This is a genomic window from Candidatus Thorarchaeota archaeon (assembly GCA_013388835.1).
GTDB lineage: Archaea > Asgardarchaeota > Thorarchaeia > Thorarchaeales > Thorarchaeaceae > JACAEL01.
The window spans coordinates 1-57,671 of the sequence record JACAEL010000006.1 but is presented as its reverse complement, the minus strand read 5'-3'; the positions used below and the strand labels follow the sequence as shown (position 1 = coordinate 57,671).

At 51.9% G+C, this 57,671-nt stretch carries 50 protein-coding genes and 4 tRNA genes (1 of these 54 running past the window's edge); 36 read left to right on the top strand and 18 right to left on the bottom strand.

All coding sequences use genetic code 11. From position 1 onward, the window contains the following. Positions 1-503, bottom strand: partial view of a 2-oxoacid:acceptor oxidoreductase subunit alpha gene (locus tag HXY34_00990; GenBank protein ID NWF94697.1) — the beginning only. Its footprint begins 640 nt before the window's first position; the window shows 503 of its 1,143 coding nt (coding positions 1-503); it begins with the start codon at positions 501-503; its stop codon lies off the left edge, out of view. Between the two features lie 436 nt (positions 504-939). Between HXY34_00990 and HXY34_00985 the strand changes: the two genes are divergently transcribed. The 4 genes from HXY34_00985 to truA all read left to right on the top strand — a co-directional run bounded on the left by HXY34_00985 (position 940) and on the right by truA (position 3,621). Further along, positions 940-1,048 (top strand) — tRNA-Gly (locus HXY34_00985). Between the two features lie 231 nt (positions 1,049-1,279). Next, positions 1,280-2,494, top strand: coding sequence for an ORC1-type DNA replication protein (locus HXY34_00980; protein ID NWF94696.1), 1,215 nt, complete (start codon positions 1,280-1,282; stop codon positions 2,492-2,494). Further along, positions 2,494-2,778, top strand: a complete 285-nt coding sequence (locus HXY34_00975) for a winged helix-turn-helix transcriptional regulator (protein ID NWF94695.1) — start codon at positions 2,494-2,496, stop codon at positions 2,776-2,778. The genes HXY34_00980 and HXY34_00975 overlap by 1 nt, the downstream gene beginning before the upstream one ends. Positions 2,779-2,793: 15 nt before the next feature. Continuing rightward, positions 2,794-3,621, top strand: coding sequence for a tRNA pseudouridine(38-40) synthase TruA (gene truA / locus HXY34_00970; GenBank protein ID NWF94694.1), 828 nt, complete (start codon positions 2,794-2,796; stop codon positions 3,619-3,621). On the opposite strand, the gene HXY34_00965 is transcribed toward truA, so the two are convergent. Continuing rightward, positions 3,581-4,804 (bottom strand): replication factor C large subunit, encoded by a 1,224-nt coding sequence (locus HXY34_00965; GenBank protein NWF94693.1) that lies wholly within the window; start codon positions 4,802-4,804, stop codon positions 3,581-3,583. The two genes, truA and HXY34_00965, sit on opposite strands and share 41 nt — an antisense overlap. After that, positions 4,801-5,754 carry a replication factor C small subunit gene (locus HXY34_00960; GenBank protein NWF94692.1) on the bottom strand — a complete coding sequence of 318 codons (954 nt, stop codon included), beginning with the start codon at positions 5,752-5,754 and terminating at the stop codon, positions 4,801-4,803. Before HXY34_00960 ends, HXY34_00965 begins: the two co-directional genes overlap by 4 nt. A 118-nt stretch (positions 5,755-5,872) precedes the next feature. Between HXY34_00960 and HXY34_00955 the strand changes: the two genes are divergently transcribed. The 4 genes from HXY34_00955 to HXY34_00940 all read left to right on the top strand — a co-directional run bounded on the left by HXY34_00955 (position 5,873) and on the right by HXY34_00940 (position 16,034). Beyond that, entirely contained in the window at positions 5,873-6,097 is a 225-nt protein-coding gene (locus tag HXY34_00955) for a hypothetical protein (protein ID NWF94691.1), read from the top strand. Positions 6,098-6,109: 12 nt separating this feature from the next. Next, positions 6,110-6,448: a hypothetical protein gene (locus tag HXY34_00950; GenBank protein NWF94690.1), complete on the top strand. Its 339-nt coding sequence runs from the start codon at positions 6,110-6,112 to the stop codon at positions 6,446-6,448. Between the two features lie 283 nt (positions 6,449-6,731). After that, on the top strand, positions 6,732-13,763 hold the full coding sequence (locus HXY34_00945) for a hypothetical protein (protein NWF94689.1): 7,032 nt from the start codon (positions 6,732-6,734) through the stop codon (positions 13,761-13,763). Between the two features lie 45 nt (positions 13,764-13,808). Continuing rightward, positions 13,809-16,034 carry a DEAD/DEAH box helicase gene (locus HXY34_00940; GenBank protein ID NWF94688.1) on the top strand — a complete coding sequence of 742 codons (2,226 nt, stop codon included), beginning with the start codon at positions 13,809-13,811 and terminating at the stop codon, positions 16,032-16,034. On the opposite strand, the gene HXY34_00935 is transcribed toward HXY34_00940, so the two are convergent. Both HXY34_00935 and thpR read right to left on the bottom strand, forming a co-directional pair. Beyond that, positions 16,031-17,083, bottom strand: a complete 1,053-nt coding sequence (locus HXY34_00935; GenBank protein NWF94687.1) for a histone deacetylase — start codon at positions 17,081-17,083, stop codon at positions 16,031-16,033. The two genes, HXY34_00940 and HXY34_00935, sit on opposite strands and share 4 nt — an antisense overlap. A 263-nt stretch (positions 17,084-17,346) precedes the next feature. After that, positions 17,347-17,928 carry an RNA 2',3'-cyclic phosphodiesterase gene (gene thpR, locus HXY34_00930; GenBank protein ID NWF94686.1) on the bottom strand — a complete coding sequence of 194 codons (582 nt, stop codon included), beginning with the start codon at positions 17,926-17,928 and terminating at the stop codon, positions 17,347-17,349. A 101-nt stretch (positions 17,929-18,029) separates the two neighbouring features. Here thpR and HXY34_00925 point away from each other — a divergent pair, with 101 nt between their 5' ends. The 3 genes from HXY34_00925 to HXY34_00915 are packed head-to-tail and all read left to right on the top strand — an operon-like array spanning position 18,030 to position 20,174. Further along, positions 18,030-19,157: an AAA family ATPase gene (locus HXY34_00925; GenBank protein ID NWF94685.1), complete on the top strand. Its 1,128-nt coding sequence runs from the start codon at positions 18,030-18,032 to the stop codon at positions 19,155-19,157. 50 nt (positions 19,158-19,207) lie between these two features. Further along, a complete protein-coding gene (gene fliE, locus HXY34_00920; GenBank protein NWF94684.1) occupies positions 19,208-19,759 on the top strand; it encodes a flagellar hook-basal body complex protein FliE in 552 nt (183 codons plus the stop codon). Then, positions 19,749-20,174, top strand: coding sequence for a hypothetical protein (locus HXY34_00915; GenBank protein NWF94683.1), 426 nt, complete (start codon positions 19,749-19,751; stop codon positions 20,172-20,174). The genes fliE and HXY34_00915 overlap by 11 nt, the downstream gene beginning before the upstream one ends. Here the strand turns inward: HXY34_00915 and HXY34_00910 are convergent. Together HXY34_00910 and HXY34_00905 are read right to left on the bottom strand one after the other, a co-directional pair. After that, entirely contained in the window at positions 20,171-21,175 is a 1,005-nt protein-coding gene (locus HXY34_00910) for a methyltransferase domain-containing protein (protein ID NWF94682.1), read from the bottom strand. The genes HXY34_00915 and HXY34_00910 overlap by 4 nt on opposite strands. A gap of 12 nt (positions 21,176-21,187) precedes the next feature. Continuing rightward, positions 21,188-21,952, bottom strand: coding sequence for an ATP/GTP-binding protein (locus HXY34_00905; protein NWF94681.1), 765 nt, complete (start codon positions 21,950-21,952; stop codon positions 21,188-21,190). A gap of 88 nt (positions 21,953-22,040) precedes the next feature. Here HXY34_00905 and HXY34_00900 point away from each other — a divergent pair, with 88 nt between their 5' ends. The 5 genes from HXY34_00900 to HXY34_00880 all read left to right on the top strand — a co-directional run bounded on the left by HXY34_00900 (position 22,041) and on the right by HXY34_00880 (position 26,915). Beyond that, positions 22,041-22,784: a helix-turn-helix domain-containing protein gene (locus tag HXY34_00900; protein NWF94680.1), complete on the top strand. Its 744-nt coding sequence runs from the start codon at positions 22,041-22,043 to the stop codon at positions 22,782-22,784. Positions 22,785-22,803: 19 nt separating this feature from the next. Next, a complete protein-coding gene (locus HXY34_00895; GenBank protein ID NWF94679.1) occupies positions 22,804-24,099 on the top strand; it encodes an HD domain-containing protein in 1,296 nt (431 codons plus the stop codon). Between the two features lie 359 nt (positions 24,100-24,458). Further along, positions 24,459-25,406 carry a roadblock/LC7 domain-containing protein gene (locus tag HXY34_00890; protein ID NWF94678.1) on the top strand — a complete coding sequence of 316 codons (948 nt, stop codon included), beginning with the start codon at positions 24,459-24,461 and terminating at the stop codon, positions 25,404-25,406. Further along, positions 25,403-26,323, top strand: coding sequence for a hypothetical protein (locus HXY34_00885; protein ID NWF94677.1), 921 nt, complete (start codon positions 25,403-25,405; stop codon positions 26,321-26,323). Before HXY34_00890 ends, HXY34_00885 begins: the two co-directional genes overlap by 4 nt. Before the next feature lie 13 nt (positions 26,324-26,336). Further along, complete coding sequence (locus HXY34_00880; GenBank protein NWF94676.1) at positions 26,337-26,915, top strand: hypothetical protein; 579 nt, start codon at positions 26,337-26,339, stop codon at positions 26,913-26,915. A 22-nt stretch (positions 26,916-26,937) separates the two neighbouring features. Here HXY34_00880 and HXY34_00875 read toward each other — a convergent pair whose 3' ends face one another. Beyond that, on the bottom strand, positions 26,938-28,554 hold the full coding sequence (locus tag HXY34_00875) for a metallophosphoesterase (protein ID NWF94675.1): 1,617 nt from the start codon (positions 28,552-28,554) through the stop codon (positions 26,938-26,940). 107 nt (positions 28,555-28,661) lie between these two features. On the opposite strand from HXY34_00875, the gene HXY34_00870 reads away from it, so the two are divergent. Beyond that, positions 28,662-29,636, top strand: a complete 975-nt coding sequence (locus HXY34_00870; protein NWF94674.1) for a phosphate uptake regulator PhoU — start codon at positions 28,662-28,664, stop codon at positions 29,634-29,636. A 38-nt stretch (positions 29,637-29,674) separates the two neighbouring features. On the opposite strand, the gene HXY34_00865 is transcribed toward HXY34_00870, so the two are convergent. Next, positions 29,675-30,184 carry a hypothetical protein gene (locus tag HXY34_00865; GenBank protein NWF94673.1) on the bottom strand — a complete coding sequence of 170 codons (510 nt, stop codon included), beginning with the start codon at positions 30,182-30,184 and terminating at the stop codon, positions 29,675-29,677. Between the two features lie 191 nt (positions 30,185-30,375). Between HXY34_00865 and HXY34_00860 the strand changes: the two genes are divergently transcribed. The 7 genes from HXY34_00860 to HXY34_00830 all read left to right on the top strand — a co-directional run bounded on the left by HXY34_00860 (position 30,376) and on the right by HXY34_00830 (position 39,827). After that, positions 30,376-30,675, top strand: coding sequence for an excisionase family DNA-binding protein (locus HXY34_00860; protein NWF94672.1), 300 nt, complete (start codon positions 30,376-30,378; stop codon positions 30,673-30,675). Between the two features lie 163 nt (positions 30,676-30,838). After that, entirely contained in the window at positions 30,839-32,125 is a 1,287-nt protein-coding gene (locus tag HXY34_00855) for an OFA family MFS transporter (protein ID NWF94671.1), read from the top strand. 283 nt (positions 32,126-32,408) lie between these two features. After that, entirely contained in the window at positions 32,409-34,385 is a 1,977-nt protein-coding gene (acs, locus tag HXY34_00850; protein NWF94670.1) for an acetate--CoA ligase, read from the top strand. A gap of 304 nt (positions 34,386-34,689) precedes the next feature. Then, positions 34,690-36,444 carry a CTP synthase gene (locus tag HXY34_00845; protein ID NWF94669.1) on the top strand — a complete coding sequence of 585 codons (1,755 nt, stop codon included), beginning with the start codon at positions 34,690-34,692 and terminating at the stop codon, positions 36,442-36,444. Then, positions 36,428-37,588 (top strand): DNA double-strand break repair nuclease NurA, encoded by a 1,161-nt coding sequence (locus tag HXY34_00840; protein ID NWF94668.1) that lies wholly within the window; start codon positions 36,428-36,430, stop codon positions 37,586-37,588. Before HXY34_00845 ends, HXY34_00840 begins: the two co-directional genes overlap by 17 nt. Before the next feature lie 3 nt (positions 37,589-37,591). Beyond that, a complete protein-coding gene (locus HXY34_00835; GenBank protein ID NWF94667.1) occupies positions 37,592-39,118 on the top strand; it encodes an ATP-binding protein in 1,527 nt (508 codons plus the stop codon). A 106-nt stretch (positions 39,119-39,224) separates the two neighbouring features. Then, the gene (locus tag HXY34_00830) at positions 39,225-39,827 is read left to right on the top strand and encodes a hypothetical protein (GenBank protein NWF94666.1); all 603 of its coding nucleotides are present in this window, start codon (positions 39,225-39,227) and stop codon (positions 39,825-39,827) included. 354 nt (positions 39,828-40,181) lie between these two features. On the opposite strand, the gene HXY34_00825 is transcribed toward HXY34_00830, so the two are convergent. Beyond that, entirely contained in the window at positions 40,182-40,472 is a 291-nt protein-coding gene (locus HXY34_00825) for a helix-turn-helix domain-containing protein (protein ID NWF94665.1), read from the bottom strand. Positions 40,473-40,585: 113 nt separating this feature from the next. Between HXY34_00825 and HXY34_00820 the strand changes: the two genes are divergently transcribed. Beyond that, complete coding sequence (locus HXY34_00820; GenBank protein ID NWF94664.1) at positions 40,586-42,613, top strand: DUF460 domain-containing protein; 2,028 nt, start codon at positions 40,586-40,588, stop codon at positions 42,611-42,613. A gap of 1 nt (position 42,614) precedes the next feature. On the opposite strand, the gene HXY34_00815 is transcribed toward HXY34_00820, so the two are convergent. Further along, positions 42,615-42,845 (bottom strand): RNA-binding protein, encoded by a 231-nt coding sequence (locus tag HXY34_00815; GenBank protein ID NWF94663.1) that lies wholly within the window; start codon positions 42,843-42,845, stop codon positions 42,615-42,617. Positions 42,846-42,959: 114 nt separating this feature from the next. Here HXY34_00815 and HXY34_00810 point away from each other — a divergent pair, with 114 nt between their 5' ends. The 5 genes from HXY34_00810 to HXY34_00790 all read left to right on the top strand — a co-directional run bounded on the left by HXY34_00810 (position 42,960) and on the right by HXY34_00790 (position 46,769). After that, positions 42,960-43,946, top strand: coding sequence for a bifunctional N(6)-L-threonylcarbamoyladenine synthase/serine/threonine protein kinase (locus HXY34_00810; GenBank protein NWF94662.1), 987 nt, complete (start codon positions 42,960-42,962; stop codon positions 43,944-43,946). Next, a complete protein-coding gene (locus HXY34_00805) occupies positions 43,946-44,575 on the top strand; it encodes a Kae1-associated kinase Bud32 (protein NWF94661.1) in 630 nt (209 codons plus the stop codon). The genes HXY34_00810 and HXY34_00805 overlap by 1 nt, the downstream gene beginning before the upstream one ends. A gap of 120 nt (positions 44,576-44,695) precedes the next feature. Continuing rightward, entirely contained in the window at positions 44,696-45,151 is a 456-nt protein-coding gene (locus tag HXY34_00800; protein ID NWF94660.1) for a 30S ribosomal protein S15, read from the top strand. A gap of 32 nt (positions 45,152-45,183) precedes the next feature. After that, complete coding sequence (locus HXY34_00795; GenBank protein ID NWF94659.1) at positions 45,184-46,515, top strand: hypothetical protein; 1,332 nt, start codon at positions 45,184-45,186, stop codon at positions 46,513-46,515. Beyond that, positions 46,512-46,769, top strand: coding sequence for a hypothetical protein (locus tag HXY34_00790; GenBank protein NWF94658.1), 258 nt, complete (start codon positions 46,512-46,514; stop codon positions 46,767-46,769). Before HXY34_00795 ends, HXY34_00790 begins: the two co-directional genes overlap by 4 nt. Here the strand turns inward: HXY34_00790 and HXY34_00785 are convergent. Beyond that, on the bottom strand, positions 46,761-48,212 hold the full coding sequence (locus HXY34_00785; protein NWF94657.1) for a ribonuclease E/G: 1,452 nt from the start codon (positions 48,210-48,212) through the stop codon (positions 46,761-46,763). The two genes, HXY34_00790 and HXY34_00785, sit on opposite strands and share 9 nt — an antisense overlap. A gap of 71 nt (positions 48,213-48,283) precedes the next feature. After that, on the bottom strand, positions 48,284-48,547 hold the full coding sequence (locus HXY34_00780; GenBank protein ID NWF94656.1) for a UPF0147 family protein: 264 nt from the start codon (positions 48,545-48,547) through the stop codon (positions 48,284-48,286). A gap of 176 nt (positions 48,548-48,723) precedes the next feature. On the opposite strand from HXY34_00780, the gene HXY34_00775 reads away from it, so the two are divergent. Continuing rightward, positions 48,724-49,071 carry a hypothetical protein gene (locus HXY34_00775; GenBank protein NWF94655.1) on the top strand — a complete coding sequence of 116 codons (348 nt, stop codon included), beginning with the start codon at positions 48,724-48,726 and terminating at the stop codon, positions 49,069-49,071. Positions 49,072-49,091: 20 nt separating this feature from the next. Here the strand turns inward: HXY34_00775 and HXY34_00770 are convergent, their stop codons facing one another. Continuing rightward, positions 49,092-49,739: a 30S ribosomal protein S3ae gene (locus HXY34_00770; protein ID NWF94654.1), complete on the bottom strand. Its 648-nt coding sequence runs from the start codon at positions 49,737-49,739 to the stop codon at positions 49,092-49,094. A gap of 538 nt (positions 49,740-50,277) precedes the next feature. Between HXY34_00770 and HXY34_00765 the strand changes: the two genes are divergently transcribed. Continuing rightward, positions 50,278-50,404 (top strand) — tRNA-Leu (locus HXY34_00765). An 88-nt stretch (positions 50,405-50,492) separates the two neighbouring features. Here HXY34_00765 and HXY34_00760 read toward each other — a convergent pair. Then, positions 50,493-50,607: transfer RNA gene (locus HXY34_00760), tRNA-Ser, on the bottom strand. Positions 50,608-50,686: 79 nt separating this feature from the next. Further along, entirely contained in the window at positions 50,687-52,102 is a 1,416-nt protein-coding gene (locus HXY34_00755) for a phosphoglucosamine mutase (protein ID NWF94653.1), read from the bottom strand. Positions 52,103-52,294: 192 nt separating this feature from the next. Here HXY34_00755 and HXY34_00750 point away from each other — a divergent pair, with 192 nt between their 5' ends. Further along, the gene (locus HXY34_00750; GenBank protein NWF94652.1) at positions 52,295-54,190 is read left to right on the top strand and encodes a GNAT family N-acetyltransferase; all 1,896 of its coding nucleotides are present in this window, start codon (positions 52,295-52,297) and stop codon (positions 54,188-54,190) included. A gap of 58 nt (positions 54,191-54,248) precedes the next feature. After that, a tRNA-Ile gene (locus HXY34_00745) sits at positions 54,249-54,351 on the top strand. 12 nt (positions 54,352-54,363) lie between these two features. Here the strand turns inward: HXY34_00745 and HXY34_00740 are convergent. Next, positions 54,364-55,263 (bottom strand): sugar phosphate isomerase/epimerase, encoded by a 900-nt coding sequence (locus HXY34_00740; protein NWF94651.1) that lies wholly within the window; start codon positions 55,261-55,263, stop codon positions 54,364-54,366. Between the two features lie 50 nt (positions 55,264-55,313). Further along, a complete protein-coding gene (locus HXY34_00735; GenBank protein NWF94650.1) occupies positions 55,314-55,784 on the bottom strand; it encodes a peptidylprolyl isomerase in 471 nt (156 codons plus the stop codon). Positions 55,785-56,045: 261 nt separating this feature from the next. Between HXY34_00735 and HXY34_00730 the strand changes: the two genes are divergently transcribed. Further along, on the top strand, positions 56,046-57,224 hold the full coding sequence (locus HXY34_00730) for a hypothetical protein (GenBank protein NWF94649.1): 1,179 nt from the start codon (positions 56,046-56,048) through the stop codon (positions 57,222-57,224). A gap of 3 nt (positions 57,225-57,227) precedes the next feature. Continuing rightward, on the top strand, positions 57,228-57,671 hold a 444-nt coding region (locus HXY34_00725; GenBank protein ID NWF94648.1), incomplete at its 3' end, for an RlmE family RNA methyltransferase.

The window sequence follows — 57,671 nt, the reverse complement described above, 5'->3', positions numbered from 1 at the left end:
GGATGCCTGAGGGCTTCCGAGATTGAGAATGCTTTCACTGTCAGCTCAAACGTTTCTTGAGCAGAGCTTGGAGCAAGCACAACGCTCTCATGGTCCCCGTGCGTTCCCCATCGCGATTGCATGAGGTCTCCCTGTGCGCTCTTCGTCGCTTGGCCCGTACTGGGTCCCACCCGTTGTACATTGACAATCACGCAGGGTGTTTCAGTCATAATGGCGTATCCTATGTTCTCCTGCATGAGACTGAACCCTGGTCCTGAAGTGGCCGTCATTGACATCATGCCACCCCAGGATGCGCCGATGACGGCAGATATTGCTCCTATCTCATCTTCCATCTGCAGGTATACACCATGCAGTCTTGGAAGCTCCGAGGCCATGAATTCCGCGATTTCCGAGGCGGGAGTGATAGGGTATCCTGCGAAAAATCTGCATCCTGCAGCTAGGGCCCCCTCAGCGCATGCTTGGTTGCCCTGCCAAAACCTTGTGACTCCACCGTTTGACGGCATGTCAATGACTCTCACTAGTCTGTCGAATCGTCTTGAAGATAAGTATTGATATTTGGCGACGTGAATGTCATGTTAAGGATGGCCGAAGAGGCGAAGCGGGTCCACCGTCCGTCAGGAACACATGATAAGACTAGCACCCTACGCCCTGCGGGGGGCCTTAGTATCTGTGAGCACTTGACAGCGCTGAGGTCGGTTGAATACACAACACGTTTGGGAAGAAGAGTCCGATGGAACCGTCGTTCAGAATACGCAGATAGCGTCTGAAGAGGTTCTGCAAGAGGTGGTCAGACAACGCAGAGATTAGCAGGACACAGTTGTGGACAGAGTGATTTGTCAGCTGCTACCATCTCACGAGTCGTTCATCAAAGGCTTGAGTTGAAACTGACGCGATGCAGGCCGATAGTCTTTTATCGAAATGCACAGGACTGCCAACGAAGCGAGCGTGGTCTAGTATGGTCTAGGACGGAAGCCCCCCAAGCTTCCAACCCGAGATGGCTCGTTACTGCAGAACGGGCACAGGAATTCAAATCCCGGCGCTCGCACCATTCAAGACTGTCACTGCCGCTCCCAGTCACACTTAAGGGGTACCTCCCACCATATGTAACTGGCGAGCAGTGATTTTCATGACCCCAATGAGTCCGTGTGACAATGATATGGATCTTGAGTACAGAGCTCGCCACAAAATACTTTCGGTCATCTCTGCTGTAAGAGTGCGTTTAATCGTACAACTCCAACAATCCTTTTAAGGTGTGGCTTCAGTCTAGTCTTCGTCAGATATGTCAAGGGATTACGTTGAAGACGAATTGATCAAGCGCAGCGTCTTCAAGTCAGAGTACTTCCTCTCAATTGACTACGTTCCCGAAGACCTTCCACATAGAGAGAACGAGTTGAAGGCGCTAGCGCAGAGTTTCAAGACAATGATATCCTCCCCAGGACGCACAAGCCATCGCTATATCATAGAAGGCCCTGTGGGAAGTGGGAAGACTGCAGTCACAAAGAGATTCTCAGAGCAGTTGGTCAAGGCTGCCAAGAGGCGCGAGATTCGGCTCAGTAAGATTCACATCAATTGCAGAGTGAACAAGAGTGCATACCTGATCTATCTCAAGATACTCAAGGAATTCCGACCGAAGTTTCCGAAGCGTGGGCACTCCCCTGAAGAGATACTGCAGATGGTCGTGGAGGCTCTTGACTCGGAGGACAGCTACCTACTCCTCATACTAGACGAACTCGACTACTTCATCCGACAGAAGGGTCCAGAAATCCTCTATGACCTCACTAGACTCATGGACGACCGCTTGAATGCACCTCAGCGTATTTCGCTAATCGGAGTGGGACGGAGCATAGCCCTTGATGAATCGACCTTCGATGTCAGCACACTCAGTACACTTCAACGGAACGTGCTTCGGTTTCAACCATACACCTCTGAGCAGCTATTCGATATCCTCAGTGCGAGGGTCAAAGCTGCCTTTCGTGAGGGTACCGTGATGACCGAAACAATACGTCTCATCTCTGACATCGCTTCCATGCAAGGCGATGCAAGGTATGCAATCGAGCTACTCTGGCGGGCGGGAAAACAGGCGGACCATGAAGGCTCTGGTCTAGTAATACCCGACTATGCTCGTCAAGCGAAAGCGGACACACATCCCGAGCTCCGTAAGGAGGTCTTCGCTGCGCTTCCTCTCCAATCGAAACTACTCCTTCTATCAGCGGCTAGACTACTGAATGACACTCGAAGTGCGTACGTCACAATGGGTGAACTTGAAGAGATGTACCACCTTGTCTGTGAGGAATACTCGGAAGAACCCAGATCACACACACAGATCTGGGAATGGATTCAGGACTTGAATGCACAGGAGCTAATCGACACAAAGCGGTCAAGCACTGGCCAAAGAGGACAGACAACCCTGATTGGTCTTTCTGATGTTCCTGCGGAACTTCTAGAGGACTTCCTAGTTGGTTTCATTGAGCAGAAGAAGGCTGATGACTCATGATGACTACCGATGCCAAGACCCGCATAACCATTGATGAGGTATTCTCATCCAGAGGCCGAATCAAGATTGTTCGTGAGCTTGCTGTTTCAAATGAACTGAACATCTCCGAACTCTGCAGACGCGTAGGGCTCAATCATAGTACAACAAAGAGTCATCTCGACGTGCTGATAGAGTCCGGCTTGGTTGAGGAGAAGTCCTTCGGTAGAATTCGAATCTACAGGTATCGCCTTGAAGACCTCAGAGCCCGTGCGCTCAAGAACCTTTTGGAGTTGTGGGGTCGATAGGAGGATTTGACCGGCTTGGTTTCATATGCGGCACGGCTTTGCTATCTGGGTGACAATTATCATGGCTCACAGGCCCAACCGGGACAAAGGACGGTCCAGGGCGAGCTGATTGAGGCGATTAGTCGGTGGAGTGGAGAGCCCCACTCTACCAAGACTGTCCAGTTCTCAGGGCGCACTGACCGTGGTGTCCACAGTATGGGTCAGATTGTGAAAATCACAACAGACGCGAACTTTGACATCGACCGTATCAACAGGTATCTCCCAGACGACATATCCCTGTGGGAGTACTTGAGGGTTCCCGACCAGTTCAACCCACGTCTTGATGTAATCATGCGCCATTACAGGTACATATTGGGTGACATCCAAGACAGAGTTGATCTGTACGCATTGAGAGAAGGTTCAGTCCTTCTATCTGGGACTCATGACTTCAGGTTGCTTGCCAAACCCGATGGTGAGAGGAACTCGCAGACGACTCTCATCAATATCGCGGTGATCCAAACTCCTCCACTCGTCGCACTAGACATCTTCGGTACCAGTTTTCTGTGGAAACTCGTACGGAAACTGGTGACAGTCTTACTGAGATACAGCCACCAGGAAATCAGCCGCCAGAGTATTGTCGCTCTCTTGGAGAGTCAGCAGAGTCTGCCCGGAGGGATTCATCCAGCGCCTCCTGAGTCACTCGTCCTTGTTGAGACCGTGGTGCCCTTTAGGCTCGTAAGAAGCAAGTATGCTACCCGCAGGATTCGCAAGACCATCGTGGCCCGACTTCGAACCATAGGCCGGCAAAGCGCAACCCTAGAGGCTATCGACGAACTCCTCTCTCTTCCAACGCCTTTTCGCTGATATCAAGCCAGTCTGCAAATAACGTCTTTTGCTCTGGATCATGGTAGAGAATATCACGAACCGTCTGAAGATACTCGTGAACAGCCCTTCTTTCTGAAATGTTTGCTAGCGCTGAGATTCTGGAAGTAGTCTCCATTTGCTTCTCCCTCGACTTGTTTCCCTGCCAGACCATAAGCGGCCAAGACGGTTCCGTGTACTCCATATGTCTGAACGGAGTCTTAGTGCGGCTAGCTACAATCCCCGCGGACATGAAATCGAAGGCGTAAGTAAGTAGCTTCCAGTTCTGCGTTCTTGTTATCCTCCCCAATAACACATCCGCCATTGAGAGTGCCTCAAGACCCGCCTCAAGCTCATCTGCTTCAACCAGATGTAGATGGACATTCTCTTCAAGCCACAGAATCAACTGGTCCTGATCCAAATCTGTTTCAGAAACAAGAAGACTCGCTGTAGACGCGCTAGAGGCCATGAAGAGTCTTGCCAGCGATTCTCCGATTCTTCTCTGAACATCTCGGCTGGGCAACCCCCTAGCATCAGTCGAATACTGTCCGGACTCGGCCGCCTCTAGGTCCGAGATGGCCGCTCTTGCATCTCCATGAGACTGCCTTGCTATGCTCTGAATGATACTCTCTTCGGTGCCAAGCCCCTCCGAATCAACTATGGCACGCACAATCTCCTCGATCTCATCAGTGGTCAACGGATTAAAGCGAAGCACCTCGCATGACTTCCTGAGGTCCTTGACCCGAGGACTCTCCTCATCGTTGGCTGTCATTACAATCGGATGAGCCGTCTGCTCTATCAGGCTGATTATGGCTGCAGTCCCGCCCCTATCGCTGGTTCCTGAGAGTCCATCTATCTCGTCCAGTAGAATCAGCCTTCTCCTACCGTCTATGGTTTCTTGGGTTGCGGCTCTCCACACCAGCGTTTCAATCGCATCCTTATTGCGTCTATCGCTCGCATTGAACTCCACCAACTCGAGGTTATGCTCAGCCGCCATCACTGACACCGCAGATGTCTTTCCTACTCCGGGTGGTCCAAGTAGTAGAAGTGCCCTGAATTCTGGCACGCCAGACTGCCATGATTTGATCCATTCGTTGAGTTGATCTAGCGACTCGCGGTTTCCAACCATCTCCTTGAGCCGCCTTGGACGATACTTCTCTACCCAAATCAGTCCGTTCCTGTTCATCGGACGCTCGACTCCGAGTGAATGTGTGCCAAGAGCGCGGACAGCTGAAGCTCTCCATCTGCTCCTTCGGCGATTCGGAACTCTACCTCTGCTGTCATCTCCAGCATCTCTACTATCCCGAGGTCTGTGTAACCCATATTTCCTATTTCTCTGTGTATTTGTCTTACCAGATCCAATGGGGCAATTCCCTCCCTGTTGATGAGACGTTTCAGGTCTGAGTATCCTTCCTCGTACTTTCCGTCACGGCACTTTTCGAGCATCATTCTCACTACACTCGGGTTGGCACGACCAGAGATACTGTAGACGACATCCTCAGTGACTTGCTGTCCCGCTGAAGATGCTGCTTGGAGCAGGTTGATTGCGGCCCTCATATCGCCCTCCGATAGATACAGTATTGCTTTGATGCCGTCCGATGTGATTCTGACCTTCTCCTTACGCGAGATATATGCTAGTCTATCAGATATGGCATCATCTCCCAACCGCGAGAACCTGAAGATGGCACATCTTGATTGTATTGGTGGTATGATTCTGCTTGAGTAATTGCATATGAGTATCATGCGACAGGATGAGGAGTATGCTTCCATTGTCCTACGAAGAGCATGCTGCGCATCGTTTGTGAGGTGATCCGCCTCATCAAGCACCAGTATCCTAAACGGCGCGCCTTCAGCAGGGAGGGATCTTGCGAAGTTCTTGACTTGGTTTCTCACAACATCTATGCCACGTTCGTCACTGGCATTGAGTTCCATGAAGTTTTGTCCGAACGATTGCCCGAAGAGGTCGCGTGCCAGCGCAATGGCTGCGGTGGTCTTGCTCGTTCCTGGGGGGCCGCTAAAAAGGCAGTGTGGAACTGTTCTCCGCTCTACAAATCTTGTTAGGCTCTCGACTATTGCCGCCTGGCCGATTATCTCTCCAAGAGTTGGCGGCCTGTATTTCTCAGTCCAGAGATCCATATCCATCATTCATCCCTCTATCTTTCTGTTGCTATGTTGCACGCCGCGCTATATGGACGCCTATGGGCTGAAGTATGACCATTTAAGTACGATGAGTCGCTACTGCGTGATGACTGCTATGAGAGTTCTCAGCGAAGCTGCCGAAGTCATTGAGCGACACACAATGCGCTTCCTATGCGCAGAGCGGACCTGTACATTCAAGGAGTCCGTACCGGGACTTAGGGTTTGTGGCAAGAGCATAGGTCCGTTCCAGTCCAAAACTGAGGCCAAACTGCCTAATTGGGTGATTGAGGTGTTGATTCGGCATGGAATGGCCGAAGTTGTGCCCGCGGAAGCGATTTAATCAATCCGGCGGGTGCAGAATCTATCAAACACCGAAGAGAGTGCATCCGAGCTGCTCACGTTTCCGCCCTTCCTCTACTCAGCCCTGCGCGAGAGAATCAAGCGGTTTCGAAACGATAAGACTTCCCTTGACCCCGAAACATACTACGACGAGATTCAGAGAACACAGCGTATCTTCTCCTCCTTGGTTGAGAGTCGCATTGCGAAGCTGATTCGCGTAGTCACTTCCAGCAAAGTGCAAGAGATGCGAAAGCGTATGACGAGTGAGGAGCTCTGGTTGTGTGAGGAACTTGCAACCCTTCTCACCGAATGGCAAACGAACGTGGGCGGCAGTAACAGCCACAGCGAATGATTGACTGCCCGGATTCTGTGCTGACCAGAGTAGGATTCTACACAGAACAGCCATGGAACAATAGTGTCTTCTGGCATCCAGCGTTTCCGTAGTACTACCTTAAATAGCTAAGATTCGGAAGAGATTGATGAAGTCCGCCAACGCATGTGTTGGCCCTAGGATAATCTGTCTAGAGGCGCCTTTGAATAGGCAAAGGCTTCTATGCCGGCTATACCTCTCTCACAACACACGGCACAGGACATCCAGTCGCGGTCTTCCATACTGTTTCGAGGCAGCAGCTTTGATGGATGAACAGGACAACAGCATACAGGAGCGAATCGAGGCATTCCTGAAGGGATACAGGGATGAACAGGGCAACAGCACCTATCGGTCTCGCATTCGTAGCATGTCATTGTATCAAGAAACATCACTGGTGGTCGATTTTCAAGACTTGATTGGATTCGACAACGCCTTTGTTGTTGATGCCAAACAAGACCCTGACGCCTTCCTCGATGCTGGACACAGAGCACTTGTATCCGTACTGAATGTCGAGGATCCAGACTATGTTGCCCGCGTAGGTCGAGATATCCTACGGCTAAGGCTAGTCAACTACCCTGACCATGTGCCACTGAGAGCTCTCAGGTCCAAGCACATTGGTCGCCTCATTCACATCAGCGGAATAATGATGCGTGCTAGTGAAGTGAAACCCCTCCTGGTGGAGGCTCAGTTCTTCTGCAAGAAACACAGGGGTCTCTTTCCAGTGACTCAGGAGGACGGGAGATACACTGAACCACACGAGTGTCCCACCTGCATGGAGAAGACGCCCGTCAAGCTAGTTCCAGAGGCATCAACTTTCGTTGACTGGCAGAAGGTTCGCATACAGGAGTCGCCAGAGGAGTTGCCTCCCGGACAGATGCCGCGCTCAGTTGATGTGATTCTCAAAGGTGATATTGTAGACATATCCCGGCCCGGCGATCTCGTCAAGATCACAGGTATTCTACGTACTACCCCTGACTTCTCACGAAAAGGGGGAAGACTGGCCACGTTCAACGTGTTCATAGAGGCGAACGGAGTTGAGATTACTGAGAAGGAGTATGAGGAAATAGACCTGACACCGGAGGATATGAAACGAATCGAAGAGATGTCACGGGATCCGTATGTGCATGAGCGCATATGCGCTTCGATTGCGCCTGCAATCCAAGGCCATGAAGCACTGAAAGAGTCGATAGCACTCCTTCTATTCGGAGGTGTTTCAAAGGTCCTTCCTGATGGTACCAGACTTAGAGGACGCTCCAATATCCTGATGGTAGGCGACCCCGGAACCGGAAAGAGTGTTTCCGGCAATGAGTATGTCTTCATCAGAGAAACAGCATTCTCGGGTGGCAGCTGGAATGTACGAAGGATTGGTGAGGTCATTGATGATCTGTTGAGCAGGTATTCTTGCATGGTCATCTCTGAGAATGGCACAGAGGTGCTGCGACTACCAGAAGGCGTCGCTATTCATACCTTGTCCATTAGTCCTGCGAGCCTCAAGACCAGGATATCCCGCATAGTGGAAGTCAGCCGACATAAGGCAGACAGACTGGTTAGAATCCACACTGCAACAGGACGCACCGTGAGTATGACTCCCGACCACTCAGTGTCCACATTGAGAAACGGCTGCCTGCAGGTTCTCACTGCCCAAGGTCTCGAGATTGGCACCTATGTGCCCATTGCACGGTCAATCGAGCTCCCTGACGAAGGCTTCACCGGCCTGAACATGGAACAGACGCTGGCGTGCAACGGTCTTTCAGTCCTTGGTGTCGAATCCGGGCAAATGTCCCGTATCCAGCACTCCTCGTTGTTAGTCAGTTGCCCTGTCGCAACCACATGTGTTGTTCCGACGTCGGTGCAAGGCTGCACAACCGTTCCACTTGTCCTCCCAAATCCCTCATGGGCTGGACCGGGGTGTGACCGTGCTTGGCCCCCCCGAATCGTACCTCTTGATGATAGACTCGGAAGAGTCGTTGGTTTCTATTTGTCAGAAGGTCATGTCGATAATAGTACGGTATGTTTCCGCAACCTTGGCGCTGAAGCGAAGCGTCAACTGGATTCAGACCTGAGAAGCATATTCGGATTGGTTTCGGTTTCTCTGGAGGGCAATCACATACATGAGCCGACGATTGGTCAATGGTTCTTGACGCTGTTTGGAACTGGAGTTGAGAAGAAACTACCTGGATTCCTATTGGCTGCACCAAGAGCGTTCAGGCGTTCCATTTTATCAACCTTCTTCATTGAGAGTGGCTGGATAGAAGACGATGCAAGCATCTGTGCAGCAACAGAGAACAGGGACCTTGCATACCAATTGTCAGACCTGCTATCCACCTTCGGAGTCTTCGCATCTGTCAGTACGACGCCACTGAAACCGGGGTCTCACAGGAGTAGGAAACGCCACACAATCGTCATTGCAGGAGAGGAAGTGCTTCGCTTCCAGAATGAAATCGGACTCGTTTCATCCTCCATACGAGAGCATCTTGAGAGCGCGAGCGCACACTCGGTCTCGCAGAGGGAACAGCTGAGGGACATTGTCCCGAACTTTGGTGACCTGTGCACTCAAGCAACCAATGACTTGCTTGTCGGAGGACATAGCGACGGGCCATCAATGAATCTTCTTGAAGAAGTCCGGGAATTGACGCGCAAACAGAGCATCGGTCGGAAACACCTGCAGAGTCTCGTTGAGCGAATTGTACAACTGGGCCGGGATAACTCTCACTCCTTCGCACTGGCCTCGCTCAAAACCTTGGCGACATCTGACGTGTTTTGGGATAGGGTGACTGAGATTGAGCACGTTGACCATGTTTCAACTGTCTATGACATTGGTACCGAGGATGGGCACTTCTTGCTTGCAAATGGCAATCTGATTCTCCACAATAGTCAGCTGCTAAAGTTCGTGACTGGTCTGGCCTCAAGAGCACTGTATACTTCGGGCAAAGGAACCACCGCTGCGGGTCTTACTGCAGCCGTTGTACACGACACCGAAACTGGTGCGATGACCCTTGAGGCAGGTGCTCTGGTACTCGCAGACCAAGGCATTGCTTGTCTGCATCCAAGCACGAAGGTCATCTTTGACAATCGTATTGTTTCTGTAGACAGTCTCTTCGACGAAACGCTGAAGAAGAGTGCCATCAGTGGTGGTGAGATTGTCGAGATTTGTCCCATCAAAGGGCATGTCAAGGCGTTCGACATTGATCGTCTTGAATCGATTGACGACGAGTGCACCCTGATACGACGCAAGTGGTATTCTGGGCCTCTAATCCGAGCCAAGCTGTCCTCTGGCTTTGAGATTAGGTTGACTCCTGACCACAAGGTGGTGGATGGAAACACACTACAGTGGAAGGACATCAGCTCCTGTGAAACTGGTGAATTGATTCTCTCTCCTCTGAAGCTGAGCGACACGTCGAGTTGCATTTATGTCTTTGACATTGTACCCGATGATTGGATTGTTGTACTTAACAAGGAAGACAAGGACATTCTGAAGGAGCGAGTCCTTCGGGTCTTCAAGACACTAGACGAGTTCAACCGACGCTTTGGAGTAGACAAACAGATTCTGTCGGGTATGCAACACTTCAGAGTGGGCAAGCTGAAGGAAGTACTAAGACAACTTGGACTGATGTCAGAATGGAGAGAGAAATCTCTAGGCTACGGCCGCACCAGCAAGAGTGTTGAGTTCTTGAAGACAAATCAAGTCACTCCTGAACTCGCCTACCTGATTGGGTTTGTCCACGGGGAAGGAATCTATAATGCACGGGAACATAGGTCCCTCTTCTGTGAGCCCCAATACTTTACGAGTGACGACACGATTGAGAACTTGAAGAACGCACTGCGTTCAGTTTCTTACCTTGATTACGACGAGTTCTGTCGGATAGTGTCATCGGAGAACGATGCGCAGGTCGTCATCGCGGAAAGGACCACATCTCACCGAGACTCGAGCCTCTTGGCCTATCTCATAGACTATTTCCTTGCTGATGACCTAATGAACACACTACTGCTTCCTCAAGAGTGCATCAAGGCATTTGTCGCGGGAGCACTCGACTCGCGTGGGCGTGTGTCCGTGAAGAGTCGAACAAGAGGCGGCAGGGAATTCAAGACCGTGCTCATTGACTTTCTGTTCTCCAACGACAAGCAACGAAGTCTGGCATTCATTCTGATTCTGCGCAGGCTGGACGTTTATGCGCAGTTCAGGGAACGAGAGAGTGCTGACATCATCAGGATAAACGGGCGAACAGATGTGCAGCTTCTCTGTGCCTCAACCAGGGACTATAGCGTCAAGGTTCGAAAGGCGTCAGTCCCCCATGACTTTCACAGCGCTTCGTCCTCTGGCGAGAAGCTTCCTCGTCTGAAGGTTGCCCAGATTGGCAGTCTGCTTGATTCAATATGCACGTCAGAGTTTCTTCACAGAGGCATCCGCAATGCCCCTCATGTGTACAGGACTCTAGAGCATCGCCCCTCAAGACGACAACTGTCCCATGTGGCAGAATTGATGGGTGATAGACTACCACCTACTATTGCTAACGAGATCTGTAGACTGTTGAAGCGCGACTACTTCTTAGACCTGGTGATTTCCATTGAGGAGGAGCATTACGACGGATGGGTCTATGACCTGCGTGTCAAGTGTCACCACAATTTCCTTGCTGACGGCATAGTAGTGCACAACTGTATTGACGAGTTTGACAAGATGGATCCCGATGACCGTACTGCCATCCATGAGGCCATGGAGCAGCACAGTTTTCATCCATCCACAGAGATACTGTTCTCTAACGGAGTCCGGTCCCCCATCGGTCCCTTTGTAGACAGGCTGTTTGCAGAGCATCCTGAACGAGTAGTACAGGGCATCAACTGCGAGATACTTGATACTGCATCAATGGGTATTGGCATCTACACCACGGACTTTAATGAAGTCCGTGAAACAACCTTGGACAGAATCAGCCGGCACCTAGCGCCAGACCATTTCATCAGAATAACCTTCGACAACGGCCGAGATGTGATGGTCACACCAAATCATCCCCTCTTCGTCTTTAGGGATGGCGCGATGACAACACTACCTGCGGACCGCATCAAGGTTGGTCAGTTCGTACCCGCTCCTCTAAAGATGCCCTGTGGTCACAACCCGGGGGCACAGCTGATCTTGACCCCTGCATCTCGCCATTTCTCAGAAGAAACACGTTTGCCATCGAGGCTCACCAGCGAAGTAGCCCGTCTACTTGGGTATCTTGTTACAGAGAGCTGTGTCTACCAAGAGGATTCTGCAGAGATTGTCTTCTCGACGACTTCGGAGTTCATTCGGAGTGACATAAGACATCTCATGAGTAGTTTGTTTGGGCTCGAAGGATTCGACCATATGCAGAACGATACGGCATTCCATTTCGTTTCATCCGCCCTGATGGAGTTCTTGCAAGAGAACTTTCCTGAGATTACGAGTGTCGCAAGCAGCCGGCGCATACCGCCCCAGTTGTTTGTCTCTGGTGAGAATGCCGCAAGAGTCTTCTTGCAGTCCGCCTTTCTCATCGATGGCAGTAGAGAATCGGAGGGATTGTGCTATCGTACTGAATCATGGGGTCTTGCGCAGGACTATCAAGACCTGCTCCTCTGCATCGGGGTACAGAGTCATATCGTGCGTAGCACTAACAATGACCTATTCAGAGTTCACATTTGCCATGATAGTCTTCCAGTCTTCAAAGAACTCGTTGTAGACCCACTGAATTCACATGCCAACGAGACCAATCTGGCTCTGAGTCACTCGATTGAATTGGTACACAGTGACGACCCATTTCCGCCAGACTTCGTTCCAATGATTGGCGACCTCTATAGGAGAGTCGGACTCTCACGGGTCTGGTCTAGTCTGGCGACCACAAACGGAGGGTTGGCAGCAGCTGCAGCGAAGGCGGAGAGTCTTGGACATACGGAGGGTGGTGCTCATATGTTTCTGTGCGGTCACACAACTCCCGAGGTCGGTTCGACACTTAATGAGACCTCAAGGAGTGACCCCAGTGCCGTCTTCAGGGAGCGACAAGACTCCTGTGTCAAACCTTGTTTACCCAAGAATGAACGGTATGGAGTCACAAGAGCTCTGCTGAGAGAGCATCTTGAGAGAATCAAGGCTGCCCTCCTGAAAGCAAGTGAAACGCTGTCGAGGAGACCAGAGTCACCTAGGGAGATGAGAGCGATTCTTGGCTGGTCTCAAGAAACGGCAGCCAAGACTACAGGATGGCGAAAATCGTTCATCAGCAGTCTGGATCGCGGTGGTCTGGACTCTGACACAGTTCACAGGGCAGTTGAGGACTTGCGGATTTCCATCCAGAATGAGATTGATCAGATATCAGTCCGGATCATGGCAATGGAGTCGCTCCTAGACGGTAACCTTCGATGGCTGCGCGTCGAGAAAACTGAAACAGTGGAGAACAAGGGCCCATTTGCCACCGAGTATGTGTACGATGTAACGGTGGAACCCGAGCACACTTTTGTCAGTCAAGGGACTACTCTTCACAATACGGTAAGCATAGCCAAGGCAGGGATTGTAGCCACCCTCAACGCCCGCACCTCAATTATCGCTGCCTCCAATCCAACACTTGGCAGATATGAGCCGTCGCTGTCTGTACAAGACAACATAAAGCTCCCATTCACCATTCTTTCCCGATTTGACCTCATTTGGGTGCTTGTCGACACGGTTGAGGCAACGAAAGACAGAGAGCTTGCTCGCTTCATTCTTGGGATGCATCAGAGGAAAGTTCCCGAGGCAAAGAAGACCCCACCAATCGACCCCCAGTTTCTTAAGAAGTATATCAGCTATGCAAACCGCCAAGTGGTCCCACAGTTGACTCCTGAGGCCGCAGAGGTGATTGAGAACTTCTATGTCGACCTTCGCAAGACTGCTGAGGGTGGTGCTGCCCCTGTTCCGATAACTGCGCGCCAACTCGAAGCGTTGGTGCGCTTGGCGGAAGCACGTGCCAGGATGGCTCTGCGCGACAAGGTGACAAGAGAAGACGCTCAGGCCGCCGTCCGGCTCATGGAAGAGTCACTCCGAATGGTTGCTTTGGACCGCGTGACCGGAAAAATCGACATCGACCGGCTGGTTTCCAAGATGAGTGCCTCACAGCGGAGTTCATCGGACATCATCATAAAGGCAATGAAGGACTTGGAGGCAGAAGGTTCTTCGGTGGTTAGCGAGGACGCTCTCTTCCAGAGAGTTGCGAGTATGGGGCTTCCTCGCGAAAGGGCCGAAGAGGTAGTCCGGAAGCTGGTTGCTGAAGGCATTCTTTTCAACCCACGTGAGGGGAAGCTGAAGCGAGCTCAGAGCTAGGCGGTCCCTTTGAGATCTATTGATTCTCCTGAAGAGGGTTGAACAATGCGACTCCGGGATATTCCAATCAACCGTCGGGTAACTGAATTGGTTGAGAGTCTGGGAATCTCAGACCTCTTTCCACCTCAAGAAGAGGCCTTCCGAACGAGTGTGCTTTCTGGTCGAAATCTGGTCATGGCGGCAACGACAGGTTCTGGCAAGACACTGGTATCTGAAATGAGTGTACTCAATGCGATTCTCAACACGGGTGGCAAGGCATTGTACCTCGTTCCCCTCAAGTCATTGGCGCGCGAGAAACACATGGATTTCAGGAAGTACGAGTCTTTGGGAATCAGGACCGCAATGTCGGTTGGTGACTACGACTCCCCGGGCACAAGACTCAAGGACGCGGATGTTATCATTCTCACGACCGAACGAGCAGATTCGCTGATTCGTCACGATGTTGAATGGCTGAAAGACGTCGTGATCGTAGTTGTTGACGAGATTCACTTAGTCAACGATACAAGCCGAGGTCCAACACTTGAGATGGTGATTGCGAAACTGAGGATGAAACTGAAGAAGATTCAGATAATAGCGCTCAGTGCAACCATCTCTAATGCCCATGACATAGCAGCATGGCTCGACTCTGAACTGGTAAAGAGTGACTGGAGACCTATTCCACTGAAGGAGGGTGTCCTTCTGGACGGGGAGATTCGATTCTCCGATGGAAGTGTTCGCGTTCTTCGGCAGTCAGGCAAGGACGATGTAGAGAATCTCATTGTTGACATGCTCCGCGAGAACGGTCAAGCACTTGTCTTCGCATCAAATCGCCGCTCAACAGTCTCGATTGCCAAAAGGCTTGCATCAGTTGTCCGGGGTCACCTGAGCGCCGAGTCCGCGCTTGAGCTGCTACATGCTTCAAAGAAACTTGAGCAAGGTCCGGCGGCACCTGAGATGACCGAAGTGCTAATCTCCGTTCTGAGGAACGGTGTGGCTTTCCACCATGCTGGGCTAACGAACGAAGAACGTGAAACCGTAGAGGACTGTTTCAGACGTGGCCTTCTGAAGGTCATTGTGGCAACACCCACTCTTGCGGCGGGAATCAACCTTCCGGCAAGACGTTCGATTGTACGCGACTATATGAGATATGAAGAGGGACTGGGCAACCGCCCAATACCAGTTCTTGAATACAAGCAGATGGCAGGACGAGCAGGGCGTCCCGGATATGACTCGTATGGTGAGGCAGTACTGATCGCCCGATCCTACGAAGAACACGACCATCTCATGGATCACTATGTACGCGCGAGTTCGGAAGAAATCGAGTCTCGACTTGCATCACAGTCCGCTCTAAGCACGCATCTCCTAGCTGCAATCGCCTCTGACCTGACACATGACCGCACTGGCATCGACAACCTGATTCGCGGCACCTTTCTGTACACCAAGTCAACACCGGTTTCGATTGGTCGTCACGTTTCCAAGTCTATCGAGTACCTAGTCCGTTCTGGACTGGTCCAGCGAACTGATGAAGGGTTACTGGTGGCAACACCACTTGGGAAGCGTTGCTCACAGCTTTACATATCGCCCGAGACCGCCCTTCTCTTTGCTGAAGCTCTTCCTAATGCTGAGGGTTTCACTGTCTTGAGCATTCTGCAAATGATATGTCATACTCCAGACCAGCCTTTGGCATACTTGGGTCGTGGTGAGCTTACAGAGTATGAGGAGTTTGTGGAGGCGAATCTCGATAGTTTCGCTTTTGAGCCCCCCGATGCCTCCGAGTTTCCCGAGGAGTATTCCAGATATCTGTCGGAACTAAAGACTGCACGTCTGCTCATGGATTGGATATCCGAGATGTCTGACAGAAACCTTACTGACAACTACAACGTGGGCATGGGTGATGTCCATCGACTTGCCCAGTCTGCAGAGTGGCTTGCTTACTCTGCCGAGGAAATAGCCCGGCTCATGGGAGTCTCTGTCATTCTTCCACTTCTGCATGAGACCAAAGTACGACTGAGGTATGGAGTGCGTCCAGACATCCTCGAATTGGTCGGTCTACGCGGCATTGGCAGGGTTCGTGGCAGAATGCTCTACCGCAGCGGTTTCAAGACGCTCTCTAATCTCTACTCCGCGTCACTCGAGAATCTGGCACGAGTACCATCGATTGGTTCTGCTGTGGCCGAGTCAATCAAGAGACAGCTGGGTCTTGAGGTGGACTCCAATTCAAGTACTCCGGATACGGAGTCCTCCGCGGAGTCCTTCCAGACAGTCCTAGACGACTTTGGCGATACCAGCTAGAGGAGCAGTCCGTGATGTAGGTCCTCTACTCTATCGATTAGCCCCTTCGTGTATTCGAAACAGGCGGGGTTCTCTTTGTAGTGGTCATCGTACGCGGTTATTGGTAGCCCTGCGAGTCCCTCCAATAGATTCACAGACCCGGCAGACACCACATCAAGATTGTAACCGCCTTCCAAGAAGCAGGCAATCCTTCGGTTCGAGTACTCCTCTGCATAGCGGAGCAACCGCCCATTAAGTGATGCAATCCCTGACAGAGTCATTCCCAGATTGGTTAGCGGATCAGAATGGTGACAGTCGTAGCCAACGGAAACCAGAATGAATTCGGGTCTGTATGCTGCAGCCAGCGGTTCCACAATCCTTGAAAACGCTAGCAGATACGAGTCATCTCCTGCGCCAGGGCACATGGGGAGGTTGACATTATAGCCGCGTCCCTCTCCTGTTCCAATCTCATCCGCAAACCCGGTTCCGGGAAAGAGCCAACGGCCGTCTTGGTGAAAACCGACGTAGAGCACCTTGTCTGTGGAGTAGAACGAGTTCTGTGTGCCATTCCCATGGTGCCCATCATAGTCGACTATCATGACTCTCTGGATCCCGTGTCTTTGCAGCAAGTACTGAGCTGCTATAGCGATGTTGTTGAAAAAGCAGAATCCAAAGGCCCTCCCTTCCTCTGCATGGTGCCCTGGAGGTCTGCACATTATGTACGCGTTGTCGGTTTCCCCTGCGAGTATTTTGTCAATTGCAGTGGTTCCTCCCGCTGCGGCCATGACTGCCGCATCAAATGTGTATGCATTCGTCCCGGTGTCCGGGGTAAACAGTGCTCCTCCCCGCATTGAGCTCTGCCTTACCGCTTCCACGTATTCTCTGCTATGAATGGCATAGACCCGCTCGAGCGGAATCTGGCCCGGAGTAACCATTTGTACTCCTCTCTCCAGTAATCGTGAATCCCTGATTGCTTTCAATGCCTTCTCGAGCCGTTCCGGGCGCTCAGGATGCCCCGGGTTTATTAGGTGTTTTTCATATAGCTCATGATACACCAACATCGCCGTCATGGAACTCTACTCTCGCTGTCTGCTGTGTCCTCCCAAGGACATAAATCCCAGTGTCAGTCATTGGAACATGTGGTCTCATGAGCACTCGCCGCACTGAAGCAATCTTTATCTTGATTACCATTGCGCCACTTCCCATGTGACGGGTCGGTTGTCTAGCTTTCTGTGGACGTTCCGCCCACGGTCTAGATTGGTATGATACTTGCTTGGGGTGCAAGAGATCGGGCGTTCAAATCGCCCCCGACCCACCATTCTAGCATGTCCTGCTAAGGACTACCTCGGACTTCCCACAGGGTTTCGTATTGTGGTCCACTCGGTGTGAGCGTACTCTTAGTCATCCTGAAGGCCGTGACAGGCATAGTGCCGACAACCTCCCCTGACAGGTCTCTCAGGCTGGCCTCAAAGCTCACTCTATCGGTGATTGACTTGACGCGCGCAATCGTTGCATGCGCAGCGAACTTCCTTTCAGGGCCGAGTCCGAATTCCGCGAGCCTGTTATCAATATCCTGTTTAATGGCTTCCAGACGGTCCATGTTGCTCCGCACTCCAATCCAGACCACATTGGGTCTCTTGACGCTTGGAAAGGCTCCCACTCCGGCAATGTCAATATTGAAAGGGCTGAATCTGACTTTCGAGAGTTCCTCGTGCATTCTCTGTGCGACCGCCTCCGATATGTCCCCAAGAAACCTGAGCGTAAAGTGGATGTTGTCATGCTCAACTAGCTTCAGACGAGCCGCCCCTGTATCCAGTTTCCTCTGTAGGTACTCGATTCTTGCAAGAAGCGCTTCGTTCTCGATATCAACACTGAGAAAGGCACGAATCACTGTCGGCACCGAAACAGAGGACACCCAGAGCCCTCTTGAATATTGTTCATATCTCAGGGAACAGTGTTCCGAAAGGAACTCTTAAAGGGACTCACCATTAGAGTGAAACAACGAGGTGTGCGTGCTTGCCGAAACGGAAGGAGTCTGGGGTAGAACTGCCCTCCCCCACACATGAAACCACCAAGAAGACGACCCGGACAAGAGCTAACAGAGTACCACGTACAATATCTGTGACTCTCGATGCTGTTGGATATCCCTTCAGGGTGAAGGGGGAGCCGCGATCCGCTAGCCTCGAGATTGACAACCCAGGTCTTTTCGTAGACTATGCTAGAGCACAGTGGGCAGGAACAGTTGTGAGGACCGGTGCATACCTCTTTGACAGATACATCATGCCGGACTTTGCATTCCAAGTGATCGCAGCAACTCCTGATGAATCCGTCATTACTGATGAAACCGAGATTCATTTGACGACTCTTAGAGGCGAGCCTCCTCAGTATACGGCTGGTCCTCCTCTTAGCGAGGTGATTGGGCACGAAGAGGTGAAGCGAAAGTGCAGACTTATCTTGGCCTACCTTGATAATCCTCAGAAACTCGGAGAGTGGGCCCCTCGTGCAGTTCTTTTCTATGGTGGTCCAGGCACCGGGAAGACCATGACTGCAAGAGCATTAGCACATGAGGCCAAAGCCCGCATTTTCCTAACGAAGGCTTCCGACATGATTGGGGTGTACGTTGGAGAGGGGAGCAGAAGGATTGGCTCCCTCTTCGATGAAGCCAGAAGAGCCGCCCCCAGCATAGTCTTCATTGATGAACTCGACGCGATAGGTCTCGCACGCTCCTTTCAGTCCATAAGGGGCGATGTGTCAGAAACGGTGACTGCATTACTTGGCGAGCTGGATAGAAACGCGGATGACTCTGGTGTGGTTGTGATTGGAGCCACGAATGCACCTGGGTTAATTGATCCCGCTCTGAGAAGCCGTTTCGACACTGTATTTGAGTTTGGTCTTCCTAACGTCGAGGACCGGCTGAGAATCCTTCGGCTGTACTCTGCCCGACTGCCACTCAGACTGGAAACCGATTTGGGGCTGCTAGCTGCAAGAACAGAGGGTCTCTCAGGACGGGACCTACGCGACAGGATACTAAAGGAGTCTCTGCACATAGCAATCTGTGAAGGAAAAACCACCATCACGGACGAGATAGTGCTCAGAGTGCTTCAGCGGGTTCGACCTGCTGTGAACCAAGACTACGTGTTATAGTACGAGATTACGCCGTCTAATCGACTGTGAGCGAGCTCGGAGTGGAACTAATGAGAATCATAGTGGTTTCGGGCATGCCCGGTGCAGGCAAGAGCGTGGTCACAGATGCTTTCAGGTCTGCCGGCTACGAAGTCCTTGTCATGGGTGACGTCATCCGCGAGGAAAGCCGCAGAAGAGGACTTGAGCCAAACGCAGAGAATACCAGAACAATAATGCTGGAGCTGCGGGCACAGGATGGTCCCGGCGCAGTAGCCAAACGCTGCGTCGAAGCCATCCTTAGTCGCGCAACAGATACCGTCGTAATCGAGGGCTGCAGAAGTGTTGCGGAGCTAGATGTCTTCAGTTCACTCACAGATGACATCACAGTCATCTCGGTTCATGCGTCCCCCGCCACTAGGTTTCAACGGCTGCAGGCTAGGGCCCGAAGGGATGCCCCACTTGACTGGACCAGCTTCCGAGAACGGGATCTCAGAGAAATCTCCGTGGGTATAGGTGGAGTGATTGCACTAAGCGATGTGCTGCTTGTCAACGAAAGCACGTTGGAGTCTTTCAATGAACTTGTGGCAAGGACTATTACGGAGCTCACTCGCGATGAGAATTGAAGTTCATTGCCCAGTCTATCCAACAGAAGACGTCGAACTTGTGCGCTCTGCCATTTGTAATGTAGTCGGAACTAGTGTTCCACTGGTTAGTGTAGATGGTCCTGTCTCTGAGTTTCGGTACTGTTCCGAAACAAGAGAGTCTCTGAACCATGTTCGTTCCAGAGTCCATGAGTTGCGCATTATTGACGCGGTGCGTTCAAGACTGTTGTCCAATTGGGACGGACTCAGGACTAGAATCGCCCTTGACAAGCAGGCTGCCTTGAATCGTAGAATTCGTCTTCTGGACGACTCCGAAGAGACTCCTCCATTGGGTGGAATCTGGATCATAATGTCTTTTGACGGCCATACGGAGTTTGAAGCGCTCTTGTCATGGCTAGCCCCTCGCACGGAAGGGGGTCGTGTGATCGAAACCTAGTGTCGTGCAACCACAATATCCCTTGTGAGACTTCGGTGAACCCTGATGCTGACAGACCGGACCACATCGAGACCCAGCTCGTTCATGACTTGGGACACGTTCATCTCCCTTGCTCCGCATATGCAGAAGCGAGCTCCACTTGATGCCATTTCGACTGCTTGATTTAACATGCTCCTGACCAAGTCCACTGATTGTGCACCCCGCGTTGAGCTCACTCTGCCATATGGCGGGTCAGAAACAACACAGTCAAAGTGGTCTATCGGCAGGCTGCGCGCATCGCCCAGTACGACACAGGAGTTGTTTCCTCCAAACTGCTCAAGATTGCTGACAGCACCCTGAACGAGTTTCCAGTTGAGGTCTATTCCAACAGTAGTAGCACCAATGATGGCTGCTTCGCATACTATTCCACCACCTCCGCAGAAGGGATCCAACACCACGTCATTGGATGTGATTTGTGCCAAGTTACATAGCACACCCGCAAGTGGTGCATTCATCATTGAAGGGTGAAAGAACGGCTTTCTCCTAGACCCACGTGCGATTGCCCTCAGTCTGGCATCCGACACGACCGACTTGCACAGAACAGTTCTGTCCTCAAGCTTAAACAAGACAAGTCGTACGTCTGGCGACTTTAGGGACACTCTTGCCCCCGTCCACTTCTCCACTCTGGCGCCTGCATCTGTCTCCATTCTTTTCTTCTGTTCGTAGTCGGATGGAGCAAGACACCTCACACAGAATGTTTCGTTCGAAGAAACGACATCCTCCGGTTCGACTCTGAGACTGTCGTCGATGGTCTGACCGTCTGCAACTATCCTCCCGCACTCCTTCACTAAGACTGCCCTTCTAAGAATGATATCACAAGGGTCTCGCGAAGCATCGACAATCCCAATCGTGCCCCTCCACTTGACCCGCGCTGAGGAATCAACCATTTTGACCAGCGACTCGAGCTCTGCTTGCGACAGACTCAGGTTCTCCCCCGAAACCACTGTGAGATAACTATCCAACGCATCTCACACTCATTTCTCTATGTTATCCCCTCCCATGAGTATACGTTGCATCTCTCCATAGAGCGTATCCACTCCTTGAAGTGTCTTGGCAGACACCGGCAACACCTCGGTCGCTCCGCCAAGGTCATCCAACATTCTTAGTATCGCCTCTGCGAACTCTCGCGTCAGTCCCTCGCCTGCGTCTGTCAATGCCTCTTCCAGTTTGTATGTTTCAGTTGACCACTCCACAATCTCCTCAACCTTTTCCTCGCCGAGGATGTCTGACTTACTGAGTAGGTTGAGCTGGGGGAGCCCGAATCTGATACTAATCGACAGTCCCAGCAACATTGATGACAGGTATCCCTCGGGCGCGCGGGCAATGTTGGAGTCCAGCAGATAGAGCGAAACCGCCGGGTCCTGCCCCTTGAGCCCCTTCACCATTAGCGGGCCCGAGTTACGATATGCGAACAGTTCCATCTGACCTGGACAGTCCACAATTATGTAGTCGGCTTGCGTATCCTCCGCCTCCTCTCTCAAGTCATGCATATAGCTGACTGCCATGTCGAGCGAAGCAACGAGAGCTCCGTTGGGGCCGAGACTGAAATTGGTCACGACTTTGTCATAGTCCACATACTCACGAATGTCAATATCGCTGGTGTATGGGGTGTCTTCTACACCGGGGTCTAGGTTTAGCAGGGCCACACTGAGTTTCGTTTCTGTCAGCCACTTCTCAAGTGCAGCTGTCAGGAGCGACTTGCCTGAACCCGCGGTCCCAACGAGGAAGACAAAGAACATCTTGATTCGGACCTCCTGCGAAACGATAAGGTGCGACTAGAGCCCGTCGATGGCAACTCTTATCTATTCTCTTCCGTTTGATGAACACATGGACCAGAATGAGGCTATGCAGAGGCTTGCAGAAGCCATGGCAGGGGAAATCTGCTTGGCCGAACAGGACCCTGGTTCAGTAATGCGACGATGGCGGGAGCGCTTTCAGATTTCACAGAAGGACTTGGCAAGACACCTGAGGGTGTCACCATCTGTCATAAGTGACTATGAGAGTGGTAGACGCAAGTCGCCCCGTGTAGAAACGATCCGACGGTTCGTGGAAGGTCTGATTGAAATGGATGCTGCAGATGGCGGCAGAGTGGCCTTGGCTCTTGAGAAGCTAGTGGCGCCTGAGATTGCATCGGATGCAATCCTTGATAGCCGCGAGTTTGGTGTACCCGTGCCTGCCAGACTTCTCACCGATGCTCTCAGGTGTAAGGTTCTAACCCATGGCAGCCTGCTTGAACGCGATATCTATGGCTATACTGCACTTGACAGTGTCAAAGCTATCGTGTCGTTGACTCCTCAACAGCTCCTTCGATTGTATGGTGGTACTACACAGAGAGGTGCAATCCTCACAAATGTGTCCACTGGCAGGTCTCCGATGGTTGCGATAAAGGCAAGTCAGATTGGTACGTCGATTGCGGTGAAACCTGCAGTGGTGATTCTTCAAGGGGTAAAGGACCTGGACCCTCTTGCTGTTCGTATCGCGGACAGTATGCACCTTCCCCTCTGTGTGTCTGAGATTCAGGGCTGTGATGAACTGATTCGCGAACTGCGGTCCTTTAGTCCACACATCTGACTATTGGGAGACGGTCCTCTTGGGTTACTCAACTGAGATTAACGACCCCATCCATGGCTTCATAGGGCTCAGCCCTCTGGAGATCAAAATCATCGACTCAGAACCGTACCAGCGGCTCAGACGAGTACGCCAGTTGTCTGGTGGGTATCTGGTGTATCCGGCAGCTGAGCATACTCGGTTTGGACACTGCATCGGTGCGATGTTTCTTGCCGGGCTAATGGCCGAGCGGTTGCTCCCCCAAATTGGCTTGGAGAAAGAGTCGATTCAGGAGGTTCGAATTGCCAGCCTTCTTCATGACATAGGTCATGGCCCATTCAGTCATGTGTTCGAGGAGTCACTGCTTGAGAGCCGCGGGCTCAACCATGAGGATGTCACTGAATGGATAATCCGCGAGAGCGAGATTGGCGACATAATCGAGGAAGGGGGCTTCACAAAGACTAGGGTTGCTGATTTGGTTCGCGGACGCAGAAGGATGAGAAAGGACTCTGTGACAAGTGGCATTGTTGCTGGACAGGTTGACGTGGACAAGATGGACTACCTGGTCCGGGACTCGTTCTACTGCGGCGTCAACTACGGTCTGGTAGACATTCACAGGCTAATTGGGAGCATCGAGATATCCGACGACATGGAAATTGAGTTTAGCATAGCAGCCAGGGGTGCACTGGAGGCCTTCCTTGTCGCTCGATATGAAATGTTTCTCAACGTCTACTATCACAAGACCGTCCGGAGCGTTGAAGTCATGCTGGTACGAATGATGGATGCCGCAGACAAGGCGCTGAACCTGACAGGATTCAAGACGCCGGAGGAGTTTCTTGAAATCGATGACTCGTCTCTTGTTTCAAAGGTGCGAAGACTGAATCCTTCTGAGTCGGAGTATGCACGCGAAGCCAGACGAATGATTGACCTTCTCGACGCTCGAGTACTATACAAGTCCGCATTTGAAAAGGTCCTGCACACCCAGGACCATTTCGTTTCCAAGTTGCTGACAAAGCGGAAGGTCCGAGAGAGTCTTCAAGAGGAGATTGCCTCCAAAGCGGATGTGCCGTTCGAAGATGTGATAGTCGACGTCCCTACCCTGCCCTCGGTACCCCACAACCCGAGACAACTCAACCCCATGGAGATTGGAGTCTACGAGTTGATTGAAGACCGAAGAGTTTCGCGCCACCTGTCCGATTACTCCAATATAGCCGAGTCCATGAAAGTCTATCTTGATGTGATTCGGGTCTATACTTCCGACAAGCATCGAAAGGCGGTTGGCAGGGCTGCTAGGGAGGTATTCCAGGAAGTCCCCTCTGCTGCATTGATACACATGTGACAGCAGAAGAGAGCACACTTGTGTGAGAGCACAAGAAGGCATGCATTGTGCAAGCTGGTCCTGCCGGGCACTTATCTACTCGGTTGTGTTTCTATACCGCGTTTCTGGGATGACTATGCACGCGAGAGTATCTGCGTCTTGGCATGCCAAGTGATGCACGCGCGCGCCTCGTAGTGCAGAAGTTGTCCAATCAGATTGCTCGCCATGGGCGGCTGCCTCCCGTCCTCCAATGCCACTTGATACATGAGTGGCATTGTTTGACTTCCGGGCCACTGCTGCGAGTTCCCAAATCCTATTGGAGATTAAATACCCTGCTCTCTGACTCTCTACCAGACAAATCACGTAAAGAGGCCGAAAGATTGGCAGACGAGCTTGGCGAAACGCTGCAGAGCATCAAGTCTATCATTGGCGTGGAGAACGTTGTTCTTGTCCAGCGAGACGGGCTTCCAGTCGCTAGCGCGGGTGTTTGGTTTAGCAAGGACGAGGTCTTTGCAGTGGCCTCAGCTGCTTGTGCAATATTCGGCGTTGCAAGGCTGATTCACGGCGACTTCAAGTACTTGCTGATGGAGTCCGAAACGTCCAAAGTATTCCTGGCCTCGCTGCCGGGCAATCCGAGCTACTTCCTGACGATTACTACTGCACCCCGAGTGAATCTTGCTGCTCTGTTTATCGAGATGAAGGACAACCTGTCACGGGTTTCCTACTTGCTCCGTCAGCACCTTGATGGCCGTCTACCTCCTCTTCGTTCGTATAGCGCTGACGAGACCCAGCGCATTCTCACAGGCTTCTCAGTTGTCGAGGGTCGCGATGTGAAGAAGCTCATGTCCCGACCCATTATCTCACTGGATCGCACGCAAGCATCCTCATTGCGTGCAGTACTCCGGCAAGTCCATGATAGCATTCCTGCGGTCGAGTCCGTCTTTCTTGCTCTCAATGGAGGCGTACGTGTTTCGTTGGACGGCTTTACGAACGACCGTCTGGCGGCGATGTCCTTTGCACTTCATGACGCCTCCGAGCGAGTGGTCCGAACGCTACGCAACAGCGGGCTTCAGACTGTGCTCTGTGAGACAAGCCGAATCCGGCACTTCATCTACTCGGTACCAAATGGTGTTCTCAGTCTATGGGTTGATGGTGACAGCCAGAAGCTTGGACTAATGCGGCTCCTTCTGAAGCACTACATCGAGGAAACAAAACGGATACTTAGCACCCCGACGGTCACGATGCCCTCCGTTGCAGAGGATCTACGTCAGCTGCTACTGTCTGATGAACCCGAGAGGGGGCTCTTACTAGCGAGGCGAGATACATGACTTACTCGGTCCTGAAACTGATTGAGATTATGGGCGGTCAATTCTCACTCCTTCTTACCGCCTGTCTGAACCGCTATCCCATATTGGTTGTCGGACAGGACGCCGAACTTGTCGATGATGTTGTAACCAGTGCAGGCAACCTGAGCCCTCATCGTCACAGACTGGTCTTCTGGCGCGACTTCACAACAGAATCTGAGATTCTGGCTGCTTGGGAAGAAGAGAAGCATGACTATGAGGTCACTAGGACCACAGTCTGTTGTTACTCGTCTAGCCTCCGTCTGGCACTTGACCGCATTAGGTGCTTCAATGGATGGATTCTTGCCATTCCACTGGGCACTTGCACCATGGGGATTAAAGTCACGGATGGAACTGTGACGGACGTTCAAAGCCGAGTTCTCCAAGCATCGGGTAACTGTGGTGTCCTCAGGGTCACCTCCCCGTCTGTCATCGAGTTTCAGCTCCTCAAGCCGGTGGAAGTCAGCATGGCTGTCGAGAAGAGCATAGTCAACAAGATACTCTCACGCAAGCATCAGTCCCTTGAGAGGATTAGGCGTCTGTTAGGGAAGTCTCTACGCGGGCTTGATGTTGCAGACGGACTCAGTCGCGTCATACTTGATCTTGGAGATGAGGCCGAGAAGATAACCAAGGATATGTTCGAGGAGGAAGTAAGTGCTTACGTGCATGCAGCACGTCGCGCGGTAACCATTCTGTCAAGAATACGCGTTGCGCGCGAGATGGGCGCACCATCTGCGCTCACCGAACGCAGTCTGTTCGAGGCGATCGGCTGGGAAACAGGTGACATCTGCGACCTGACGCGGTTCATTGGAGCTGAATGGCATGAGGACTTTTCAGACTGCGTGAAAGGTGGCACACTCTCCGGAGTGGGAGCTTGGGTGGACAGTATGTGGGGTACTTAAAGGAGGCTCTGAATTGATACTTGACTATGGTAGTAAGACCATTTCATTGAAAATTGTGTTCTTTGGCCCCGCCATGGGCGGCAAGACGACCTCAATAAGATGGATTTTCTCAGAACTCAGTGGACTAGACCAGCTGTCTTCAGTCGAGAATACCTTGGGGCGGACCATGTTTTGTGACTTCGGCGCTATCCCAATCCCTTTGGCTAGTGGTTGGACGATATCCGCCCATGTGTGGTCAGCGACTGGTCAAGACTTCTACAGGTCCACCCGCGAAGTGGTAATGGTCGGCGCAGATGGTGTGGTGTTCGTTGCAGACTCCCAGGAGAGTCTGCTGGATGAGAATCTGGCAAGCTGGAACGAACTGCTGTCAATGATTGACGACCAGGACCGTTCCCTTCCCTTGGTAGTTTCGCTGAACAAGCAGGACCTGCCGGGAGCTGTGAGTGAGGAGCGACTGAGAGAACACCTGCACATTCCTGATTCCGTTCCGGTCTTCAAGAGCATAGCACGGAATGGTGTCAACGTGTTAGAGCCATTTCGGGCTCTATTTGCCAGTGCATTACGCGCAGCAGTGCTCATGCATCCTGCATAGTTGTGTGGAGATGATACACAATCTAGTATTCATGGAAGACTTTCACTTCCGGTGCTCCTGTTCTGAGATTGACAAGAGTCACAATTCCCGGTGTGGGTACTATGCCCTGCTTGCGCATGAACTCCGTCTGATTCTGGAAGGTGCCCGAGTTGATGATTTGTACGCTCCGGTAGTTGTCCACGGCGTTGTGATGTGCGTGGCCAAAATGGACGATGCTTGGTACCTCCTCAATAACCATCCAGTCTCGAGGCAGTGGCGCCAACTCTGTCTTGCCCCCGTACATAGGAGCTAGGTGCCTTTTGCGCAGCAGCTCCTTCATGGGCATTGCAGGATCTCTGTAGGTCGCACTTGGAACTTGGGTCACTAGATCGTCCAACGCATCCCCGTGTGTGATTAGTATGCTTACTCCCTCTGCCCGTATCTGACACGGGTCTCCCATAATGTGCACTCGTCCTTCCATCTCATACAATCCTTCCGCGAACTCTCGGGGTATCGGAGGTCTGGGCAGAGCCTGTCTGCTCACGTCATGGTTTCCTGGTATGCATACTACCTGAATCTTCTCCGGAAGAAGCCGTATATCCTGTGCGAACTTGTCGTATTGGTCATAGATGTCCGGTATGGCCAAGTCGTTTTCTTGGCCCGGGTAAATCCCAACTCCATCGCAAAGGTCGCCTGCTATGAATAAGTACTCAAGATGCTCAACCAATTCCCTGTCAGAGCTGTCAACATCCACGCCCCGCGTCCAATTCAGGAACCTCCGGAAGTCCTCTATGAGACACTCTTTATTCCCGTAGTGTATGTCTGAGACAAAGGCTGCATAGACATCTCTTCTGGCCCATCTTGCCTGCGGCGTGGTAGGAACGTCTGGAAAGATAATTCTCTCCACAATCATCCTCCTGTCTCTGTCTAGGTAGCCCGAAACGCAGACCACTTCATCGTTCAGAATGACACTTGCATCCCTTGCTAGGCTCGTATTACTGTCCTTGGCCTTTCTCGCTGCGGGGACTACGCATACTATCGAGTCATCCGCATCTTCAATCTCGAATACCACATTGCGGGAGCGCGACACACTCTTCTCTCTTATCATGCCAATGACTGTGACACTGGACGGTCTTCGAAACCGCTCTCCGTCCTGACTCATACCCAACTGCCATCCTCTGTCTGTATGTTGTGTCTTTGCAACACCCGGCGAAAGGGCCCCTGCAGTATCAACTCTCATGTTGTACAGTTTCTTTAGTCGCTGCAGTCTGTCCCTGAACAGCGCAAGGAAGTCCTCAACCTGCCCCGAAGATCCAAGGTACTTGAGTTCCGGGTTCTTGATTACCGTCAGTTTCTCTGTTTCTTCGTGGGTAGCACGCGTATGTAGATTGTGGAGGTTGTCCACCTCGTCTTCAAGAGTGCCCTGTCTGTCACTCGGTGTCTTCATAGTCGGGTCTGGTTCCGTCCCTGCAATCACATCCCTGACAAAGGCGAATTCGACCACGGTCAGACTCTCTAGGCTCTTTGCCCGCCGAATGACCGCATCCAATGCGTCATACGGGTTAGGAAGACTACATATGTAGTCAAGTGCATCTGGTGCAATCTGGAGTCCGGAAACCAACATCTGCTTTAGGACACTCTTGCGAAGGAGGGGGTTCAATGGTCCACCTTGAGCCGACTTGTTACCACGACCTTTTAAGAGTCCTCATTGTGTGCTTGACATCGGAGGTTCAGCTAGCATCTGTGTGTGCTGACCGGGTGGTATAGATGGACATTCGAAGATTGCAGCAGACCGGCGGAAGGACAGGCAGTTCGTTCTTGGTAATCTTACCTAAGGACTGGGTTTCGCGCCAGAATCTGAGGAAAGGCGACCCCGTCATCATTGTAGAGCGTGAAGACGGATGTCTGATAGTGGATCCCCGGTTCACAAAGAGCGGAGAAACAAGGTCTGCCACCATAGGTCTTGAGCCAGACCTGAGATGGTCCATCACAAGCAAGTACTTGCTTGGTTTCGATGAGATACGAGTTGTGGCGACCGACACAATTACAAATGAGCAAAGAGACGAATTGAAGAGGATCATAAAGCGATTTGTGGCTCTGGAAGTCACTGATGAGGATGACCATGAGATTGTCGTGCAGTGCCTTGTGGACCCCTCGACAATTCCTGTGCACAGAGCCATGAAGCGAATGAATCTCATTGCTGCAAGAATGATTAGGGACGCTATCTCTGCATACCTCCGTGCTGACATGGCTCTCTCTGAGAACGTTCAACAGAGAGATGAAGAGGTGGACCGACTGTTCTTCCTCATTGTCCGTGAATTGAGGTCCGCAATTCAGTATCCAAGCATGTCCGAGAAGATGGGTGTTACCCCGGTCGAGGCTCTTGATTTCAGACTTGCCATCCAGTATCTTGAGCGAATTGCTGACTTGGCAGTGGAGATTGCCCGGTCCGCCTCAGTTCCTCCTGAGAGGGCTATGACGAGGCGAATTGAGCCCATGGGCCGAAAGGTCCTTGAGATGCTCTCAAAGTCAGTTTCAAACCTCTTCAGCTTTGCCACCGAGAAGGTGGCAGATGTGATTGCCGCTGAGAAGGAATTGCTGAATGAAGCCTCGACTATCCACCGTGAGATTCTGTCCAAGCAGAGCAGTTCGTCTCAGACATATCTGCACGTCGTTGACTGTCTTCTCAGAATAAGCGAGGCCGCGAAGGATATTGTCGACTTGGCACTCCCTCACAGCTAGAGCTCGTAATCGCAGCACAGTACATTTTCAGACTAGTGTTAGGCCTCCGCGTCCGAGTCTCTCTGAAAAGCCATGTGTGAATCTCCAGCAAGGCGCCCGCTCACCGCCTCAAGTATGCCTATAGCGTGCTCAGTCCAGTTCTCGACATCCACCCGGTGTTGTCCAACATGAAACCGTGCTACAGCGGCAAAGGCATGTGAGTACTCGGGGCTGACAGTCCTTCCCAGTGCCTCGAACACTATGGGCCGTTCCTGTTCACTTGTTTCATTGTACAGCCGAAACAGGCGCTCCACCGCGTCCCCTGTTCCAATTGCGATGAGAGCTGTCACTCCAAGCAACCACTCTTCGATGTCGGCAGATGCGAGAAGCCCCTCACAAAACTGCATCATCCAAGGTTCTCGCCTCCGCGCAAGCTCCAGGATGTACTTCTCACGAATAGATAGGGGAATCGCCCGGTTCTCGGCAAGTGAATGCAGGTCCATGTCTGCAAGGTCTCGTGAACCAATGGCGACCTTCGAAGACGTGGTCCGGGATAGGAGTCCTCTCATGTATGTTGATGTGCACACCGTCTTTTAAGGTCGTCAGCAACGACAGACTGAACACGGCTACTAAGGCACATCTGGCGAGTCTGTTGCAGAAGTCAGGTCCGGGGTCTTGGGAGCAGTTGCCCAGAAGTTGGACATTCTTGTACTGGTCGTGTACCAGTTGGCTGAACCGAGGCTGATATGTGCCGAGGTCTTTGCCCACGCTCATGCTCACAGTGTCGCATGCTGCCACTGTGCTCGGTGTCTGTACCACGACGACTCGACGCTGGGAGGCAGCCGGGCTCCTGACGTGCCTGCGGACGCCGGGAGGCCACAGACGGGTCCCACTCGAAGAGGTCGCGCGACTGTCTGCTGTCCGGTGCTCTACTGGGCCTCTCGGTCCGCTCCATCCTCCTCCTCCACATCCTCCCGACAGACGTGCCGCCGGGCAGAGGACCACTGCAGTCTACGCCCGTGTCTCTTCTCACGGTCGAGCGCCTGTCAGAATGGCATGAGTATGCCAGAGTGGTTCCATGGTGGTTTCGTGATGATTTCGTAGGCGGTCTGAGTTTCCTCAGGGGCCCGACTTTCTATACGGGAACGTAGTGGTCGATAAGCTTTAGTAGGGGAACACAGGGCCGCTTGTCAACCCATAATCCTCAGGAGAGTCGGTTTCTCATGTCAGAATCGGTTACCAATCGAAATATCGTCATAGTTGGAGCGATAATAGTCCAGCTCTGTCTCGGTTCAATCTATTCTTGGACAATCTTTCAGAAGTTCCTTGTAGATGTCGCAGGAGCCTATGCATGGTCGACGTTGAACTCGAATCTGCCATTCGCTGCCGGACTGGCATCTTTTGCGCTCTTCATGATCCCTGCTGGTCGTATGCAGGACAGGGTGGGGCCCCGGAAAGTCGCAACACTCGGGGGCATACTGCTCGGGATAGGATACATACTAGCCTCACAGGTAGATCTCTTGGCACCCAGTGAAGCAACGGGCACTCTGTACCTGGTCGTCACATATGGGGTGATTGGCGGTGCAGGAATCGGCTTCGGATACGTCTGTCCGATAGCTGCACTGGTCCGCTGGTTCCCAGACAAGAAGGGGGCTATCACAGGCATCGCAGTTGCGGGCTTTGGAGGCGGGGCGTTCATATTCAATTTTGTTGAGCAGTGGTTGTTGGCCATCTTCGGGGTTGTTGGCACCCCATTCTTCTACTTGGGCATGATATACCTTGTAGGTGTTCTGATTGGAGCTCAGATGCTCAGCAGTCCACCAAAGGGATGGTTGCCTGCTGGCTATGTACCTAAGGTGGCAGTAGCAGACGGCGTTGGACAGTCACTGATGCCCGGCCAGATGATAAGGACCTCCTCATTCTTGGTACTCTGGTTGATGTTTGCACTGGCTGCAACCGCAGGACTCATGACCATCGGAAATGTATCAAAGGCAGCTCAAGTCGCAGATCCATATGGCATGGGACCAGGGTCTTGGGATGCGTATCTTTCTGCACTCGTGGGTGGAATAATGGCTCTTTTCAATGCGGCAGGCAGAATCATATGGGGCGTGATATCGGACAAGAAGGGCAGAGTCACAACGTTCATGCTCATGTTCTTCGTCCTCTCCATGGCGATGTTCTCTTTCGCCTACGTCGTATTGATTAACTCCTCGTGGATTGTTTCTACACTGGTCGCGGGTCTTGTGGGCTTCTGCTTTGGCGGCAACTTTGCATTGTTCCCGTCTGCGACCGCTGAGTACTTCGGCTCCGAACATGTCGGCAAGAACTATGGAGTTGTATTCACATCATATGGTGTAGCAGGAGTACTTGGTGCACTCGTTGCTGGCCAGTTCGTTGCATTGGCTGGAGGAAGCTACTTCCTAGCATTCACCATCACAGGTATTCTTGGACTGGTCGCATTTGCTCTTACCTTTCTCCTACGAGAGATGCGAAGACCAGTTGCTCAGTAGAACCATCTTGAGGTCGGGAACTCCCGACCTCCACCACTCTTTTTCTCCTCCGTCTTCGAGGACATAGTGGCTCCATGAACGCGCTGCTGTGTCATTCGTCATAACCTCTTGTGCACCTGGAGTGTGCGCTCAAGCAAATCCTAGATGGTGATGACAGTCTGCGTACTCGGGAACTCACTTCTGCAAGTGAGAACTCCCTGAGATAACCTTTATAATACACAGGACGGGGACGGGGCCAAAGTCTAACGACGATTCTGGGTGACCAACATTGAGTAAAGAGAAAATCACAGTCACAAGTACAGAAGAACGGAGCTTCCCACCTCCCGCGGATTTTGTCAAGAAAGCCTACATCAAGAGCCACGAGGAGCGAATGAGAATCTGGAAGGAGTCAGTGGAGAATCCGGACAGGTTCTGGCTTAAGGTTGCAACTGATATGTGCTACTGGCAGAAGCGTCCGACAAAGGGATTCATCTGGTCAGACCCGAAGAATGCCCGCTTCACTTGGTTTGAAGATGGAATCACGAATATGTCGTACAACTGCCTAGACAAGCATGTGATGGCAGGCAAAGGGGACCAGATTGCCCTAATCTGGCAAGGAGAGCCGCTGGATGAGTCCAAGACCTACACCTATAAGCAACTGCTGGCGGAGGTCAGCAAGGCGGCAAACATACTCAAGAGGCTAGGTGTCAAGAGGGGCGACCGAGTCACAATCTATCTTCCGATGATACCCGAGCTTGCAATCATCATGCTGGCCTGCACAAGGATAGGCGCCATACACAGCATCGTGTTTGGTGGCTTCAGCTCCGATTCACTAAAGGAGAGAATCAATGACTGCATGGGAAAGGTTGTCGTGACTGCTGATGCCTATTACCGGAGCGGAAAGGTGGTTCCACAGAAGGAAACCGCCGACAGGGCACTTGCCGAGACTCCGACTGTTGAGAAGGTATTGGTCATAAAGCGGATTGGCATCGATAAGGTGCCATGGACACCAGGCCGTGATGTGTGGTATCACGACGAGTACGCTAAGGTCGGCGACAAGTGCGAGCCTGAATGGATGGGAGCCGAAGACCCTCTGTTCATACTGTATACTTCAGGTTCGACAGGCAAGCCCAAGGGAGTGCTCCACACAACCGGTGGCTATATGGTGTACACCGCACACTCGTTCCTGAATATATTCGACTGGCACCCGGGCGACATCTACTGGTGCACTGCAGACATTGGCTGGATTACCGGCCACTCATACATCGTCTATGGCCCACTCTGTGCTGGTGCCACAACTATGATGTTCGAAGGTGTGCCCACCTACCCAGAAAACGACCGTTTCTGGCACGAGATTGAGAGATGGAAAGTCAACGAGTTCTACACCGCACCAACTGCCCTCAGGGCCCTCATGAAGTTCGGAGATGGACCAGTCAATAAGCACAACCTCTCTTCTCTCAGACTTCTGGGCACCGTAGGAGAGCCAATCAATCCTGAGGCGTGGATGTGGTACCACAGAGTGGTTGGCAAAGAACGATGTCCCATCGTGGACACTTACTGGCAGACTGAGACTGGAGGCGTTGTGATAACTCCTTTGCCTGGAGCTACTTCAACCATCCCCGGTTCAGCAACATTCCCGTACTTCGGCATTGAAACAACGATTGTGGATGACAGTAGCAACCCACTCGGCCCCAATGAGGGTGGATGGTTGTGCATCAAGAAACCGTGGCCGGGTCTGATGAGGACTGTGTATGGAGACCACAAGAGGTTTGTTGACACCTACTGGATATACCACAAGGACCTCAAGACAGGTCTCCCGATGTACACGACCGGTGATGGGGCAAGATACAACAAGGATGGCTACCATTTCGTCATGGGTCGTCTTGATGACGTTCTGAAGGTTTCGGGTCACAGACTGGGTACCGCAGAGATCGAGTCCGCCCTGGTCAAACATCCTGCTGTGGCGGAGAGTGCAGTTGTCGGATTCCCACACGAAGTGAAGGGTGAAGACATCTATGCATTCATCACACTGAAGGACGGAGTACAGAAGACCGATGCTCTGAAGGAAGAACTAAGGCAGCATGTACGAAAGGAGATTGGTCCAATAGCAACTCCTGCCAAGATTCAGTTTGCGGACGCGTTGCCAAAGACTCGTTCCGGCAAGATCATGCGGCGCATTCTCAAGAGAATTGCCGCTGGTAACGTGGACGACCTTGGTGACACGACAACGCTAGCAGACCCGAGTGTGGTTGACATTCTGGTTAAAGAACGTGTCAGGTAGGACGCGTTGCATTGGAGGTCCTGCAAGGGGCCTCCACGTTCTTCTTTCTTACGCTCCCGAATCGGACGGGGCCATCCAAGAGCTGAATCTGTTTTATTGCATTCCAATCCACAGGAACAGGAGCCATAAAGTTCTTGACAGCGCTGATAAAATGTGGCAGTCCTGAGCAGGCGTGTCATCCTAAAGACACATGCCAAGCATGACAAGTTCTCACGAGTCTATGGCTCCTGAACACGATAACCACATCGTTTCCTGAGAATGCCAGAACAACGAATGTCTTATACGTGACACCTACGATGGCGGCATGAGTACGCAAGGTCCCAATCGTGCTTGTGAGCCCAGCGTTCTATGGAGGTGTCCTCTCTTGAGTTACAGCGATGCTAAAACGAGATTCGTATTCGTCACTGGAGGAGTTTTGTCGGGCATCGGCAAAGGGGCGACGACTGCATCCATCGCAAGGCTGTTCCAGTTCAGGGGACTCGGCATTCGAATCGTCAAGATCGATCCATACCTGAACATCGATCCAGGTACATTGAATCCGATAGAACATGGAGAAGTGTTTGTCACTGATGAAACGTGGACCTTTCATCCTGTGGATGAGTCCGAGTTCATGATTACCGAAGTTGATCTAGACTTCGGTACGTATGAGCGGTTCACAGGTTTGGATGTACACCCTTCACAGAACATCACCTCTGGACAAATCTACACTTCAGTGATTCTGGGCGAACGAAAGGGTAGTTTTCTTGGCAAGACTGTCCAGATAATACCGCATGTCACAGAGCAGATAAAGAAGAGAATCTGGGAGAACGTGAGAAAGGTACCGCAACCAGATGTACTCCTAGTGGAGATAGGCGGTACTGTAGGAGACATTGAAGCAGCACCGTTTCTAGAAGCAGTGCGACAGCTTGCGATGGAGGTCGGCAGAGACCGTGTGGCTTTTGTTCATGTGACATATATCCCGTATGTCAGTGCTGTTGGTGAGTTTAAGACGAAACCAACGCAACACAGCGTACGCACGCTGCAGGGACTAGGTCTTCAGCCAGACATTATCATCTGCAGAGCAGAGAAGCGACTCGATGCATCTGCAAGAGCCAAGATTGCGCTCTTCTGCAATGTACCTGAGGAGAGAGTAATCTCGAATCCAGACATATCTGTCATATACAGGCTACCACTGTCTTTTGAGGAGCAAGGCCTAGGAGAAGTACTGGTGAAGCACCTCCATCTGGAGGAGCGAAGACCCGAGTCGGAATCGTGGAAGAGAGTCGTTGAGTCATTTGAGAATGCAACTGAAACTGTGACCATAGCGATGCCGGGCAAATACACCACTCTTAGTGACTCATATAAGAGCATCAACGAGGCATTAGCACATGCCGCTGCCTCAGAGGGTGCCAAGGTCATAGTCAAGTGGATTGAGACCGAGGTCAGATGTGATGAGCAGTGCCTCGCGGAGGACCTACGGGATGTCGATGGTGTACTTCTGACGCCGGGCTTCGGAGAGAGAGGCGTTGAGGGGATGATTGGTGCCGCGTCAGTCAGTTTTGAGAACATGATTCCCTTTCTGGGCATATGCTATGGCGCGCAGCTAGGTACGGTTGCATTCGCGAGAAAGAGGATGGGATGGAAGGGCGCGAACACTACGGAGGTAGACCCGGACAGCCTGTATCCAGTCGTGGATTTAATGGATGAACAAAGGGGGGCTAAGAACAAGGGCGGCACCATGCGTCTGGGAGGTCATGAAGTACGATTGGTGGAGGGCACCCGGTTACACGCAATCTATGGTGAAACAGTGACTCGTGAGAGGTTTCGTCACAGATACCACCTGATAGAGAGATACATCAGGAAGATGAAGGACAAAGGGCTGATTATCGCGGCCTACGACAATACGGGCACCATAATCAACGCGGTCGAACTCACTGACCACCCATTCTGGATAGGCGTGCAGTACCATCCTGAGTTCAAGTCCAGACCGGGGAAGCCGCATCCACTCTACTTGGGGCTAATAAAGGCCGCACTACAATACAAGAAACTGAGAGGGAAGACTGTTGCATCGCAACCTTGACCGGGTCCTGTCCCAGCTTGTAGAGGAGATAGAGAGAGTCGAGGTCACGCGCAGAAGATTCGGAGCCGTCATGAAGAAAATCAAGGGGCAGATTGATCCGGCAAGGTTCGCAGTCATGGCTGCCACCACCCCTGAAAGCAGACTAGTCAGTAGAGTGCAGCCCACTAGCCTCTCGGGCCTCAGAATAGCCGGTATTGATGGTGGCCTTGTCCGAAGAGACTTTGGGGGGATGGAACTGATATTGACAAGGGGAGTCGCAGTCATTCTTCAGTTCCAACCACAGAACGGTCCAGATGTCGAGTTCTTCCCAGACCCATTCCCGGAACCAAGAGTGCAAGCGGTGAGACAACCGCTGTCTAGTACAGAGATGGACCAGCTTGCATCACTGCAACGCCTCGAAGCAGAGCTGGGAGTCACACTTGCTGTGCTTGACGAGTTTGACGCAGACATAATACTGGTCGATGGCAGTCTGATGTATCACCCCAGAGACCGCCCACCAAGTGCGTCACCAGTAAATGAGAAGTTTCAAGAGGTGATGGCGCTGTACAGACAGCTCTATCATAGATCAAAGAAGAAGAAGGCGACACTGGTGGGAGTTGTCAAAGACAGTCGTTCGAGCAGAGTGGTGTCCATGCTCGGCGACATACTACCACATATGCTGAGAGAACCTTCGATGTTCGAGCTGATGCAGGGAGTGGACTACAGATGGCTGCTCAGGTTCTCTCGCGACTGTGACATTCTCAACACGTTTCTTGAAGAGGGCGAACGCACATTCATCTTCAACTACTCGGCGGAGTTTACTCAGACTAGCAACTCACTGGATGATGATCTCTTAGCATGGGCATCGGACATATGGGTAACCTACCTCAAGACGGCAAGGGATGACCTTCCGATACGGGTGGAGGTCCTCGCTACACAGGGCGACACATGCACAGAGAGAGTAGACCGGGCACTTAGTGCAATCCTTCCGCTCTCGTGGGGGCATCCCGAGTATGGGATACCCACACCCATTCTTGAAGCGGATGCGAGAGCCAAGATTACCAATAACGAGTCACAACTGGTTGTGGACCGACTGGCGGCATTGTCTGGACTGAGTCATGCACTGCTGGAGAAGAGACGCTCCAGGAATCCATTTGGAGGTTGATTGATGACCGACGAGTATCAGCCCAATCGACTTGGAACTGTTGTATCTGCGGAAGACACTCCCAACGTCATGAGGTTTGACTTTGTGGTAGAGGGGGGGCCTAGTGAAGTGCTTGCCAGACGAGGTCAATTTGTCGCCGTTTCTACCGAAGAGGGCCTTGTAATAGGGCGGGTCCAAGACCTTGTAAGGACAAATAGATACTATCAACATGCAGAGGCCGTCAGGGAGTATCAGTCCCGGGGAGAGCCTCTCAAGTCAATCTTCCCGACTGACCGGTGGCAGTACACTGTGGCACAAGTCGGGGTTGCAGGGCTCTGGGTCGACGGCAGAACCGTCCGCCCGTACTTTGCTGTGTCACCAGGCTCAGTGGTCAGGCGAGTAGATGAAGCGACTCTCGCCGCATTTCTAAGACTCGACACCAATAACGGACTGGCTCTGGGCAGAATAGGTCATCATGAGCTTGTCTTCGCTCCTGCGATCAACAGACTGCTGTCGAAGCATCTCGCTATTCTTGCAATGAGCGGCGCCGGCAAGTCATACTTCGTTTCAGTGCTCTTGGAAGAACTGCTCAAGCGCAAGAGGGAGGCGGGACGGATTGCAGTTATCGTGATTGATGTGCATGGAGAGTACGGCTATCTGAAAGACATCATGCCAGAGCATCTGGGTGTGGAAGAGGGGACTTTCAAGGTGGACAGGCTTAGGGGGCCCCAGTTTCAGATTCCAGTGCAGTCGCTTACCGCAGAGGCGCTTGGTGCGTTGGTATCAGACATGAGTTCGGTGCAAGTGCGTGACCTTCGAAGAGTGGTCTTTGGGATGCGAGAGGAACTAAGAAAGGGGTATACACTGACTGATGTGATTGACAGAGTCCGTGATGACGAGAGCATCAACAAGAACACAAAGGATGCGCTGATCAGCTGGTTGACCAGTCTTGAGGACACAGGTCTGTTTGGAAAGGAGGAGTCCCCCGATATTAGTAGCATTGTGAAACCCGGACTGCTCACCTTAGTTGACTTGAGCGACTTTGTTTCTCTGAGGAAGAAACAGATCATCGTATCGTATCTTGCAGGTGAGTTACTGAGTCTGCGACGCCAAGGCAGAATACCTCCCTTCTTACTGGTGCTCGAAGAGGCTCACCAATTCTGTCCAGAAAGCAGGCATGAACTAGCATTGCCGAGGGACCGAATCGAAACCATTGCACGAGAGGGCAGGAAATTCCATGCTTTGCTCTGTCTGGTTTCACAGCGCCCTGTCAAGCTATCAACAACTGTCCTCAGCCAGTGTAGCAACCAGGCAATACTGAGGACAACAAATCCATATGACCTAGACCACATTGGCCGAACGAGCGAGGGGATTGACAGAGCATCCCTAGATGCCATCACTACGCTGGAGGTGGGCGAAGCACTCTTCGTTGGGGAGTGTGTATCGGTCCCAACGTTCGTAAAGATTCGGACGAGGCTTTTCAATCCAGCAGTGGGTCCAGAGTCTCTGGAAGAGGCTCTGAAGCGGGCGGAGAGAAGTCAGAATGCATGAACACACGGACCAATCGTCGATTCCAAGATGAAATCAGCAATATCCAAAAGGCGAAACGAGTTCTATCACACAGAAACAAACGTGCCATACGGGAAGCTTTCAGAGCATGACTGCTAGCAAGGTATCCGACCTCGACAGACTGCTAGATGAGATTCAGACCAGTCTTGTTGAGCTCTTTGAACAGTTTCGTGAACTGAGAACGATTATGGGCCGTGCATTGGAGTCCACTGCCAGCGACATGGAATCTGGACCTTCTGCTCGCGGCGTTACTCTATCCGAGAGCAGAGGAGGCTCGGACACGGGAGACTCTGGTCTGGGCATCAAGCCTGAGAGATCTGACGAAACCTCATCAACCGTGCAGTCACGCCGAAGTAACGTTGGCACGAAGAGAACAGACGAGGCCGGAGAGGTAAAGGAATGGCCAGAAGGTATCAGTGCCACAGCTGCAAGGGTCTTGGATCCGATTGTCCGCGAACTGCGCACAGGCAGCGCGTCAGCAGAAGTCTTGGCGGAGTTTGTTCAAGAAGCAAAGGACTATTTAATTGACCCTCATAGCCCGAACGAGAAGGTTTCGCGGGACATGGACATTGTGCTGAAATTTCTGAGAAGCAGAGGTGGAAAACCAATCACATCAGATCAAAGAGACAACATACTGAAGAGAATCCAAAGGTGGAAACTCCACCTCTCTGGTGGTCCGCCTTCGCCGTAGGCTAGACTCCTCAATCCTGAGTCGATTGGTATTCCGCAGCAGCCCGGAAGTCGGACGGCCTCGAGTATGCATTGCATGGTGCTTACATACCAACGTATGTATACACAGAGATGGAGGGCGACTCGACACTTCATAAGACCTCAAGGATTGACCACAGTGCCGTCATCTGGGAGCGACAAGGCTCCTGTATCCGGGATTGTCCAACTATGATTGAACGGTATTGGAGGCCGCACTTCATGCTAGTGCCAGCGTAGGTGTAAGTCATCTTGGCACGGAAGTCTAACTGAAGGAGTCATATTCCCCGTGATTCTTGAGGAAGCTCAGCCTAGCGGAAGCTGTTGGTGATTTCCGACACTACTCGAGATCGATTATGATTCTCTTCACCTTGGTCCACGAAATCTTCTTCAAACCATGCTGGCCGGGTTCATATCGACAGCCCAGAAGGCCTGCCTCACTGAGTATCTTGATTTGTGCACTTGCATTGGCTTCGGTTCCACCAAGGTGTTGGGCAATTCGTGTCACGTCCTTCTCTCCGTCGAGCAGGAGTCGTAGAATCTTGAGGCGGGTCTTTGATGACAGAGCACTTCCAATGCGGACAACTGAGTCATCGTCCTTTGCATGATGTGTTTCTGACAGTTGTAACACCTCGCAGAGATAGACTCGTTGCTCAAGCAGGGCTTTATTATACTTGCTGTTTGGAGATGTACTCGCAAGACCACTGAGTGAATGCTTATAGGTGCTCCAGAGGAGTAGTCTGTGTGCTGAGCCCAGTCGACAGTCAGAACGGCCTCGTTGTCGGATTCGATGTACTTCCGTCTCACAGTCCACGTTCGAAGACGCCGGTCAAGTTCGCGTGCGTTGTGTTACACAATGGGTCTGTGGTGAGAGAGTATCCAGAGGTGTCTAGAAGAGACCTGCTGAGAACCGTACGCGAAGTGATGCCCCGTTTCTTGGCCACAGACAACATATTTGAGATTGTTCCAGATGCCAAGTCGCTCTTTTCTCTCGTTGACAGACTCCCGGTTGAAACAAGGCTGGTGCAGGTCACTGGAATCCCGCCCCACCAGAAGTCGCTGAGGTCTCTTGCACAACAATATCGAGTCGGGGTCAGGGGGAAACCCGACCCACTGCAGTCAGCACGAATTGCTGCGACTCTGGCGTCAATGGGTGTGGGCTATCTGGTGGAGTGCTTTGGGGAACAGACAGAGGTCAAGGTCACAAGAGCACGGAAGATGGGACGAGGCGGCCAGAGTGTAAACCGTTACAGGAGGAAGATACACTCAGAGATACAGCAGGTGACCCGATTCATAGCATCCCAACTCAAGACGGCAGGGATAGAGTTCGAGCTTGATGTGCGAACGTCTGACTTTGGCTATTCTAGTTCCCGAATTGTAGCATATGCTCCGCTGCCAGTGATTCGAGGGCTGGTAGAAGAGAAGCACGGAGGAGATTACAATGTGATAGTCACTCCAATCAAGAAACGTACCGAGTTCCTGCCGTTGGAACCCATGACGGTCACAAGCGAAACGAAGGCCGAGTACTTCATTCTAGGACTGGACCCCGGCACCACTGCAGCAATCTGTCTGATAGACTTTGAAGGTGAAATACAGCTGTTGGAGAGCCGGAAGGGACTGACCAGGGCAGACATAATCAGAAAGGTGTATGAACGTGGTATACCAGTCATAATTGCCACGGACACACTGCCAGTCCCTCACATGATTCGAAAAATCGCCGCCACACTTGACACGGAAATCTACACGCCGGGAAAGCCAGTACCGGTGTCAGAGAAGCAAGAGACTGCCAGAGAGTTCTCTCACAAGGTCCGAATCTCCAATGCACATGAGAGGGATGCTCTGGCTGCCGCTGTATACGCGTACAGAAGCCTCTTGCCCAAGTTGGAGCAGGTCGACCACCACGTGCGAAGCCAAGGACTGAATATAGATCGGAGGCACCTCAAGGCGCTTGTGGCCAGAGGCGTACAGATGAACGAGGCCATTGGGACGCTCATGCGCCATGGAACGCAGACCCCCGAGGTGTCTGAAGAGGAACCGATGCCTGAACACTCAGAAGAGGTTTCAGTCGATCTGATAAGAAACAGGCTAGAGGAGGCCTTAGCACAGAACAGGGCGCTTCTTGCAAGGCTAGAAGACCTTCAGCATACGGTGGACTTTCTGAGATTCAGGGAGAGTGAGCTTGAGAGGAGCCTAGAGATTGTCAACAGAGAGAACTACTGGAGAGTGAAGAGAGACAGGGAGGTTGTGAAGAAACAGTCTGAGATAGATGCCCTACGACAAGAAGTGGACCGTCTCAGGGGGGATGTCGGAGAACTCCATAGGCGCCTAGAGCTCCTGCGCGGCGTGAAGCGCCGTGAAATCAAGGGGGACATGATTGCTGTCAAGGTGGTGCCACAATTCAGTAGAGAGAGCATAGAAGACTACTGCAAGACTGTTGGGCTTCGAGAGAAAGACATCGTCTTGTTCGAGGATGCCAGCGGTGGAGGTGTGCAGACTGCGGGACTACTGATAGAACAAGGCATACGTGCGGTAATTGTGAACACACCCCTTTCTCATCTTGCAGAGGAGGAGCTTGTAACAGCAGGGATTCCTGTCATCAGTGCCGACAATGTTGAGCTTCGTAGAGTGGACGAGTTCGCATTCATCAGTCGAAAGAGATTTGAAACCACGTTTCAAGAGTTCCTGAAAGAGGTGAGAGAGAAGGCCCGACAGAAAGGGGAGGAGGATCTGGTTGAACTGATAGAACGATATAGAAGAGAAGGGGAGCACTAGGTCACTCTGGAACTTGGATCCATAGGATGTTGTTACCACGAATGAGGACTGAACCGTACTTGGCCTTGGTTTCTTGACTCTCCATTTCCTCTGCATCACCCAAGGTCAAGTTCATGTATATGTCGCATCGGGTGAGTCGTCCACGAAAAATTCTCTGGTCTTTCAGCTTGACTGAAACAACCTCGTTTAGTGCAGCCTCAAGAGCCTTAATCGGAATCTTCTCTGTGGACACAGTGCATTCCTCGAGCTGGAGCCTTTGGCGATGATTATAAACCCTTTGTTGCTTGTGCACGGGGACTTCACGAAGACAGTAACTGCACAATGTATACAGGTGGTGAACTCTATTATCAAGTGTCTAGGATTGGAGGGTACTGCGCACTCGTTTGGTGCAGGTGTGGTCACCGAGCAAGGAGAAGTGCTCTCTAACCGATGGGACATGTACTCTCCTGCAGAGGGAGGTATTCACCCACGCGAAGCAAGCAGACATCACTCGGAACTTGGACCAAGTATAATCAGCGAGGCTCTGAAAGACGCGCACCTGTCAGCAAGGGAAGTAGGTCTCATAGCGTTTTCAAGAGGCCCGGGTTTGGGACCGTGTCTAAGGGCCACCGCTACCATGGCACGAACCCTAGCTGCCAAACTCTCCGTCCCACTGGTAGGTGTCAATCACTGTGTTGCTCATGTGGAGATAGGCTGTCTTGAATCAGGCTTCCTAGATCCAGTAACAGTGTATGTTTCAGGAGGCAATACACAAGTCATTGCCTTTGCTGGTGGCCGTTTCAGAACGTTCGGGGAAACCTTGGACATAGCCCTTGGAAACATGCTTGATTCATTTGGAAGGTCTGTGGGTATGCGTTTTCCCTCGGGGCCTCTTATTGAGCAAAGGGCAAAGGAAGGCACGACCTACCATGAGCTTCCCTATTCGGTCAAGGGAATGGACCTCAGTTACTCTGGGCTCATGACAGCGGCGAAACGTCTGCACGACACCGGTGTCCGACTTGAGGATATCTGTTTCAGTCTGCAAGAAACAGCATTTGGAATGCTGGCAGAGGTTGCTGAACGTGCGGTAGCCCATACCAAGAAGAGGGAGCTTCTCCTGACCGGGGGCGTTGCACGAAACAACAGACTCACCGAGATTCTGAGTGGACTGGCACGTCGTCATGATGCGAACTTTCACAGAGTTTCACCGCCGCTTGCGGGAGATCAGGGCGCAATGATTGCATGGACAGGAATTCTGCAGTATAGCGCGGGGGATTGTGTGAGTATACCCGAGTCGCACATCCTGCCCAAGTGGCGGACCGACGAACAGGACATCACATGGAGGGGCAAGTAATGGATCTTCAAGTCTGGGCCATAGGGGCAGAGTCCGAGATTCTTCGAGCCGAACTATCGGGACGACCCCTCATCATCAAACAGAGGTCGGGGAAGCCCTACCTTCTCAAGCAAATGGATGACTGTCTCAGAAGGAACCGCACTTCGCGAGAGTGTAAGATGCTGACATATGCGCGTAGACTGGGTGTTCCCACACCGGCCGTCCATTCAGTGGACCTGTCAAGATGTCAGATAGTGATGGACTTCATACCAGGGGAACAACTGAAACAGATACCAGGGACTAAATCGGAAGCAGAACTCCGGAAGCTCTGCGAAGAGTTTGGCAGACTCATAGCCGTTCTGCATCGGGGCAATGTAGTCCACGGCGACCCCACAACAAGCAACGTCATCGTTGACGACGCGTCCAAGCTGTGGATGGTCGACTTCGGCTTGGCAGAGTGGAATGCAACAGTCGAAATGAAAGGTGTGGACCTGCACCTTATTCGACGTGCCATCGAGACCACTCATTGGGACTTTCAGGAAACGATGCTTGACTCAACTCTTGATGGCTACGTACGAGCAGCGGGTGGTGAGGCGGAGGAAGTGCTGCTGCGCATGGATGAAATACGAGAGAGAGGAAGATACCACTGAACGGATAGAACGACACTCAATAGCGCTCGAACTGGTGAAAACACAAGGCAAGATTTATATCAGAAGCCTAGAGCGATGTGGAAAACCCGGTTCCTCAAGGAAGCACCAGAGGTCAGGCCAATGGCAAGAGTGCATACAAGACGCAAGGGACAGTCGGGGAGCAAACGCCCGTCGACACTTCGTGTACCTGGGTGGATGGACAGGGACCCTCAGTGGGTCGAGAACATGGTGGTGGAGCTTGCCAAGGCTGGAAACAGTCCCTCAATGATTGGCATCCTCCTGCGAGACCAGTACGGAGTTCCCTTGGTAAGAGTGGTCACAGGTCAGTCCATAATGGACATAATCAGAAAGAATAACCTTGAGAGAAGAATCCCCGAAGACTTGAGGGACCTGATACGCAAGGCCGCGTCCATGAGAAGGCACCTTGAGGGCAATAAGAAGGACCTTGTTTCTAAGCGAAGACTGCAGCTGGTAGAGAGCAAGATACTGAGGCTTTCGAGATATTATGCTCGAGAAAGGGTCCTGCCCGCAGATTGGAAGTACTCCCCAGATAGAGCCGCCGTAGACCTGAAATAGGCTTATCGGGACAGTGCTTCTTAGTCAGAGAGATGAGTGAAGCAGTACTCGAGCTACCAGTGCTCAAAGAGCTAATGGTAGTCGCTCAGAAGACGCGATTCCGGGAGGAGGATCCCATTCTGGTCATTACACCTCCCTCTACGGACTGTCTCTTGTCGACTGCGGTCATATGCAGGGCAGCATTCAGAACAGAGTGCCAGTTTCAAGTGACATTCACTGACATGATCCCGAGCATCGAGGACATTAGGACAATCGTGGACAGTCATCCAGATGCGCAGCCGGTTTTAGTAGGACTCCGAGCGGGCATGCCACCCATGCGGAAGGGCGTGAAGCATCCAGCCATATCAATTGTGCCGTCAGACTCGAGGTCCAGAGAAATCGTGTCTATCGAGAGCACTGATCAAATGGGAATGGCCTGCCTAGCGCTCAGCGCCCAGAAATACGGAGTGACTACTGGAGAGATTGAACTAGCCATTCTGGGGTCAGTGTTGGCGACCGAGACATTTGGTAGAGGCGCAGGCGGCGGAGTTCAGGAGTTCTTGGCTAAGGGACTAGAAACAGGACTCATTCGAGATGTCAAAGGCTTTCGCATATTTGGAACTGGCTTCATGCCGGTTTCGGAGGCACTTCAGTATTCGATAAGGCCGTACATTAGGGGGATTAGTGGCAACAGAGAGGCCTGCGAGAGGGTTCTCGAGTCCGCAGACATTCTCCAGTCTTCTCGCAGGGAACCCATCATGAAGCTCTCTACTGAGAGCAAACAGAAACTCACAGCACAGCTTGTGCCTCTTCTGAACAAACACACAACCGCTCAGCTCCTCGGGCAAGACTATGAACTGCCACGAGAGAAAGACGATAGTATGCTACGATTCGCGTCTCAGCTGGAATCAATAGGCCTTACATCTTGGGCGAAACAGGAGATGGGGTTGGCTCTAGGACTCATGCTGGGCGACAAGGCGCAGCTTCTGAGGACTGCTATTGATACTAGTCTTGCTCATGCACGAGCTGTGACACAAGGAGTAGAAGCTGCGTTTAGCGAGTATACGCCTGCAAAGCTGACATCCCAAGAAGCTCTAGAACTAAGTAGTAGCAAGGAAACCCTTTCAGACATAGGAAGAATACTCTTGGAGAACTGCACGGTGCCAGACGGAGTCCTAGTCCTCTCGTCAGGCGGACATGTATCGGTCTGCTGGACTGAGGGGAGGTGTGCCTTGGAGAAGGTCATGCACGCCTTCAGTGCTAAGGGGGTAACCGTTTCATCTTCTTCACCCACATCTGTGGTTGCATATGGGGCCGCAGAGGCAGGCCTAAAGACTGTTTTCGAGGTTGTGAAAGGACTGGGAGGTACAGAAGCGAACAAATGAGGGCCCGAATAGAGCTCTGCTTTCAACTGGAGGAGGAAGCAGAGAGAGTCGCGGAAGCGCTCCTACCAGACAACACACCTCTCCCCAGTGGGCTAGAACTGAATGTCCAGGTCCACGGCAAATGCGTCAGATTCGAGCTGTCGACCAGTCGGGGACTGGAGAGTCTAAGGGCGACCATCGAAGACATCCTCAGTGCATCAGACTTGTCTATCAGGACATTGCAATCCATCAACTGGGAGGAGCCCTCAGGGTAGACTGCTGACAAGATTCGTATAGACTGCCTCAGCCTTTAGTCGCGCAGTCTGTGCCATTTCCTTTGTGATGAAGCCCCTCTGCACAGCCCGTGTGAGAAGGTGCTGATCGATGACCTTTACTTCCCCTCTGTTCGGGAGGCAGATGACGTCAATTTCCAAATCAACATAGCGGATTCGAGAGGGATTACCGGCATTGCTCGGATACACCTCCACACCGGTATTGATGTTGATATATGAGCCCTTGTGAACATCGTTCTTAGAGTAGTAGTCTGTTGTCAGTGTCATCGACCCCGGTATCGCCTTCGTGACCGCGTAATCTCCCTCATCACGAAGTGCACCGACCTCATCGGGATACTCGTCAACAATCTTCAGCTTCCTGCTCGTGAATCTGAAGTGCCTTCTGACCGTAATGAGGGAAGGCGTTGAATCCAAGACCCTTCCACGGGAGAGAACTATTGCTCGCCCATCTAGCTTGACATGTTCAATATCGATTGTATCATCTGGTTTTGGCATGTCTAGACGAATAATCTTCTCAAGCTTCGAGGTGATGTACTGCCTTTCGCTGGGGCGGTCTTCTATCATGAGTTCAGCAAAGTCTACCAAGGGGGCATAACCTGCGCTCTTGTAGAAGTGGTGATGGTCGATGGTAGGCTTAATCTTCGCCCGTGTCTTATCAAGTGCCTGCTTTACCTCGGAGGGAAACTCGATGTCAGCATTGCTTGTTCCTTCCAGTATTAGGCCCGCACGATCCATCTCTTCAAACTTGGAGTAGATCTGCTGGGCGACATCGAGTAGATCCTCGACTTCATCCCGGAGTTCCTCTTCAGTTAGATTCTCAGCCGAAGTACGCCACAGAATTCCCCACTTCTCAGTGTTCTCCCGGAGTTGTCTTCCTAGCTGTGTTAGACGATTCCTGTTTTCAGGGTCCTTTATCTTGGCGCTGAGCCGCACGACAGGCTCAGGGATTAGGACTGCCGCCCTTCCAGGTACTGTTATGACAGAGGAGAGCACCGGGGACTTTCGTCCATAGTCGTGCGCCCTGACTTGAACCATAATCTGGGCGCCGCGCTGTAGACCTCGATCGGGCAAAAGACCTGAAACAGTACCCACGTCGACTCGTGTCTGACCAGTCTTCTCGTCTCTGCCCAAGACGTATCCCTTGTAGATAGAGCTCTTGGCCACGCGGGGAGTCCTAGTAATCACTTCGCCCAAGCGTCTTCTGAGTACGTCAGTCAGACGCATGAGCGTTGACTCGTAGGCGATTGCCACTATGCCCTGCAAATCACTTCTGTCCCATATATCAACATCAGGTATGTCGCTTCTGAATGGTAGACCAAATCTTCCAGCAACTTCTGGACTTGGCTGCACAACCTCGAAGTGGTTTTGCAGTAGTATCTGTGTGAGCGACTCCGAGTATACTCCTCGGATTCTAACCTTGGTCATGGACAAACACAAGCCTTTCTCAGGAGCCACAGAGCCGGTTACCGAACCACTTGCGCGGGTATCTGAAACACCTAGTCACGGATTGGCTCCAAAAGACTGGACACATGCCAGATCTTGGTACGTGCATGGTTGGGGCAATTTGGGTCTTGACTGGGCTCATCAAGTAGTGCTATTGCATTCTGCGCTCGAACCGCAGGAGAGTCGTCTTCATTCTCTAGAACCACGATTGCTTCGTTGGCTGCACGTCGGATATTCCTAGGCACCGAGGAGTCCTCAGAAATCTGTCTTAGTAGGTGTCTGGACTGGTCAATACTTCTCTGGGTTTCGGGGTCCATTAGGACTCACCTCCAAATTGTCACATCGCACGAAGAAGAGTGCGGCAAACAGTAGTAGCACTCGGGCCGGGACATATCAACATTTCTAATTAGCCACCGCAGACTCCGCATGAGGTTGCATCAATGCACTCTTTATTATGAGGCTTCAAGATGAGATGATGGTGTGAGTGCAAGAGATGGATGATGAACAGCAGACCGCAGTAAAGAAGATGGCAGAACTCCTGCGGAAGGGTGCTACAATGCTTGCTGAGGCTTGTCCAAAATGCGGACTACCCCTGATGAAGGTTGGAGAGACCATCTACTGTGCGACGTGTGATCGACGAGTCGTAATAGGCGCAGCAGAAGACAAAGACCAGTCAAGGGCAATAAAAGCACTGATACCCCAGCTCAGGCAGACACTTACTGGAAAGCTCCAGGTCCTCAACTCACTCTTGGAGAAGGAGGATAACATGGATGCACTCACAAGGCTGGCTAATCTGATGATTCTACTGCTCCAAGTACTGAAGGAGCTGGAAGACAGATAAGAAGCTGTGTGACTCAAAAGTCACTTCTCTGTTTCAGTGCCCCTTCGTAGTCTTGCCCTTCTGGCCTTGACCTCTTCTGGTCCCTTCAACACCTTGCTCTTGCGGATTTCGCACTGTCGGATAGGAATAATTGCCTTCACTGTTTCCTGGACTTCCGCAGCGAGCTCGCCAAGGATGACCTTCTGGACCAGCTCATCAAAGGTGTGCTTCTTCGCATGACTGACTATCACGCCTTCAATAGCCTTTCTAACAGAGTGTGACTGACTTGTCTTTGCACGGGTTGTGGTGAATACTATCACGGATATCCGCATCAAGTAGTCATCCCTAGTCAGGATTGGACCAATCCAATCAATGCGAGAGGTCCCTCGTCGAACCAGTCCCCTAAGATAATCAGAACTCCACTCATGACCGTAGAAGGATGTGTTCGCCTGCTGTCCGACGACAGAAACCACCTTGAGTTTCAGTTTGACATGGACTTGGTCGAAGTCCCCGGTCAAGTCATAGAGGGTGGGCTGCATGACTCGACCAAGCAAGGCATCAGGGCCATCTGCAGGGATGGTGCCAATAGCCTTATTCTCAAAATAGCTAGGTGCAAGAACCTGATACCATGTCTTCTCTCGCCACCTGTCCCTGGTCTTAGCAGTTGGTTGCTTGGTCTTAGAGGACATCTCAATATCACGCTCGCACTGGACATCAAATGATGCCACAGAAGAACTGATTATCCCGTCGTAGAACGGGCCACTCTGGCCGAGTCATGTGAGTCGAATAAAAAGGTTGTGACACGACTTAGGTGATAAGGCCCCCATACAGCAAACTAGATATGACCGCTCTGAAACCAGTTCATGCAAGAAGTGAATGATTATGGACGCACCCAGATGTGGCCGCTGCGGGTACAATGATGTGGCTCTAGTGAAGAGGGAACTGGTGGCAGGGAAAGGCTACAGAAAGAAGTACCGATGCCCCCGGTGCAGTAACACATGGGAAGTGATTACGGATCAGTAAGTATAGCAACTCCCCACCATAGACCAACGTTCCTATCCATGGGATACGAGACCATCGCGTTCACAACGACGCAGAGTACACACAAAAGGACTCGAGCGAACTCGAAGTGATACCAATAGGCGACCATAAGAGGTCCGCACAGAGATGGCTTCTGGACACAACGGTTATATCTGCCTCGTCCTTCCCGAATGAATCCACACAGATGCGGAGGTTGCCGAGCCAGGTCAAAGGCGCAGGGCTTAGGATCCTGACGTCTTCAGATTTGAGAGCCTCTCTGAAGACGGGGCAATTCTGTAGGGATTCGCGAGTTCGAATCTCGCCCTCCGCACCATCAGAGTTCTCCAGCTATTACTTCACAGGAAACGCCTGAACATGGGAGAGTATGGAGTTCAACTTACAATGAGCGGTGAGAAGTGAGTTGGCGCCGAGGAGGAGATTTGTCCTGCTGAATCGAGTATTACAGCCATTGAACTCCTGCGTGCGAGAGCACAGCGGTTTTCGAGACCGCCTCCGTAGCCGCTTGGATACCTCGGCCCAATCTACACACGTAGCAAAGTGAATAAAACGTTACTGCTTGACTCAGTCTGCATGGATTTGTAATGCAGTGAGCATCCTATGGGGAAGGTTTTGAAGAATGCTGATGCATGGCCTCTTCGAGGGCCTTGTCCATCACACTCCTTGCGGTCTGTGCAAGACGGTCCAGAGTATCGCGGGTTCTCGCTCCGATGTAGACTCGGGCCTTTGGTTCAGTACCTGAAACCCTTACAAGCACGTATGAGCCATCAGAGCGATCAATCCGGATGCCATCGCTATCATTGATTTGGTCTATGAGGGTCACCTGGGAGATTAGGCTTCCACGCACAAGTCTCATGAAGTCAGGCTTGAGGTGATCGGGGCACGGTATCTGCTCACGCAGCACAGGGTACTCGGGGATTGAACTGAACAGGCGTACGGTACTACCGGAGCCGTCCTCGTCTACCATCTGAGCCACACGTGCTGCACCCACAACGCCATCCATCCAGTACCCGTAGGCTGCAAAGATGGGTTTCCAAGGTTCTGAGGCAAATGCGACCGCAGTACCATTGCGCAGAACCAAGAACTCTTGGAGCGAGCCGAGAGGGACGCGGACCACGACACCGCCCAGTGGTCGAATCACATCATCGATGACACTGGAGGTGTCGATTGAGGCGACGACTGTTCCGCCATTCTGTCGTTCGACTTCATCTCGTGCAAAGAGAGCTATCACTCTGTTCTGATCAACAAACCGTCCTTCTTCGTCAATCACAGCAACACGATCACCATCACCGTCGTGGCAGACTGTCAAAGGCATCTTTGTTTCTGCTGCGAGGGTCATTGTCTGCTGAAGGTTCTGCGGCGAAGGTTCAGGGAGCCGGCCGGGAAAATGGCCATCAGGGTGAGCATTGATAGTCACAGGTCTAAAGCCTAGATTGCGCAGCAGATGGGGTGTGTAGTCTGATGCAGCTCCATTTGCAGAGTCAACAAGAACGTCCATTCCGCTGGCGGTGCGGCCTCTTGTAACAAGAAACCTCTCCGCATTGCGCAGGTACGTCATTCTAATATCGCATACAGCCACTGTGCCCACAGAGAGCCATTTCTGAGACCTGTACTCATGCCGCGCAACGGCAGTCTCAATGGCCGCCTCCTCGGTTCGGATGAATTCCCTGCCTTCGCGAAAGAACTTGAAACCGTTGTCTGTGGGCGGATTGTGGCTCGCCGTGATAATCACGGACGCAAGGACTCCGGGCAGCGTGCTATAGAAGGCAACAGCAGGCATCGGGCATATCCCAAGACTTACAACATCAACTCCAGTTGAGAGCAGACCAGCTCTGAACGAATTCAGCAGAACTGGGCCAGAGGTCCTTGCGTCCGTGCCAACTCCCACCACACCCGGACCTTCTAGCATGGTGCCCAGAGAACGACCCAAGTTGAGCGAAATGTCCGTATTGACTCGCGATGTGTGACCGCGGATGCCGGATGTACCAAACAGACGGGGAGAAGTGGAAGACATGGCAGACACGCCTCTTTCTTTGGGTGGAGTGGAATACTGAGTTCTGTAGTTATCGCTTTCGCCAGATGTGCCCCCTAGGCATACTCCGGGCATGGCTTGTGCAACAGAGCCGATCACCACGGCGAAGTCATTGAGGTGTGGTGCATCCGAAGATTCTATATCTGCTCCACGGAGAGCAATACACCAACATGGGTGAGCATAGTGACCAGTGTCAAGTGGACTGAGAGATATGGCAAGAAGGTTGTCACCGCGACAGAGGCAATCAAGAAGATTCGACGAGGATCTCGGATTTTTCTCGGTACTGGTTGTGGTGTACCCAATCACCTTGTCCTCGAGCTCGCAAAGAACTCCGCATATATGGCGGACAATGAAATTGTGCATCTTCTCACACTTGGGGATACACCATCTGCCGACCCGGAGTTCCAGTCACAGTTCCGACACAACACTTTCTTTGTTTCGGACAACATCCGCGAGTCCGTTTCTGAGGGTCGTGCAGACTACACCCCGATAATGCTATCCGACATACCCCGACTCTTCAGAGCTAGAAGGATGCCTTTGGATGTTGCCTTGATACAGGTCAGTCCTCCTGACGAGCATGGATACTGTTCACTTGGAATATCGGTCGACATCACCAAGTCCGGTGCCGAAAGCGCGGAAATGGTGATTGCGCAGGTAAACGAGCGAATGCCAGTCACACATGGCGACTCATTCCTCAACGTGAGGGACATCGACTACTTGGTGGACTACACGGAACCAATCCATGAGTTCCAGTCGTCCGAGATTGATGAAACTATAGACCTCATTGGTTCTTATGTTGCTCGTCTCATTGAGAACGAGTCGACATTGGAACTGGGTATTGGTGCTCTCCCCCAAGCTGTATGTAACAACCTCCTAGACACTGGAGTCAAAGACTTGGGAATTCACACTGAGATGTTCAGTGATAGCCTGATTCAGCTAATCGAGTCTGACATTGTCACTTGCAAGAAGAAGTCCTTGCATAGGGGAAAAGTAGTCGCTAGTTTCGCTATGGGAACTGAGAACCTCTACTCTTATATCGATGACAACCCCTTCTTCGAGTTCCGTCCATCCGAGTATGTTAATGATCCCTACATCATTGGTCAAAACAACAAGATGGTGGCTATCAACTCGGCCCTTGAAGTCGATTTGACTGGACAGGTCTGTGCAGACTCAATTGGGCACCGATTCTACAGCGGTATTGGTGGACAAGTCGACTTCATCCGAGGAGCTTCAAGGTCAATCGATGGCAAGGCAATCATCTGCTTGCAGTCAACGGCAATGGACGGGGCAGTGTCGAGAATCGTACCTCGTCTGAGTGAGGGCGCTGGCGTTGTAACCACGCGGGGTGATGTTGACATAGTCGTGACCGAGTATGGTCTGGCTTCTCTTCATGGGAAGACCATCCGAGAACGTGTGTTGTCTCTGATTGCTATTGCACATCCCAAGTTTCGGAATGAGCTGCTGGACGCGGCCAAGAAGATGAAGTACGTGTTCGAGGACCAAGTCCCCTTCCTAGTGCAGGGCACGTATTTCGCCAGCGAGTATGAAACCCAAGAAACCTTCAAGGGCCCCGATGGACCTGTAGAAGTACACTTCCGGCTCATCCGGCCGGATGACTCTGACCGAATCAAGGACCTGTTCTATGACCTCTCTGAGGAGTCTATCTATTTCCGTTTTCTCACCCCACTCAGGAGCCTCCGACGACAGACACTGCAGGACTTCTACAATGTTGATCAGTCTCGAGACATCAGCATTGTAGCAGTTATCAGACCTGACAAGTCCTCTGAAACGGAACAGATCATAGGTGCAGGCAGGTACCTCCTGAACAGGAGCACAAATGAGGCGGAGTTCGCATTACTTGTCCGCGATGAGTACCAGAACAGGGGTATTGGCTCCTTCATGTTGTCAATCCTCATGAGGATTGCGAAGAGCAAGGGTGTAAAGGCATTCGTTGCCTATGTGCATCCGCGCAATCAGCCGATGATTCGCTTCCTCCACAAGACTGGGAAGATTGTCGAGAGCAAGCTAAGCATTCAGGACGACGAGTACACATTCAAGCTCACTCTATGAGTTTCCCACATTCACAATCTTTTTATCAGCAACAGGGCCCAGACTGCTTCACAGCCAAGGGCCCGTTGCATAGCCTGGAACGACTCTCAGGAGTCTTGGGCACTTATTGCGCCGCTCTGATAAGGCGGAGGCCGTGCGATCGAAGCGCACCGGGCCCACCATTGTTCCTCAAATCAGTGTCCTGTCAGCTGAAAGACTTCCGGCACAACCGACCTGATTGCTTCCAGCGACGCTCTTGCTTCATCTGCAGTAAGCTCGAAGACTAGTGGACCATTGTACTTGTCTCTTAGGAGTTTCGTAAAGAACTCCCGTATCGGCAGTTCTCCAAGCCCTAATGCAATGTGGTCTCTGTGTTCGACCAGTCCCTCTCGTTCTCTGCAGCTGCCATCATGAAGATGTATCTCTCTTATTCTGTCCCTGTTGGCAGTGTAGAAGTCGCACACGCTCTCAGTGCCCGAGTAGTGAGTCAATAGATGTCCTGTGTCAAAGCATATGCTTGTGTTGTATTCGTCCACAATCAATCTCGTGACTTCGAATGGAAACTCTACGTTCTCCAAGGCCAGACGTCTAGGGTCAATCTCAGTCCTTGTGACTATCTCCTCGATGCTTCTGGCTGCATGTGTCGCCATATATCCACAAATCAGCATCCGTATGTTCTTGGGTAGGTTCAGACGAGAGAACTCTGCAGCAAGAGCGCCAGTCGAGTGGAAGACATACGTTTCTGGTTCCAGTGGTTCAGCCAACTTAATCGAACTGACTGTGCTTTCAACACTGGCTTCACGAATATGCTCATTGAAGCTTGAAGGTTCTGTCGACCATAGTGGGAGGTGAGCCGTGAATGAGCACCCCAGTTCATCGCGAAGCAGATTCAGAGCGTCTATGGTCGTGGTAGTCAATGCCCCAGGGATGACATGCTCTATGTCCATTGTCAGTTCAATGACACTAATGTGTTCCATGTTCATCGCATCGCGGACCGCATCGGTGACACTGAACCGGGAGAAGTCGGGGACGCCTCCACTGACTATTCTCTCCACAGCTGGTCCAAACTCAAGAGGAACTATTCCAAACCTCATCTCCTGAACCTCTGTGCATACTATTCGCTATCTGGTGCGTCCCCGCATCCCTATCGGATAGCAGGGAGTTTCCGAAGGGTATGTTGTGCAATGTTCGGGTCTTGCTCTATGACCTCCACTTTGAGCATCTTGTCCCCCTGACGTATTCTTTGGACAACATCAAACCCTTGGGTCACTTGGCCAAACACCGTGTGCTTGCCATCAAGATGTCTGCAGTTACTCTGATTGAGGACAATAAAGAACTGACTTCCCCCTGTGTCTTTGCCTGCATGAGCCATCGATATGGCCCCGTCTACGTGTTTCTGCCGATGTCCTCCTGTTTCGCATGGTATGGCGTATCCCGGGCCACCCATCCCGGTGCCTTGGGGGTCTCCTCCTTGCACAACGAAGTCCTTGATGACTCGATGAAACTTGAGTCCATTGTAAAAACCACTTTGCGCAAGTTCCACGAAGTTCTTCACTGTGTTCAATGCATCATCGGACCACAGTTCAATCATTATGGTTCCTTTGTCCGTTTCCATTCTCACTCGGTTTGCCATGAACATCACACCAGTTCCTTTGATAGTCCACCGGTCTTGTCTCACATAGATGTTCCGGACAGCATATACCTCACGATAGCATCACTTGTGTGTTCCTATCCATATCTCACCAGTGCTAATATGCTCTGACCTGTGACGGTGAATCACTCCGAGAAGTCATGAAGTCCTGACTGTGCTCGGCCCATCCACTTATTAGCGAGCTGAACTGAATAACCCACACCGATGGTCGTCCTGCGAGAGTACATGGAAGGCAGAGTTACCTTTCTGAGTGCAGATGTCGATTACTACTGCACCCGACATGGGCAGCCCACATCAGACATGCCCGTCTTCTACAACCCCAGAATGCGGCTAAACCGAGACGTGTCTGTAGTTGTGTTTGACGCGCTCAGGTCTAGGTACTCGCTCGAGCATATGTGTGAACCACTGACTGGCACCGGAATCAGGACTTTGAGATACTTTGGGGAGTGTTCTCCAGGCTTCTCCGCAGTGATGTTTGACAACAACCCACTCGCGGTCGAATTGGCAAGACAGAACATAGAGCGGAACGGCTTCACAGACAGAGCTCGAGTCGTGAAGGGAGATGCCCGTACTCTCTTGTTGAGCGAGTCACGAGCACGAAGGTTCGACTATGTGGACCTCGATCCATTCGGCACCCCTGCGCCATTCCTCAACTCCGCCCTGCTCTCCATGGAAGGACGTCATGGAGTCTTGGCAGTCACAGCCACAGACATGCCCGTGCTCTGTGGGGTCCATCCCAGGGTGGCACTTCGGAGATACGGGGGACTCTCGTTGAAAAGCCCATTCTCCAATGAAACCGCCTTACGCTTGTTAATCAGCTTCGTCATCAGGGCTGCGGGAGCTAATGATCTGTCTGCACAGCCACTCTTCGTGCTTAGTGCTGACCACTATATCCGGGCCTGGTTCGAAGTTGGATCCAGTAGAAGTCACACTAATCGACAGGCTAGCGAGATGGGACTTGCATGGTACTGTCCGAGGTGCGCAGACTCATGGTTCACATCACTCATGGACCTTTGTAGAGACCACGTCCCTGAACGTCACAAGTCCTGTCCGGGACCCGTATCCTTTGCAGGTCCGCTATGGACTGGTATGCTGTACGACTCGTCGCTTGTCGATGCCGCAGAGCAGAGGGCATTTAACAACTCTGATATACTCAAGCGCGTAGCTCCTCTGATGTCCACCATTCGGGCTGAGTGCTCTCTCTCAGACCGACCCTACCTAGACATACACCAGTTGTGCGATACCTATGGACTCGTGCCACCAAGTCTTGAGGAGATAATAGAGTTCCTGACAGGTCAGGGCTATCTGGTGTCAAGGACTCACTTCCGCAGTACTGGAATCAGGACTGATGCACCCGTAGATGCAGTTGTGGACACAATACGCAGTGTTCGGAATGGAGAATGAACTATGGGACGACCAAGGGGCGACCGCAAGAAGGAGCACTACTACCGATTTGCGAAGAAACAGGGTTACCGAAGCAGGTCGGCCTTCAAACTGAAGCAGATTGCCCGTCAACACAGACTCCTTCATGGAGTGAAATCTGTCTTGGAACTCTGCTGCAGTCCGGGCGGCTGGACCCAGGTCTTGGTAGAGCTGGACCGTACTCTTCAGATTACTGCTGTAGACCTCAACCCGATGCAGCCAGTAGAGGGAGCAAGGTTCATTCAGGGTGACATCACAAGTCCTGAAACTATCGACGAGATTGTACGTGTGACCGGTGGTTTGGTTGACCTTGTCATCGCAGATTGCTCACCCAAGGTCAGTGGCTACTGGGAGGTGGATGTGGCAAGGCAGCTCTTTCTAGTGGAGTCCACCATGGGCCTTGCTATGAAACTGCTCAGCTCACATGGA

Bases quoted from the DNA above. Each gene is read 5' to 3' on its own strand.
- HXY34_00755 (NWF94653.1), bottom strand. From the start codon at position 52,102: ATGTCTTCCACTTCTCCCCGTCTGTTTGGTACATCCGGCATCCGCGGT.
- HXY34_00845 (NWF94669.1), top strand. From the start codon at position 34,690: ATGAGTACGCAAGGTCCCAATCGTGCTTGTGAGCCCAGCGTTCTATGG.
- HXY34_00900 (NWF94680.1), top strand. From the start codon at position 22,041: ATGGACCAGAATGAGGCTATGCAGAGGCTTGCAGAAGCCATGGCAGGG.
- HXY34_00830 (NWF94666.1), top strand. From the start codon at position 39,225: ATGACTGCTAGCAAGGTATCCGACCTCGACAGACTGCTAGATGAGATT.
- HXY34_00730 (NWF94649.1), top strand. From the start codon at position 56,046: ATGGAAGGCAGAGTTACCTTTCTGAGTGCAGATGTCGATTACTACTGC.
- HXY34_00740 (NWF94651.1), bottom strand. From the start codon at position 55,263: ATGAGGTTTGGAATAGTTCCTCTTGAGTTTGGACCAGCTGTGGAGAGA.
- HXY34_00790 (NWF94658.1), top strand. From the start codon at position 46,512: ATGAGGGCCCGAATAGAGCTCTGCTTTCAACTGGAGGAGGAAGCAGAG.
- HXY34_00975 (NWF94695.1), top strand. From the start codon at position 2,494: ATGACTACCGATGCCAAGACCCGCATAACCATTGATGAGGTATTCTCA.
- HXY34_00870 (NWF94674.1), top strand. From the start codon at position 28,662: ATGGACATTCGAAGATTGCAGCAGACCGGCGGAAGGACAGGCAGTTCG.
- HXY34_00780 (NWF94656.1), bottom strand. From the start codon at position 48,547: ATGGACCCCGAAACCCAGAGAAGTATTGACCAGTCCAGACACCTACTA.
- HXY34_00945 (NWF94689.1), top strand. From the start codon at position 6,732: ATGGATGAACAGGACAACAGCATACAGGAGCGAATCGAGGCATTCCTG.
- HXY34_00865 (NWF94673.1), bottom strand. From the start codon at position 30,184: ATGAGAGGACTCCTATCCCGGACCACGTCTTCGAAGGTCGCCATTGGT.
- HXY34_00905 (NWF94681.1), bottom strand. From the start codon at position 21,952: ATGTTCTTTGTCTTCCTCGTTGGGACCGCGGGTTCAGGCAAGTCGCTC.
- HXY34_00855 (NWF94671.1), top strand. From the start codon at position 30,839: ATGTCAGAATCGGTTACCAATCGAAATATCGTCATAGTTGGAGCGATA.
- HXY34_00940 (NWF94688.1), top strand. From the start codon at position 13,809: ATGCGACTCCGGGATATTCCAATCAACCGTCGGGTAACTGAATTGGTT.
- HXY34_00935 (NWF94687.1), bottom strand. From the start codon at position 17,083: ATGACGGCGATGTTGGTGTATCATGAGCTATATGAAAAACACCTAATA.
- HXY34_00795 (NWF94659.1), top strand. From the start codon at position 45,184: ATGAGTGAAGCAGTACTCGAGCTACCAGTGCTCAAAGAGCTAATGGTA.
- HXY34_00980 (NWF94696.1), top strand. From the start codon at position 1,280: ATGTCAAGGGATTACGTTGAAGACGAATTGATCAAGCGCAGCGTCTTC.
- HXY34_00915 (NWF94683.1), top strand. From the start codon at position 19,749: ATGAGAATTGAAGTTCATTGCCCAGTCTATCCAACAGAAGACGTCGAA.
- HXY34_00770 (NWF94654.1), bottom strand. From the start codon at position 49,739: ATGTCCTCTAAGACCAAGCAACCAACTGCTAAGACCAGGGACAGGTGG.
- HXY34_00885 (NWF94677.1), top strand. From the start codon at position 25,403: ATGACTTACTCGGTCCTGAAACTGATTGAGATTATGGGCGGTCAATTC.
- HXY34_00785 (NWF94657.1), bottom strand. From the start codon at position 48,212: ATGACCAAGGTTAGAATCCGAGGAGTATACTCGGAGTCGCTCACACAG.
- HXY34_00805 (NWF94661.1), top strand. From the start codon at position 43,946: ATGGATCTTCAAGTCTGGGCCATAGGGGCAGAGTCCGAGATTCTTCGA.
- HXY34_00960 (NWF94692.1), bottom strand. From the start codon at position 5,754: ATGGATCTCTGGACTGAGAAATACAGGCCGCCAACTCTTGGAGAGATA.
- HXY34_00835 (NWF94667.1), top strand. From the start codon at position 37,592: ATGACCGACGAGTATCAGCCCAATCGACTTGGAACTGTTGTATCTGCG.
- HXY34_00800 (NWF94660.1), top strand. From the start codon at position 44,696: ATGGCAAGAGTGCATACAAGACGCAAGGGACAGTCGGGGAGCAAACGC.
- HXY34_00955 (NWF94691.1), top strand. From the start codon at position 5,873: ATGAGAGTTCTCAGCGAAGCTGCCGAAGTCATTGAGCGACACACAATG.
- HXY34_00735 (NWF94650.1), bottom strand. From the start codon at position 55,784: ATGGAAACGGACAAAGGAACCATAATGATTGAACTGTGGTCCGATGAT.
- HXY34_00775 (NWF94655.1), top strand. From the start codon at position 48,724: ATGGATGATGAACAGCAGACCGCAGTAAAGAAGATGGCAGAACTCCTG.
- HXY34_00965 (NWF94693.1), bottom strand. From the start codon at position 4,804: ATGAACAGGAACGGACTGATTTGGGTAGAGAAGTATCGTCCAAGGCGG.
- fliE (NWF94684.1), top strand. From the start codon at position 19,208: ATGAGAATCATAGTGGTTTCGGGCATGCCCGGTGCAGGCAAGAGCGTG.